The sequence below is a fragment of the Sorangium sp. So ce363 genome (genome assembly GCF_051520435.1).
GTDB classification, from domain to species: Bacteria; Myxococcota_A; Polyangia; order Polyangiales; family Polyangiaceae; genus Sorangium; species Sorangium cellulosum_B.
Genome location: NZ_CP150333.1, coordinates 2,822,523 through 2,880,193, shown reverse-complemented (window position 1 = coordinate 2,880,193; position 57,671 = coordinate 2,822,523). Strand labels below are relative to the sequence as shown.

General features: G+C 71.9%; 42 protein-coding genes, 2 tRNA genes and 1 pseudogene (2 of these 45 cut by a window edge). 18 read left to right on the top strand and 27 right to left on the bottom strand.

Annotated features, from left to right (window positions below):
* The 4 genes from WMF12_RS11170 to WMF12_RS11155 form a co-directional block, all read left to right on the top strand.
* Positions 1-692, top strand: the final stretch of a protein-coding gene (locus tag WMF12_RS11170) for an amino acid adenylation domain-containing protein (protein ID WP_437870660.1). Its footprint begins 4,531 nt before the window's first position; only the last 692 of its 5,223 coding nucleotides appear in the window; its start codon lies off the left edge, out of view; the stop codon is at positions 690-692.
* A complete protein-coding gene (locus WMF12_RS11165) occupies positions 679-6,108 on the top strand; it encodes a type I polyketide synthase (protein WP_437870659.1) in 5,430 nt (1,809 codons plus the stop codon). Before WMF12_RS11170 ends, WMF12_RS11165 begins: the two co-directional genes overlap by 14 nt.
* A 112-nt stretch (positions 6,109-6,220) precedes the next feature.
* Positions 6,221-6,619: a YybH family protein gene (locus tag WMF12_RS11160; RefSeq protein WP_148313982.1), complete on the top strand. Its 399-nt coding sequence runs from the start codon at positions 6,221-6,223 to the stop codon at positions 6,617-6,619.
* A gap of 137 nt (positions 6,620-6,756) precedes the next feature.
* Positions 6,757-10,947 carry an ATP-binding protein gene (locus tag WMF12_RS11155; RefSeq protein WP_437870654.1) on the top strand — a complete coding sequence of 1,397 codons (4,191 nt, stop codon included), beginning with the start codon at positions 6,757-6,759 and terminating at the stop codon, positions 10,945-10,947.
* Positions 10,948-11,003: 56 nt separating this feature from the next.
* On the opposite strand, the gene WMF12_RS11150 is transcribed toward WMF12_RS11155, so the two are convergent.
* The 3 genes from WMF12_RS11150 to WMF12_RS11140 all read right to left on the bottom strand — a co-directional run bounded on the left by WMF12_RS11150 (position 11,004) and on the right by WMF12_RS11140 (position 13,004).
* The gene (locus WMF12_RS11150; protein WP_061614382.1) at positions 11,004-11,420 is read right to left on the bottom strand and encodes a nuclear transport factor 2 family protein; all 417 of its coding nucleotides are present in this window, start codon (positions 11,418-11,420) and stop codon (positions 11,004-11,006) included.
* Positions 11,339-11,791, bottom strand: coding sequence for a hypothetical protein (locus WMF12_RS11145; protein ID WP_437873989.1), 453 nt, complete (start codon positions 11,789-11,791; stop codon positions 11,339-11,341). Before WMF12_RS11145 ends, WMF12_RS11150 begins: the two co-directional genes overlap by 82 nt.
* 277 nt (positions 11,792-12,068) lie before the next feature.
* On the bottom strand, positions 12,069-13,004 hold the full coding sequence (locus WMF12_RS11140; protein ID WP_437870652.1) for a hypothetical protein: 936 nt from the start codon (positions 13,002-13,004) through the stop codon (positions 12,069-12,071).
* Between the two features lie 524 nt (positions 13,005-13,528).
* Here WMF12_RS11140 and hflX point away from each other — a divergent pair.
* The 6 genes from hflX to WMF12_RS11110 all read left to right on the top strand — a co-directional run bounded on the left by hflX (position 13,529) and on the right by WMF12_RS11110 (position 18,365).
* Positions 13,529-14,866 (top strand): GTPase HflX, encoded by a 1,338-nt coding sequence (gene hflX, locus WMF12_RS11135; RefSeq protein WP_437870650.1) that lies wholly within the window; start codon positions 13,529-13,531, stop codon positions 14,864-14,866.
* A gap of 346 nt (positions 14,867-15,212) precedes the next feature.
* Entirely contained in the window at positions 15,213-15,563 is a 351-nt protein-coding gene (locus WMF12_RS11130) for a DUF705 domain-containing protein (RefSeq protein WP_437870645.1), read from the top strand.
* Between the two features lie 113 nt (positions 15,564-15,676).
* Positions 15,677-15,868 carry a DUF6194 family protein gene (locus WMF12_RS11125; RefSeq protein WP_437870642.1) on the top strand — a complete coding sequence of 64 codons (192 nt, stop codon included), beginning with the start codon at positions 15,677-15,679 and terminating at the stop codon, positions 15,866-15,868.
* Positions 15,869-15,905: 37 nt separating this feature from the next.
* Entirely contained in the window at positions 15,906-16,754 is an 849-nt protein-coding gene (locus WMF12_RS11120; protein WP_437870639.1) for an AraC family transcriptional regulator, read from the top strand.
* A 26-nt stretch (positions 16,755-16,780) separates the two neighbouring features.
* Positions 16,781-17,626 carry an NmrA family NAD(P)-binding protein gene (locus WMF12_RS11115; protein WP_437870637.1) on the top strand — a complete coding sequence of 282 codons (846 nt, stop codon included), beginning with the start codon at positions 16,781-16,783 and terminating at the stop codon, positions 17,624-17,626.
* Between the two features lie 124 nt (positions 17,627-17,750).
* Entirely contained in the window at positions 17,751-18,365 is a 615-nt protein-coding gene (locus tag WMF12_RS11110; protein ID WP_437870635.1) for a Uma2 family endonuclease, read from the top strand.
* Between the two features lie 287 nt (positions 18,366-18,652).
* Here the strand turns inward: WMF12_RS11110 and WMF12_RS11105 are convergent, their stop codons facing one another.
* The 11 genes from WMF12_RS11105 to WMF12_RS11055 form a co-directional block, all read right to left on the bottom strand.
* The gene (locus WMF12_RS11105; protein ID WP_437870633.1) at positions 18,653-19,231 is read right to left on the bottom strand and encodes a Uma2 family endonuclease; all 579 of its coding nucleotides are present in this window, start codon (positions 19,229-19,231) and stop codon (positions 18,653-18,655) included.
* A gap of 173 nt (positions 19,232-19,404) precedes the next feature.
* Complete coding sequence (locus WMF12_RS11100; RefSeq protein WP_437870631.1) at positions 19,405-21,099, bottom strand: cytochrome c/ABC transporter substrate-binding protein; 1,695 nt, start codon at positions 21,097-21,099, stop codon at positions 19,405-19,407.
* 46 nt (positions 21,100-21,145) lie between these two features.
* On the bottom strand, positions 21,146-21,868 hold the full coding sequence (locus WMF12_RS11095; protein ID WP_437870622.1) for an SCO family protein: 723 nt from the start codon (positions 21,866-21,868) through the stop codon (positions 21,146-21,148).
* 8 nt (positions 21,869-21,876) lie between these two features.
* On the bottom strand, positions 21,877-22,494 hold the full coding sequence (locus tag WMF12_RS11090) for an SCO family protein (RefSeq protein ID WP_437870618.1): 618 nt from the start codon (positions 22,492-22,494) through the stop codon (positions 21,877-21,879).
* Positions 22,491-24,698 carry a YncE family protein gene (locus WMF12_RS11085; protein ID WP_437870616.1) on the bottom strand — a complete coding sequence of 736 codons (2,208 nt, stop codon included), beginning with the start codon at positions 24,696-24,698 and terminating at the stop codon, positions 22,491-22,493. Before WMF12_RS11085 ends, WMF12_RS11090 begins: the two co-directional genes overlap by 4 nt.
* Positions 24,699-24,717: 19 nt before the next feature.
* On the bottom strand, positions 24,718-29,433 hold the full coding sequence (locus tag WMF12_RS11080; protein ID WP_437870615.1) for a copper oxidase: 4,716 nt from the start codon (positions 29,431-29,433) through the stop codon (positions 24,718-24,720).
* A gap of 332 nt (positions 29,434-29,765) precedes the next feature.
* Complete coding sequence (locus WMF12_RS11075) at positions 29,766-30,236, bottom strand: DUF3574 domain-containing protein (protein WP_437870614.1); 471 nt, start codon at positions 30,234-30,236, stop codon at positions 29,766-29,768.
* Between the two features lie 133 nt (positions 30,237-30,369).
* Positions 30,370-30,741, bottom strand: coding sequence for a DMT family transporter (locus WMF12_RS11070; RefSeq protein ID WP_437745551.1), 372 nt, complete (start codon positions 30,739-30,741; stop codon positions 30,370-30,372).
* 185 nt (positions 30,742-30,926) lie between these two features.
* The gene (locus tag WMF12_RS11065; protein WP_437873849.1) at positions 30,927-31,313 is read right to left on the bottom strand and encodes a nuclear transport factor 2 family protein; all 387 of its coding nucleotides are present in this window, start codon (positions 31,311-31,313) and stop codon (positions 30,927-30,929) included.
* 44 nt (positions 31,314-31,357) lie between these two features.
* Positions 31,358-32,320 carry an aldo/keto reductase gene (locus WMF12_RS11060; RefSeq protein WP_437870613.1) on the bottom strand — a complete coding sequence of 321 codons (963 nt, stop codon included), beginning with the start codon at positions 32,318-32,320 and terminating at the stop codon, positions 31,358-31,360.
* A gap of 56 nt (positions 32,321-32,376) precedes the next feature.
* The gene (locus WMF12_RS11055; protein WP_437870611.1) at positions 32,377-33,468 is read right to left on the bottom strand and encodes a type III polyketide synthase; all 1,092 of its coding nucleotides are present in this window, start codon (positions 33,466-33,468) and stop codon (positions 32,377-32,379) included.
* Between the two features lie 606 nt (positions 33,469-34,074).
* Between WMF12_RS11055 and WMF12_RS11050 the strand changes: the two genes are divergently transcribed.
* A complete protein-coding gene (locus tag WMF12_RS11050; RefSeq protein ID WP_437870608.1) occupies positions 34,075-34,686 on the top strand; it encodes a hypothetical protein in 612 nt (203 codons plus the stop codon).
* Between the two features lie 281 nt (positions 34,687-34,967).
* Positions 34,968-36,017: an OmpA/MotB family protein gene (locus tag WMF12_RS11045; RefSeq protein ID WP_437870607.1), complete on the top strand. Its 1,050-nt coding sequence runs from the start codon at positions 34,968-34,970 to the stop codon at positions 36,015-36,017.
* A 45-nt stretch (positions 36,018-36,062) separates the two neighbouring features.
* On the opposite strand, the gene WMF12_RS11040 is transcribed toward WMF12_RS11045, so the two are convergent.
* The 4 genes from WMF12_RS11040 to WMF12_RS11025 form a co-directional block, all read right to left on the bottom strand.
* The gene (locus WMF12_RS11040; RefSeq protein WP_437870605.1) at positions 36,063-38,696 is read right to left on the bottom strand and encodes a VIT domain-containing protein; all 2,634 of its coding nucleotides are present in this window, start codon (positions 38,694-38,696) and stop codon (positions 36,063-36,065) included.
* Positions 38,693-39,169, bottom strand: a complete 477-nt coding sequence (locus WMF12_RS11035; protein ID WP_437870603.1) for a helix-turn-helix domain-containing protein — start codon at positions 39,167-39,169, stop codon at positions 38,693-38,695. The genes WMF12_RS11040 and WMF12_RS11035 overlap by 4 nt, the downstream gene beginning before the upstream one ends.
* A gap of 170 nt (positions 39,170-39,339) precedes the next feature.
* Positions 39,340-41,313 (bottom strand): hypothetical protein, encoded by a 1,974-nt coding sequence (locus WMF12_RS11030; protein ID WP_437870602.1) that lies wholly within the window; start codon positions 41,311-41,313, stop codon positions 39,340-39,342.
* A 4-nt stretch (positions 41,314-41,317) separates the two neighbouring features.
* A complete protein-coding gene (locus tag WMF12_RS11025) occupies positions 41,318-42,202 on the bottom strand; it encodes a LysR family transcriptional regulator (protein ID WP_437870600.1) in 885 nt (294 codons plus the stop codon).
* Between the two features lie 98 nt (positions 42,203-42,300).
* Here WMF12_RS11025 and WMF12_RS11020 point away from each other — a divergent pair, with 98 nt between their 5' ends.
* The 3 genes from WMF12_RS11020 to WMF12_RS11010 all read left to right on the top strand — a co-directional run bounded on the left by WMF12_RS11020 (position 42,301) and on the right by WMF12_RS11010 (position 46,804).
* Positions 42,301-44,256, top strand: a complete 1,956-nt coding sequence (locus WMF12_RS11020) for a multicopper oxidase family protein (protein WP_437870597.1) — start codon at positions 42,301-42,303, stop codon at positions 44,254-44,256.
* A 284-nt stretch (positions 44,257-44,540) separates the two neighbouring features.
* Positions 44,541-46,328 carry a thiamine pyrophosphate-requiring protein gene (locus tag WMF12_RS11015; RefSeq protein ID WP_437870594.1) on the top strand — a complete coding sequence of 596 codons (1,788 nt, stop codon included), beginning with the start codon at positions 44,541-44,543 and terminating at the stop codon, positions 46,326-46,328.
* Between the two features lie 173 nt (positions 46,329-46,501).
* Positions 46,502-46,804 (top strand): hypothetical protein, encoded by a 303-nt coding sequence (locus tag WMF12_RS11010; RefSeq protein ID WP_437870591.1) that lies wholly within the window; start codon positions 46,502-46,504, stop codon positions 46,802-46,804.
* A 42-nt stretch (positions 46,805-46,846) separates the two neighbouring features.
* Here WMF12_RS11010 and WMF12_RS11005 read toward each other — a convergent pair whose 3' ends face one another.
* The 6 genes and pseudogenes from WMF12_RS11005 to WMF12_RS10980 all read right to left on the bottom strand — a co-directional run bounded on the left by WMF12_RS11005 (position 46,847) and on the right by WMF12_RS10980 (position 53,058).
* The gene (locus WMF12_RS11005; RefSeq protein ID WP_437870590.1) at positions 46,847-49,366 is read right to left on the bottom strand and encodes a catalase; all 2,520 of its coding nucleotides are present in this window, start codon (positions 49,364-49,366) and stop codon (positions 46,847-46,849) included.
* A 106-nt stretch (positions 49,367-49,472) separates the two neighbouring features.
* Positions 49,473-50,042, bottom strand: a complete 570-nt coding sequence (locus WMF12_RS11000) for a hypothetical protein (protein ID WP_437870588.1) — start codon at positions 50,040-50,042, stop codon at positions 49,473-49,475.
* A gap of 117 nt (positions 50,043-50,159) precedes the next feature.
* Positions 50,160-50,531, bottom strand: a pseudogene (locus WMF12_RS10995) (Pvc16 family protein); the annotation flags it as partial.
* A gap of 705 nt (positions 50,532-51,236) precedes the next feature.
* Positions 51,237-51,309, bottom strand: a tRNA-Arg gene (locus WMF12_RS10990).
* Between the two features lie 170 nt (positions 51,310-51,479).
* Positions 51,480-52,493 (bottom strand): hypothetical protein, encoded by a 1,014-nt coding sequence (locus WMF12_RS10985; RefSeq protein ID WP_437870587.1) that lies wholly within the window; start codon positions 52,491-52,493, stop codon positions 51,480-51,482.
* 157 nt (positions 52,494-52,650) lie between these two features.
* A complete protein-coding gene (locus WMF12_RS10980) occupies positions 52,651-53,058 on the bottom strand; it encodes a VOC family protein (RefSeq protein ID WP_437745532.1) in 408 nt (135 codons plus the stop codon).
* 216 nt (positions 53,059-53,274) lie between these two features.
* On the opposite strand from WMF12_RS10980, the gene WMF12_RS10975 reads away from it, so the two are divergent.
* Positions 53,275-53,348, top strand: a tRNA-Pro gene (locus WMF12_RS10975).
* 161 nt (positions 53,349-53,509) lie between these two features.
* On the top strand, positions 53,510-54,100 hold the full coding sequence (locus tag WMF12_RS10970) for a serine protease (RefSeq protein WP_437870583.1): 591 nt from the start codon (positions 53,510-53,512) through the stop codon (positions 54,098-54,100).
* 50 nt (positions 54,101-54,150) lie between these two features.
* On the opposite strand, the gene WMF12_RS10965 is transcribed toward WMF12_RS10970, so the two are convergent.
* Genes WMF12_RS10965 through WMF12_RS10955 form a run of 3 tightly spaced genes read right to left on the bottom strand, consistent with a single transcriptional unit; the run spans position 54,151 to position 56,492 of the window.
* On the bottom strand, positions 54,151-54,945 hold the full coding sequence (locus tag WMF12_RS10965; protein WP_437745530.1) for an MXAN_2562 family outer membrane beta-barrel protein: 795 nt from the start codon (positions 54,943-54,945) through the stop codon (positions 54,151-54,153).
* Positions 54,942-56,210, bottom strand: coding sequence for a hypothetical protein (locus tag WMF12_RS10960; RefSeq protein ID WP_437870581.1), 1,269 nt, complete (start codon positions 56,208-56,210; stop codon positions 54,942-54,944). Before WMF12_RS10960 ends, WMF12_RS10965 begins: the two co-directional genes overlap by 4 nt.
* A 12-nt stretch (positions 56,211-56,222) precedes the next feature.
* Positions 56,223-56,492: a hypothetical protein gene (locus tag WMF12_RS10955; RefSeq protein ID WP_437870579.1), complete on the bottom strand. Its 270-nt coding sequence runs from the start codon at positions 56,490-56,492 to the stop codon at positions 56,223-56,225.
* 68 nt (positions 56,493-56,560) lie between these two features.
* Between WMF12_RS10955 and WMF12_RS10950 the strand changes: the two genes are divergently transcribed.
* Positions 56,561-57,671, top strand: the beginning of a protein-coding gene (locus tag WMF12_RS10950; protein WP_437870578.1) for a HEAT repeat domain-containing protein. The gene runs 2,501 nt beyond the window's last position; the window shows 1,111 of its 3,612 coding nt (coding positions 1-1,111); its start codon is at positions 56,561-56,563; its stop codon lies off the right edge, out of view.

Sequence of the window (57,671 nt, the reverse complement as noted above, 5' to 3'; positions counted from 1 at the left end):
AGCTCGGCGAGATCGAGGTGGTCCTCGGCGAGCACCCGGCCGTGCGCGAGGTGGTCGTGGTGGCGCAGCCGGCGCGCTCGGGCGACCGGCGCCTCGTGGCGTACGTCGTCCCGCACGGCGGCAGGGCCGCGGCGCCGCCCGCGCAAGCCGGGGCCCGCGCGCGCCCGTTCATGGCGGATCCGACCGGCGGGCTCGAGCGTGCGATCCGCGATCACGCGCAGCGGCGGCTGCCCGACTACATGCACCCCTCGGCCATCGTGCTGCTCGACGCGCTGCCCCTCACGGGCAACGGCAAGGTGGACCGCCGCGCCCTGCCGGCCCCCGTCGAGCTCCGCCCCGAGAGCGCGCCCATGGTGGCGCCGCGGAGCTCGCTCGAGGAGCGGCTCACCGCGATATGGCAGGACGTCCTCGGCATCGAGCGCGTGAGCGTGCAGGACAACTTCTTCGATCTGGGCGGCCACTCGCTGCTCCTGATGCGCCTCCACGAGCGCGTCCGGGAGTCGTTCGGCAGCGATCTCTCCATCGTCGATCTGTTCGCGCGCCCGACGGTCACCGATCTCGCCGCGTTCCTCGCGAGCGGCAGCGGCGGCGGGAGCGACCTCTCGGAGGCCGACGCCCGGGCGCTGAAGCAGCGAGAGATCCTGAAACGAAAGAAGCAGGCAGCCAAGAGCAGACAGAATGGATCCGCTTGATCAACCCGTCCCGGAGGACCAAATCGCGATCATCGGGATGGCCGGCCGCTTCCCGGGCGCGAGGAGCGTCGACGCCTTCTGGCAGAACCTGCGCGATGGGGTCGAGTCGATCGCGGCGCTCTCGGATCAGGATCTCGCCGCGGCGGGCGTGCCCCCGGAGGTGGCCTCGGACCCGAGCTACGTCCGCGCGCGGGCCGTGCTCGACGAGGTGGAGTGGTTCGACGCGGCCTTCTTCGGGATGACCCCGCGAGAGGCCGAGATCCTGGATCCGCAGCACCGCTTCTTCCTGGAGTGCGCGTGGGAGGCGCTCGAGCACGCCGGGTACAACCCCGAGGCGTTCAAGGGGACCATCGGCGTCTACGCGGGCGCGAGCGGCCACGACACGTATTTCCTGAGCAACCTTTACCCGAACCACGAGCTCAGGAAGGCGATGGACTATCAAGTCTACGTCGCCAACGACAAGGACTTCCTGCCCACGCGGACCTCGTACAAGCTGAACCTCCGCGGGCCGAGCGTCGCGGTCCAGACCGCCTGTTCCACCTCGCTCGTGGCCGTCCACATGGCCTGCCAGGCGCTGCTCACCTACCAGTGCGACATGGCGCTGGCCGGCGGCGTGGCCATCAACGTCCCCACGCGGTCGGGTTACCTGTACCGGCACGGCATGATCCTCTCGCCCGACGGGCGCTGCCGCGCGTTCGACGCCGAGGCGCAGGGGACGGTGGTCGGCAACGGCGCGGGCGTCATCGTGCTGCGCCGGCTCGAGGACGCCCTCGACAGCGGCGATCACATCGAGGCGGTGATCCGGGGCTCGGCCGTCAACAACGACGGCTCGGGCAAGATCGGGTTCACCGCGCCGGGCGTGGAGGGGCAGGCGCAGGTCATCGCGCAGGCCCTGGCGATGGCGAACACCGATCCCGAGACGATCAGCTACGTGGAGGCCCACGGCACCGGCACGCGCCTCGGGGATCCCATCGAGGTCGCGGCGCTCACCCGGGCGTTCCGCGCCCGGTCCCGCGGCCAGCGCAAGGGCTGGTGCGCGCTCGGCTCGGTCAAGCCGAACGTCGGGCACCTCGACGTCGCCGCCGGCATCACCGGCGTGATCAAGGTCGTGCAGGCGCTCCGCCACCGGCAGATCCCGGCCAGCCTGCACTTCAAGACGCCGAACCCGGAGATCGACTTCGCGAACAGCCCGTTCTACGTCAACGCGGCGCTCGCGGACTGGGAGCCCGGCGACGGGCCCCGCCGCGCCGGCGTGAGCTCGTTCGGCATCGGCGGCACCAACGCCCACGCCATCCTCGAGGAGGCGCCCCACGCGGCGGCGGCGCCCGGCGGGCGGTCCTGGCAGCTCCTCCTGCTCTCCGCCCGCACGAGGACCGCGCTCGACACGATCACCGAGAACCTCGTCGGGTACCTCAAGGCGCACCCGGACGTCAGCCTGCCGGACGTCGCGTTCACGCTCCAGGTCGGCCGCAAGACGTTCCCGCACCGGCGCATGCTCGTCTGCAACGACGCAGACGAGGCGGTGAGCCTGCTGTCGACGCTCGGGGAGCGGCGGGTCCTCGCGCACGTCGAGGAGGCCATCGATCGCCCGGTCGTCCTCATGTTCCCGGGGCAGGGCACGCAGTACGCCGGCATGGCGCGGGAGCTGTACGAGCGGGAGCCCACGTTCTGCGCCGGCGTCGATCTCTGCGCGGCCATGCTCCAGCCCGAGCTCGGGTTCGATCTCCGCGAGGTGATCTACCCGCCCCCGGGGCGGGAGGCGGCGGCCGCGGAGCTGCTCAAGCAGACGCGCTTCGCCCAGCCCGCGCTCTTCGTGATCGAGTACGCGCTCGCCACGCTCTGGATGGAGTGGGGCATCCGGCCCGCGGCGATGATCGGCCACAGCCTCGGCGAGTACGTCGCGGCCTGCCTCGCGGGCGTCTTCTCGCTGGAGGACGCGCTGAAGATCGTCGCCCGGCGGGGCAAGCTGATGCAGGAGATGCCGCCGGGCACGATGCTCGCGGTCCCGCTGCCCGAGGCCGAGGTGCAGCCGCTGCTCGACGAGGGGGGCGGCGCGCTCTCGCTCGCGGCCGTCAACGGGCCGGCCGCCTGCGTCGTGGCCGGGCCCGAGGACGCCGTCGAGGCGCTCTCCGACCGGCTCTTCGCCGAGCGCGAGCTGGAGTGCACGCGCCTCCAGACGTCGCACGCGTTCCACTCCCGGATGATGGAGCCGATGCTCGCGTCGTTCACCGCGATCGTGGCCCGCGCGCGCCCGAGCGCCCCGAAGATCCCGATCGCGTCGAACGTCACCGGCACCTGGCTGTCCGCGGCCGACGCGCAGGACCCCGGGTACTGGGCGAGGCACGTGCGCGAGCCGGTGCGCTTCATGGCGGGGCTCGGCGAGGTGCTCGCCGATCCGACGCGCGCCCTGCTCGAGGTCGGCCCGGGCCGGGTGCTCGCGACCCTGGCCAAGCAGCACCCCGCGCGGGGCGCCCGCCGGGTGATGCTCTCGTCGATCCGGCACGTCCACCACCGCCAGTCCGACATCGGGTTCCTGCTGGAGACGCTGGGCCAGCTCTGGCTCTCCGGCGTCCGCGTCGACTGGTCGGGCTTCTACACCCACGAGCCCCGCCGGCGCGTGCCCCTGCCGACCTACCCGTTCGAGCGGAAGCGGTACTGGATCGACCCGCCCTCGAGCGCCGCGCGCCGGCCGGCGCGCAGCGCGCCGGAGCCGGCCGGCCTGATCCACCTCCTGGCCTGGAAGCGCTCGGTGCTGTCGGGGTCGATGAAGGCGTCGGCCCGGCCGGCCAGGGCGCAGTGCTGCGTCGTCTTCGCCGACAGCTACGGGCTGGGCGCCCGGATGGAGATGCGGCTCCGCCGGGACGGCTACAAGGTCATCACCGTGCGGCCGGGCGAGGGCTTCGCCGAGACGGGCGAGGGCGAGTTCACCGTCGCCCCCGCGAGCCGCGCGGACCACGCGTCCCTCTTCGGCGCGCTGCGCGCGGCGGGCGTGTCCCCCTCGCGCATCATGTTCCTGTGGGGCGTGACCAAGCCCGCGCGCGCGCCGCTCGACGCCGGCCGCCTCGCGGAGGCCCAGCGGCTCGGGTTCGCCAGCCTCGTCGCGCTGGCCCAGGGGATCGGCGACGCGGGGATTCGCGACGAGGTGCGGCTCGGCGTCGTGACGAGCCACATGCAGAAGGTGACCGACGCGGCCGTGCTCTGCCCCGAGAAGGCCACGCTGCTCGGCCCGTGCGAGGCCATCCCCAGGGCGTACCCGAACGTCTCGTGCATCAGCGTCGACATCGACCTGCCGGAGCCGCGGACGCTGCAGGAGGCGAGGCTCATCGACCAGCTCCTCGCCGAGGTCACGCTGGAGCAGACCGAGCCCGTCATCGCCTACCGGAACGGGGAGCGCTGGGTCCGGATCTTCGAGCCCGCGCGCATGGACCGCGCCGAGGGCCTGCCGCCGCGCCTCCGGGAGGGCGGCGTCTACCTGATCGCCGGCGGGCTCGGGGCCGTCGGCTCCGCCCTCGCGGAGCACCTCGCGAAGGTCGCGCGCGCGAAGCTCGTGCTCGCGGGCCGGACGGCGCTCCCGCCCCGGGAGGCCTGGGACGGCCTCGCCGGCGCGGGCGCCTTCGACGCGCTACGCCGCAAGATCGGCGCGGTGCTCGAGATGGAGCGGCTGGGCGCCGAGGTGCTGCTCGTGACGGCCGACGTCACGCGGCTCGACGACATGCAGCGCGCGGTGGCCGAGGGGCTCCAGCGCTTCGGGCGGATCGACGGCGTGATCCACGCGGCGGGCGCCCGCCGCGCCGTGCCCCTCCAGCGCATGACGCGCGAGGAGGGCGAGGCGCTCCTCGCCCCGAAGCTCGACGGCGCGCTCGTCCTCGACGAGTCGCTCCGGGGCCTCCGGCCCGATTTCGTCGCGCTGTGCGCCGCGCGGACCGCGGGCGCCCGCGGGGCGGGCCTCGCGGGCCAGTGCGCCGCGACCGCCTTCCTCGGCGCCTTCGCGCAGCGGCGGGCCGCCGGTGACGGCCCGCTCACGATCGCGATCGAGTGGGACCCGTGGCAGCGGCAGGACGCCTCGCGCGGCAAGGATCCCGAGCCCGCGGCCGACTCGAGCGAGGGCGGCGCGGCCGCCGCGGAGGAGGGGATCTCGCGCGACGAGGCGCTCGACGCCTGGATGCGCGTCCTCACGAGCCCCACGCCCCACGTCCTGGTCCTGAAGCGGGAAGCGCAGGCTAAGCAGCGCCCCTCGGCCAGCTCGATCGCGCCGCCCTCGCGGGACGTCGAGTCCGAGGGCATTCCGAGATCGGTCCACCCGCGGCCCGACCTCGGCACGGCCTACGTGGCGCCGCGCGATCCGCTGGAGCGCGCCGTCGCCGAGACGTGGGAGAAGCTGTTCGGCATCGAGCGGATCGGCGTCCACGACGACTTCTTCGCGCTCGGCGGCGACTCGCTGCTCGCCGTCCAGCTCATCTCCCGGCTGCGCAGCGTCGTGAACATGGATCTCCCCGGCCACAGCCTGCTCAACGCGCCGACCGTGGCGGCCCTGGCCGAGCTCATCGCGCAGTCCGACTCGCCCTCATCCACCTCGCTGTCGAGGCGCTCTCCCGCGCGCCTCTTGCCCGCGTCGCTCGTGCGGATCAAGCCCGGCACCGGGCGGCCGCTCTTCCTGATGCACCCGGTCGGAGGGCACGTTTACTTCTACCACGATCTCGCCACCTGCCTGGACCCGGCGCAGCCCGTGTACGGGCTGCAGGCGCAGGGCATCGAAGGCAAGGCGCCGCCCTTGACCCGCGTCGAGGAGATGGCCGCGCGCTACCTCGAGGCGGTACGGCGGCACATCCAGCCGGAGGGCCCCTACGTGCTCGGCGGGTCGTCCTTCGGCGGGGTCGTCGCCTTCGAGATGGCGCACCAGCTCATCTCCGGGGGCGAGCGCGTCGCGCTTCTCATGATGATCGACACGCCCGCGCCCTCGGCGGTGTTCCCCGAGGATCTCGACACCCCCGAGCGCCTCGCCTACCTGATCAGCGGCGATGCGAGTCTCCCCGTCCCCGCGGAGGAGATCCGGCACCTCTCCCCGGACGAGCAGCTGCTCCACGTGCTCCAGCGCAAGAAGGGTGTCTCCCGGATGTTCCCGAAGCTGGCGCTCCAGGAGCTCGCCACGTTCCGCAAGATCGTCACCGCCAACCTGCAGGCGATGCTGCGCTATGTCCCCCGCCCCTACCCGGGTGACGTGCTCTTCTTCGAGGCGAGCGAGCGCGACGCCATGACCGTGAACAACCCGGCGCGGGGATGGCTCGATTTGATCCAGGGCCAGCTCACTGTCCACGAGGTCCCTGGCAATCACATCACCATGAATTTGCCGCCGAACGTGCAAGTCATGGCCGATCATCTGCGCGCGGCCCTCGAGGCGGCGGGACATCAGGGCTGATGTTGACGCCCGGCCGGCGGGCTCTTTACCATGGGTGTGGAGCGGCGACGGCGACGCCCCCGCGCGGTCGCGCGGGCTCGAGTGCGGCCAGGGCGCGCGGCGGAGGTGGAGAATGTCGAAGATCACCGCGGAGCAGGCGAGAGAGGAGCACGTCGCGCTCCTCAAGGCGTGGACGAAGGCGGTGGGGGCCGTCAAGGACTACGGCTTCCTCGATCGCCACCTGGCCGAAGGCTGGCGGTACGTCGATTACAACGGAGTGCAGCGCGGCAAGGACGAGTACCTGAAGCTCGTCGACAGCATGTTGACGTACACGCAGGAGCTCCGGCAGTGCGACGTGCGTATCGTCGGCGGGGACGTCGCTATCGTGAGCGGCGTCTACCGCTCGCGCGCCGAGCTCAAGGGCGGTGTCAAGCTCGATAACACCATCGCCTTCACCGCGGTCTGGGAGCTCAAGGGCGGTGAATGGAAAGCCCTCGTGCACCACACGACGAGGATCCCTGACGCGTCGTGATCGACGTCCGCGCCGAGCGGGTCGAAGCGCTCCGGCGGCCGGCGCCTCGCCGGCGAGGCCGGAGGAAACGTTGACAGGGATCCTGCTTCGAGTACCGTACACTCAGGATCGTCCTATCGACGATCACCAGGGCTCTCATGGATCTTCGCCGGTTCCTCACGCACGCGGTGCAGATCGCATCTGCGCTGTCGAAACTTCATAAGTCAGGCACCCTTCACCTGGACATCCGCCCCGCGAACCTCTCCGTGCACCCGGAGAGCGGGGAGGTGTCGCTCGACGGTGGGCTGGCCGTGGTGCGCGGCGATCTCGGCCTCTCCGACGAGACGAAGATCAACCCGGAGTCGCTGCCCTACATCGCGCCGGAGCGGACGGGCCGCGTCGACTGGCCGATCGACGAGCGCGCCGATCTCTACTCGCTCGGCGTCACGCTGTACGAGCTGCTCTCCGGCAAGCTGCCGCTCGACGCCGAGGACGCGCCCGCGTGGGCGCACGCCCACATCGCGAGGGCCCCTGTGCCGCTCGCGGAGCTGGTGCATGACGTGCCCCGGATCGTCTCCGAGATCGTGATGAAGCTCCTCGCGAAGTCTCCGGAGGAGCGTTATCAGACCGCCCGCGGGCTCTGGTCGGATCTCCTCATGTGCCAGACCGAGCTGGAGGAGCTCGGGATGATCGACTCGTTCCCGCTCGGGACGGCCGACATCCCGGACCGGCTGCAGCTCCCGACGAAGATCTACGGCAGGAGGCGCGAGCGCGCGATCCTGCTCGAGGCGTTCGAGCGTGTGGTCGCCACGGGCACGGCCGAGCTCGTGCTCGTCGCCGGGTACTCGGGCGTCGGGAAGACCTCGCTCGTGAAGGAGGTGCAGGCGCCCATCGTCCGCGAGCGCGGGGCGTTCATCTCCGGGAAGTTCGATCAGCTCCAGCGCGACATCCCCTACCGCACGATCGCCCAGGCGTTCGGGGAGCTCGTCCGGCAGATCCTGACGGAGAGCCCGCAGTCGCTCGCGGGGTGGAAGCACCGGTTGAGCGACGCGCTCGGCGAGGAGGGGCGGGTCATCATCGACATCATCCCGCAGCTCTCGCTGATCCTCGGCGAGCAGCCGCCGGTGCCGCCGCTCGCGCCGAACGAGGCGCGCAGCCGCTTCGTCCGCGTGTTCCATGCGTTCCTCGGCGTGGTCGCGCGCAAGCGGCACCCGCTCGTGCTGTTCGTGGACGACCTGCAGTGGGCAGATCCCGCCAGCCTGAGGCTCATCCGCGACGTCGTCGCGGCGCCCGAGAAGCGGCACCTGCTCGTGATCGGGGCGTACCGCGACAACGAGGTGACCCCGTCGCACCCGCTCATGGAGGTGCTCCGGCAGATCCACGCCACGGGCGCGCGCGTCTCGACGCTCAGCCTCGACCCGCTCCCGCACGAGAACGTCCTCGAGCTCGTCATGGACACCTTCCGCTGCGAGGACGAGCTGGGGGCTCAGCTCACCAGGCTCCTCGTCCAGAGGACGGGCGGCAACCCGTTCTTCGTGGGCCAGTTCCTGACGGAGCTCTATCGCCAGAAGCTGGTCTGGGTCGATCCCGTGAGCGCCGTCTGGTGCTGGAACATCGAGGCCATCGCCGCGCAGAACCTGACCGACAACGTCGTCGACCTGGTGCTGGGCCGCCTCAGGCGGCTGGACGGCGAGACGCAGCGGGTCCTCTCCCTCGCCGCGTGCCTCGGCGCCCGCTTCGACGCCGAGGTCCTCTCGGCCATGTACGGCGAGTCGACCGAGACGACGCACGCCGCCATCTCCCCGGCCATCCGCGAGGGGCTCGTGGCGCGCCGAGGCAGCACGTACAAGTTCCTCCACGACCGCGTGCAGCAGGCCGCGTACCTGCTCATCCGCGAGGGCAACCACGCCTCGACGCATCTGCGCATCGGGCGCCTGCTGCTCGTCCAGACGCCGGAGGAGGCGCTGGAGGACCGGCTGTTCGAGATCACGAACCAGCTGAACATCGGCGCCTCCTTCATCACCGATCCGGGCGAGCGGCGCAGGACGGCCGAGCTGAACCTCCGCGCCGGCAGGAAGGCGAGGGCCTCCGGGGCCTACGGCTCCGCGGTGGCCTACTTCGCCGCGGGCTGCGCGCTGATCGGGGAGGACGACTGGGCGGGAGCCGACGATCTGCTCGCCTTCGCGCTGCACCTCGATCTCGCCGAGAGCGCGTGCGTGAACGGGGAGTTCGATCGGTCCATCGACCTCTGCTCGGTGCTCCTCGAGCGCGCGCGCACGCAGCTCGACAAGGCGGCGGCCTACCGCGTCCTGATGCAGAACCACATGGCCCGGTCCGAGCACGACGCGTGCATCGGCGTCGGGCTGGAGTGCCTCGCGCTGCTCGGCATCAAGCTCGGGAGGCAGCCGGCCGACGAGGAGGTTGTCGCGGAGATCACGGCGCTGCGCGACGCGCTCCGCGATCGCACGGCCGACGAGATCCTCGGCCAGCCGAGGATGACGGCGCCGCCGATGCTCGCGGCGATGGGCGTGATGGCCGTGATGTACGCCTCGACCTTCTACACCGATCCGAACCTCAACGACCTCCTGGTCTGCCAGATGGTCCGGCTCAGCCTGCTCCACGGCAACGCGGAGCCGACCGGCATCGGGTACACGTGCCTCGGCAAGGCGCTCTGCCAGAAGCTCGGCGCGTACCAGGACGGCGACCGGATCGGCAGGGTGGGCTACGAGCTGACCGAGAAGATGAACGCGCTCGTCTACAAGCCCGAGGTGGCCAACCTCTATGGCTGTCTGATCTCGGTCTGGACGCGCCACATCGACACCGGGATCGCCTGCCAGCGCGTGAGCATCCAGGCCGCGAACGAGGTCGGGAACCTGACGTGGGGGAGCTTCAGCAACATCCAGCTCACCCTGAACGTGATCGTGCGGGGCGACCCGATCGAGGAGGCGTACAAGGGCGCGGTGAGCGCGCTCGACTACGCGACGAAGGCGAAGATCACGTTCGCCGCGGACGCCGTGACGAGCATGCTGCGCCTGGTCCAGGCGATGAGGGGCGCCACGCGCCACCTCGGCACGATGAGCGCGGACGACTTCGACGAGCAGGCGTTCGAGGACCGCCTCGAGAAGGAGAGCTTCCCGAGCGTGCGGCTCGTCCATTACGTGATGAAGACCGCGCAGCACCTCCTGGCCTCCAACCCCGACGAGGCGGCCCTGGCCGCGGAGAAGGCGGAGCGCAACATCTCGGGGGGCAACGGGATGTTGTTCTCGGCCGAGTACCACTACTTCGGCGCCCTCGCCCGGGCGGCCCGCTTCTCCGGGGCCCCGGCCGAGGAGCAGGCCGGGCTCCGGCGGTCGCTCGCCGGCCACGAGGAGCAGCTGCGCGTCTGGGCCGAGAGTTGCCCCGACAACTTCGCCGGCAAACACGCGCTCGTAGCGGCGGAGCGCGCGCGCGTCGACGGCAGGCACGACGAGGCCGCGGCGCTCTACGATAAGGCGATCGTGGCCTTCCGCGAGTCCCGGTTCATCCACCAGGAGGCGCTCGCGAGCGAGCTCGCCGCCCGGTTCTACCTGGATCGCGGCTACAGCGGCCTGCCGGGGCTCTACCTGCGGGAGGCGGTGGCGTCGTACTCGCGCTGGGGCGCGAGCGAGAAGGTGAGGCAGCTCGAGCAGCGGCATGCGCTCGTCCTGAACCAGGAGCAGCGCCGCGCGACGAGCAGCGGCGTCATGACGATGGCGGCGGAGGCCATCGACGCGCAGACCGCGGTGAAGGTCTCGCGGTCGCTCTCGAGCGACATGACGCCGAAGGAGATGATGGAGTCGCTCATGCGGCTCGTCGTCGAGCACGAGGGGGCGGAGCGGTGCTGTCTCCTGCTCACCGGGGACGGCCTGCGGCTCGCCGCCGAGGCCGTGGTGGACCGCGACGGCATCAGCATCCGCGTGTACGAGCGGAGCACGGCGCCGCTCGCGACCCGCGTCCCGGCGTCGATCGTCAACTATGTCGAGCGGACGCGGGAGCGGGTGGTGCTCAGCGACGTCGGGGCGAGCGGCGCCTTCGCCGGGGACGAGTACCTCGTGCGCGAGCGGCCGAAGTCGGTGCTGTGCATGCCGCTCATGAAGAACCCCGGCGAGGTGGGCGGCCTCCTCTACCTGGAGAACCGGCTGGTCCACGGCGCGTTCATCCTGCGCCGGCTGCCGCTCCTCGAGTTCCTGGCCGCGCTGTCGCTGCAGAACACCGTGCTCCGCGGCGAGCTGGAGCAGGAGGCGCTGAAGGTCCAGCGGACCGAGGAGGCGCTGCGCCGGAGCGAGAGGGCGCTCCGGGATCTGGCGGAGTCGAGCGACGTCCCCACGTGAGGCGCGGGCCGCGCCGCCGCACCGGCGTGGTGTGGCGGCGCGGCGTTCAGGCGCTCTCAGGCGCTCTCGAGCACGTGGCCCACGCTGTCGAGGAACGGCCTGTCCGACACGGAGAGGTGGAGCTGCACGAACCGCCAGTGATCCCCGTGGCGCTCCACCGTGCAGGTCAGTCGGAGCGCGGGCAGGTCGAAGCGCACGCCGCCCATGGTGGCGTGGATACCGAAGCCGGCCGTCCCGGCGCAGGCGGCCGCTCCCCCGGCCAGCAGACGCACCTGGACATCGCCGGTGATCCTGCACACGAGGTCCTTCAGGATCTCGCTCTGCCGCCGGAACGAGGCCTCGATCTCGGCCCAGCGCGTGAAGTGCAGCTTGTCGTGTGTGCCGTAGAAGATCAGGGCATCGTCACGTACGAACATGTCGCATAACGCGTCCACGTCGCCTCGCTCGAAGGCGCGCGCGAACTCGACGAGCATCTGGCGAACCGAATCTTCTGGACTTGCCGGCTTTCTCTCCGAGGACTCCATGCGCTCCGCTGCTCCCGTACCGATCCGAGCCTGATCTCGGCCGAGCATACAGCACCCCGGAGGCGACGCGCGACGCCCTGCGCGCGAAAGCGCTCGGAGCCCGGGCGGCTGCGCGCGACAAGGGTCGTCGCGGTCACGAACACGTAACACCACACGACCCCGACCAGCGGCCCGTACGCCGCGAACGAGAGCGCCGCCATGAGCTGGAGCGCCGCGAGCATCAGCAGGGCAGCGGGCATGTACCTGGACGTCCGCCCCTCCAGCAGGCCGAAGAGCGAGATGCCGGGGACGATGCCAGCGGCGCTGGCGAGCTGGATCATGGTCAGCAGGCCCGGCGCCCTTGCTGCTCGGCTGCCCCTCGAGGATCGCGAAGCGATACTGCTGCACGAACGCGCCTTGCAGACCGACGCCGCAGACCGCCGCGCAGAACAGCGGGAGATCGGCGCGCTCCACCGCGACCGCCGCGACCGCCGCGTTGGGCCACGGCCGAGCCCCGCTCGGCGGAAAGACAGACGGAAAGTGTTGGAAATGCCGAGCTATCTTCCGGCCCCTTCTCGCTGTCGCAGAAATCCCTGGCGGGGTTTCTGACACGCGGAATCAGCGCAGGCGCAGCTGCACCCCCAGCATCCCCGTGACGCCGCCCTTCGGCAGCGCCGCCTCGGGCTTCGGGTGGACGCGGAGGTCGGTCTGGTGGATCCGCACGAACGCCTCGGCGCTCCCGAGGAGGGCCACGCTGCCCTCGGCCGGCCATACGAGGTCGATCGCCGTGCGCGTCCCGATGGTCCAGCCGTGCCCTGTCTCTTCGGGCTTCTTCGGGTCGCCCGGGGAGGCGATCACCCAGTCGGCGGCGGCCTCGATCCTCGCCCGGACGAGCGCGTCGAGCGGCACGATGGGCGCTGCGATGCCGCCGCCCCCCCCGAGCGCGAGCCACTGGACGGACAGCCCCGGGGCCGGCTCGCGCAGGGCCGTGGCATAGGACGCCGAGAGGGTCCCGAAGAACCCCGAGCGCCGGTCGAGCGCCGTGGCCATGACCCAGGCGCCGGCGCGGGCAGGGCCCGCGGCGCCGGCGGGGCCGCGATCGAGCCCGTTGCCGACGAGCCCGCCGGCGGCGAGGAACCAGCCCAGCGGGCGCGGCGGCGGCGAGGCGGCCGCCGGCTCGATGCCGGCCGCCGCGCCGGTCGGCTCGGGCGGCGTCGGGGCGCCGGCGCGCTCCGACGCCAGGGCCGCGACCAGCAGCCCCGCGGTGCGGTAGCGGTCGGGCAGCGGATCCTCCTCGCGGAACTCGATCTCGCGCGACGACAGCGTGCCTTCCGGAGCGCCGACCGAGGCGACGTCGACCCGCAGGCGGCGGTGGTCCGGGCCGTCCAGCCAGATGACGGCGAGCGCCCGGACCGGGGTCCCGGCGCGCTTCGGGTCGCCGAGCGCGCACCCGCCGCCGCCGGCGGCGCGGGAGCACGCCTCGACGAGGAGCGCCGGGAGCTCGCCATGCACGGCAGGGCCCGACGCGATGTCGACGACGATCGGGGCCGGCACGAGAATCTACCCGGGGCCGACGCTACCGAGCGGGAGGGGCGAAGGCAAGCCGGAGGCGGCCGCGGCGGGGTGACCGACCCCACTTCGAGGCGCAGGTCGAGGACGACCCGGCGATCGTCGGGGTTTGCTCGAGCGCAGCCAGGCGGCGATCGAGGAGCTGAAGCGCGACATCCGAGCCAGGACCGGAACGGCGTTGTTCGACTTCATCCTGGAGGACATCCGAGCTGGTGCGGCGAGCGCGCTCGCCGGTTGTCCCTGGTCACCGGATACGATAGGTTCAGCTCATGGCCACCGCCTCCCTCCGGCTGCGCTGAGCAGGACAGCGCGTCCCACGCCGCGCCCCGCGCATTCCGCGCAGGCGCGCTGGTCTGCCGCGCTGTCGACCCGTCCCTGAACCCTTGTCGGAGGTCGGGGGCGTGATGCGCGCGCAGACGCGGGGGAACGCCGTCCGGTAGCCCTCGCCGCCATCTGCTCCTGCTCAGCGCTCGACGACCTCCTCGGACGTGTTCGCCGGAGGTCGTGTCATGCCTGCATCGAAGCGCTCAACCCGCGAGTGCCGCAATTCCCCTGTTCACAAGGCGATCGTCATCGCCGTTCAGCTCCCGGAGGCCGCAGAGGCCGAACTTCATCGATCGCTCGCCGAGCTCAAGCAGCTGCTGCTCGGCCTCGACATCACCGCCGTCGCGGAGGTCGTCCAGAAGAGGAGCGTGCGCTCGTCCCCCACGGTTCTCGGCGAGGGGAAGCTCCGCGAGCTCGCCGCCCTCACAGGCGGCACAGGCGAGGTGCCGAGGGGACCGGATGCGCGCCGGGCCGACCGCGCGGCGTCCCAGCCGGCGGAGCGCCTCGTCGTCGTCGCCGACGACGAGCTCAGCCCCGGCCAGCTGCGGAACCTGCAGGCGGCGCTCGGCGTCGACGTGCTCGATCGGACAGCCGTCATCCTGCGCGTGTTCGAGAAGAGGGCCCGCAGCCGCGAGGCGAGGCTCGAGATCGAGCTCGCCCGGATCGAGTACGAGCTCCCGCGGATCCGCGACGATCACACGCTCGGCGATCGCGAAGGCGGCGGCGGCCGCGCCTCCCGCGGCCACACCAACGTCGAGCTCGCCAAGCAGCGCGCCCGGGACCGGATGGCCGCGGTGCGCAGGGAGCTCGAGCAGCTCAAGGAGAGCGCCGAGCAGCGCCGCCTCGCCCGCGCAGACAGCTTCCGGGTGGCGCTCGTCGGCTACACCAACGCGGGCAAATCGTCGATCATGCGCCAGCTGACGGGCAGCGACGTCCTCGTCGAGGACAGGCCCTTCGCGACCCTCGGGACGACGGTGCGCCAGCTCTCGCCGCCGGCGACGCCGGCCGTGCTCGTCGCCGACACGGTGGGGTTCATCCACCGGCTGCCCCACGCGCTGGTCGCCTCGTTCCACTCCACGCTCTCCGAGGCGCGAGAAGCGTGGCTCCTGCTCCACGTGGTCGACGCCGCCGATCCAGCGTTCCGCTCGCAGATCCGCGTGACGGAGCAGGCCCTCGCGGACATCGGCGCCGCGGAGACGCCGGCGCTGCTCCTGCTCAACAAGGCGGACCGCCTGGGTCGCGAGGAGCGCGACGCGCTCGCCCGCGAGCATCCAGGCGCGCTCCTGATGAGCGCCCTCGATCGCCGGGACGGCGACGCGCTCCGGGCGCGGATCGAGGCCTTCTTCGCGCAGCACCTCGTCGAGCAGACCGTATCGATTCCCTACGATCGTCACGGCGTGCTCGCCGACCTGCGCGATCGGCTCCAGGTGGTCCGGGAGGAGTACGGCGACGAGGTCTCCGTCACGGTCCGCGGCACCCCGGAGGCGCTGGGCAAGCTCGCGGCGCGGCTCTCCCGCGGATGACAGAGCGATCCTGCCAGTCCTGACGAGCGACCCTGGTGAGTTCGAAGCGCTGGGGGCACCTGACGGGAGGCGGGGAGGCGAGAGATGGGGCTCAGTCGTTCGAATCATCGGGTTGATGGCCTCCATCTCTCGCCTCTCCACCTTGGTCTGGATACATCTCTCGCCTTCCCGTCCCCCTGTGTACTCTCTCTCCTCCCCGCCTCCCTGTGCACTCTCTCTTGCTCTGCCTCCGACCGCCCTTCGCGATGCAGAAGCCTAGGCCGTTAGACGAGCTCACGCATGTTCTGACCATTCCAGGGAAGCACCTTGACGCTCGCGTGCGTCACGGACTAGACGAAAGGTTGTCATGAACGCAAAGCACCTCGTGGCCTATGTCGACGTCGACGATACGCTCGTCCGTTCCTTCGGTTCGAAACGGATCCCGATGTCGGCGGTCGTCGAACACGTGCGCCAGCTCCATGAAGAGGGATTCGTGCTGTACTGCTGGAGCACGGGTGGCGCCGACTACGCCGAAAACTCCGCGCGTGAACTTGGCATCGAGCGTTGCTTCATGGGCTTCCTGCCCAAGCCCAACATCCTCATCGACGATCAGACGCCCGCCGACTGGCGCGGGCTCGTATGGGTGCATCCGAACGAAGCGGTATCGAAGAGCGCCCATGACTACGCCGTCCTCGTTGCCGCCGGGAGAGGCGTCTAGCACGGCGATGAAGCGGACGGGCTTCGCCCGACGCTCATCGCCTGGCCGCTCGACCTCAACGTTTGGCCCCCAGCCGTCTCCTCCTCCCGTTGGCAGAGCTGTGGAGACCGGCCATGACTTCACCGCCTTCGATCGACTGCTGCCGCACCCCGTGGTTGCACCGCAGTCCTGTGGTGTGTGTGCTCAACCCCAGCGATGCGACCTTCGAGGCGGCGCGGCCGTTGCTGGCCGAGGCCTATCAGCAGGCTGTCAGCAGGTACGCGAAGCTCGACGGGCTCGCCGAGCCCCGGAAGGCCATGCGATGATCCCGTGCCATGTCGCCCGCCGCCGGGGTTGGACGCCGTGACCGACAGCCACTCCTTCTACCGCGCAATCCTGCCGCCGGAGCCGCTGCGCCCGTTCATCCGCAGCCTCTGGATCTACGACAGCTACCGTCCAGAGCACCTCGTCGATCGGGTGCTGCCCACCGGGACGCTAGAGATCGTCATCCCCCTCGGCGGCAAGCGGCTCTCCTGGACAGAGCCGACCGGCCGCGACGGGACATGCCGCACCGCCCTCGTCTCCGGCCCGCGCCGATCCGCGTTCGACGTGCCCACGGCTCCTCAGGCGCGGCTCGTGGGCGCGCACTTTCACCCCGGCGGCGCGTGGCCGCTCTTCGGCCTCCCGATGGACGCCCTCACCGACCAGCACCACCCGCTCGACGATCTGCTCGGCGCATCCGCGCGCGATCTCGTGGAGCGCATCGACGGCGCGGCGACGAACATGGAACGGCTGGCGACGCTGAGCGCGTATTTCCTCGATCGCGCCCGAACGTGCCGCGCGTCGCACGCCGCCGTGACCGCGACGGTCCGGCGCGCGGCGCGCGGCTCCACCGAGGGCGCGATCGCCGCGGAGGTCGCGGCCTCAGGGCTGAGCCACCGCAGGTTCATCGAGCTGTTCCGTCGCGAGGTCGGCTTGACGCCGCGTGACTTCCTGCGCGTCCAGCGGTTCCAGCGGGCGCTCGACATCGCCGCGCGGAGCGGGCGAGCCGGGGCCGATCTCGCCTACGAAGCAGGGTACTCCGACCAGTCGCACTGGATCCTCGAGTGCCGGAAGCACTCGGGCCTGACGCCGCGCGAGCTCCTCGCCAGGCAGCGGGGCGCGCGCCCCATTCCGCCGGCCGAGAGGGGTCAAATGCTTCCTATTCGCTGACCTGGCCCGCGATCCAGGCTGCGCGCATGCACATCATCTTCGGTTCCAGCGGAGTCGTGGGGAGCGCGGTCCTGGCGGAGCTTCACCGCAAAGGGCTGCCCGCGCGCGGCGTCTATCGTTCGAGGAGGCCGGCCCACCACGCCGGCGAGGTCGCGCGCGTCGATCTCGAGACCGGCGACGGCCTCGACGCGAGCCTCCGCGGGGCGACGACGGTCTTCCTCGCGACAGGAGACATGCTCGATCAGGTCACCGCCGAGCTCCGCGTGGTCGAAGCCGCGCGGCGCGCCGGAGCCCACCGGCTCGTCAAGCTCTCGATCATGAGCGCGGAGAGCGAAGCGTTCTTCTATGCGCGCGTCCATCGCGCGATCGAGCGCGGGGTCGAGGCCTCCGGGATCGCTTACACGCTCCTCCGGCCAGGCGGCTTCATGCAGAACTTCATCAACTACCACGGTCACGCGATCCGGACGGAGGGTGTCCTCCGCCTGCCGTGCGAGGACTTCGAGGAGAACGTCATCGACGCGCGCGACATCGCCCGCGTGGCGGCCGAGTGCCTGTCATCGGACCGCTTCGAGGGCCAGGCGCTGACGCTGTGCGGGCCCGAGCCGCTCTCGTACTCGTCGATGGTCGCCGAGATCGCCGGGTCGACCGGCCGGACGGTCACCTTGGCGTCGATCTCGGCGGAGGCGTTCCGCGCGGCGATGCTGCCATATGCGGTATCCCAGGAGCACGTCGACGGGATCACGGCGATGCTCCGCTTCCATCAGGAAGGTCGGGGGCCGAAGAGGAGCGACGCGGTGCTCGACGTGACCGGCGCTCGGCCGCGCTCCTTCGCGGAGTTCGCGCGCGAGCACGCGTCGAGCTGGCTCCCGTAGCGCTGCGGCGAGCTTCCCGGAGCGAGCTCGTCAGGGGCGGGCTCCCTCGCCTTCTGGTAGGTCGCAGTGACGCGTCGGCGACGCCTGTGGTGCCCTCGAGAGCCGCCAGCGCTATCCTGCGGGCATGTCCGGAGCCGCTTCCGCCCGTCGCCTCGCCACCGCGGACGATCTGTTGGCCATCCCCGAGCGCGAGCGTTTCCACGAGGTCATCGGTGGCGAGCTCGTTCGCAAGGCCATGCCGAGCGGACCGCACGGGCGCGCCCAGCTCCGGATCGGGAGCCGGATCAGCGGACCCTATGACCGGCGGCCCGGCGGCCGCTGGCCCGGCGGCTGGTGGTTCGCGACCGAGGTCGAGGTCGAGCTGGAAACCCATGAGGTCTACCGTCCCGATGTGACGGGGTGGCTGCGCGAGCGCTTGCCGGAGCTGCCTCGCGAGGTGCCCATCCGGGTACGGCCGGACTGGGTGTGTGAGGTGCTATCGCCGTCGAACAGCCGCAACGATCTGTTCAAGAAGCTTCGAACGTACCAGCGCTGCAAGGTGCCCCACTACTGGATCGTCGACCCCGAGACGGAGACGCTCATGGTCTACCGGTGGACGACAGAGGGATATCTGCTGGTGCTGGCCGCCGAGCGGGAGGATCGGGTCAGGCCCGAGCCTTTCGATGCGATCGTGCTGAAGGTAGGCACGCTGTTCGACGACGACGACGACGACGAGGACGAGGAGGAGCGGCAGCGGTGACGGACCGCGGCCCCGCGACGCGGAGACAAGGGCACCGCGAGAGCGCCGATCACGTTGGAGTCCCCGAAGAAATCAACAGAAGGGAAGACAACCCGCAAGGGCGCAAGGGGCGCAAGGGGAAGACAGAAACCATCGCGCCTCTGGTCCCTTGCGCCCCTTGCGCCCCTTGCGGTTGAATTTTGACGTGATCGATCCTCTGGGATCGATCTTCCGGTCCGCGCAACAGCCACGGTGGCTACCGATAGGCCGGACTCGTGGCGAATACGGGCGCGCGGCCTCCGTCCATGTCAGTCGCCGGCGAGCTCGAACGCGCCTTCGTACACCGCGTCGATCGAGATGGTAGCGCCGTTCGCCAGCGTCAGTGTGTCGCCGGCCTCCAGCACCCGGTAGCGCCAGGAGCCATCCGCCTCGCGACGATAGTGCTCGACCCGCGCAGACGCCTGCGAAACGAGCACGTAGTCGGTCAGCGAGGCGAGGCGCTGGTACGCCGCCCACTTCTTGCCGCGGTCGTAGGGCTCGGTGCTCTGCGAGAGGACCTCGACAAGGATGCACGGGTTCGTGAGGACATCGCTCGTGCCAGGTTCCGTGTCCATGGGGCCGCACACCACGACCGAGTCCGCATAGACGTAGCGCTGCCCTTGCTCGGCCGAGATCCGCTGATCGGACGTCAGCACGTGGCACCCCTTGCCGCGAACGGCCGCTCGAAGCTCCGCGATCATGGCGCCTGACAGCAAATTATGCCGAGGGCTGCCACCCGCCATCGCGAACACCTCGCCGAGATGGTACTCGTGCTTCGCAGGCTGGCTCCGCTCCCACGCCAGGTACTCCGCGGCGCTCATGTTCCGCATCGTGGCGGGATCACCCATGGCGCCGAGCCTAGCGCGACCCCGCATGGGGAACCAGCCCGGGGAGGCTCGCATCACCCTGGGTCGCTGAGCTCATCGGCTCGGGCGAGGACGCGCGCGCGATGGCTGCACTCGCCCTGGTCACGAGAGCACGGTGCGTGGGCAGGGAGGACCGATGTCGGGATGGCCCCGCCCTACGGGACCACCTCGATCCACTCCGACGCTCGCACGGTGGTGTCGGACGTCGGATCCATCCAGAGAAGGCTCGCTCCGAGGACACCGGTCCGGCGGTTCCGGGCGAAGGTCACGGGCGGCGCCGGGCCTGCGTCGAAGTCTCGCAGCCGCTCGAGCGCCGCGATCAGCCCCTCCCGCGTCGTGTGGGCGCCGGCGCGCTTCAGCGCCTCGATCGCGATCTGCGCCGCGACGTAGGCGCTCGCCTGGATACCGAGCGGCCCCGGCGCCACGCCTGCCCGGCGCAGGAACGCCTGCAGCGCTTCCTCCGACGCCCGCTCCCGCTCGCCCAGGGAGCCTGGGTACACGAACAGCACGCGGCCGGCGAGCTCGCGGGACGGCGCCCCGGCGCTCCCGGCGAGCGAGCCCAGCGAGGCGTAGATCGGCGCGGCCGAGCCGGCGTCGTCCAGCGCCGCCCTGGCGCTCGCGAGGTCCGCGCCGGGGCCCCAGAAGAGAACGGCCCGCGCGCCGTGCGCCCGCGCCGCGCCGGCCACGTCGCGCGACGAGAGGTGGCCCGGCTCGAAGGAGAGCGCCTGCGGCGCAGGGAGGTCGCGGTGAGCAGCCTCCTCGCGCGCGCCCGACGCCCAGGCCTCGCCGGCGCGGTCGCGCGTGTGCACGACCAGCGCAAGCGCCCCCGCGGTCGCAGGAGCGCCGGCGAGGTGCTTGACCGCCACGCGGGCCAGCACGTCGGGCCCAGGCAGCACCTGGAACACGACGTCGTCGGCCCCGGCCGCGCCCCCTCGGGCGACATCCCGCGCGCGGCCAGGGGCGCCGCCGGCCAACCCGGGTGCGCCCGCCCCGCCAGCCAACCCGGGTGCGCCCGCCAGCGCCAAGGGCCCCACGAGCGGCGCCCGCTCCTCCGAGAGGCGCGCCCGCAGCGCCGGATCCCCGTCGAAGGCGCTCCCCACCAGCGCCAGCACGCCCCGGTCCAGGAGGCGCGCCGTCGCCCCGGCGTCGCCCGCCGGCCCGGCGCTGTCCTCCACGCGCAGCTCGAGCCTCCGCCGGTAGAGGCCGCCCCGCGCGTTCACCTCGGCGAACGCCGCCATCAGCACGTCGCGCGCGGCCGCCCCCACCGGCGCCTCCGGCCCGGTCAGCGGCAGCGCGGCGCCCAGCGCCACCGAGCCCGCCGTGACGCCAGGGTCCAGATCCCGGCCGACACAACCCAGATAGTCAACAAGATCCGATAGATCCGCCTCTGCCAGGTGGTACCGCGGCATCACCGGGCTCAGCCACTGCCCCGCGGGCCCTCGCCCCTCGCGGATCGCCGTCACCAGCGCGGCGGCGGTCATCGCCCCCTCGCCAGCCCCCCTCCCTTGCCCTGCTCCCCCACCCCGCTCGCCGCTGGCCCCTAGGCGCAGCTCGGCCGCGAGCGGCGGCGCCGTCACGCCCCCCTCGGTCGTCCCCTGCCCGCTGGGGCCATGGCAGCCCGCGCAGGCGGCCTCGCGGCCGGAGAGCGCCGCGGCGCCGCCGACGATCGCGCCCTCGATGGCCCGGCCGTCCTCGGTCGCGCCGCGCTGGTAGATGCGCTTGCCGCGCCGGGCGGCCGGCGAGAGCTCCTCGCACGACGCCACCTCGCCCGCGGCGGGCGCGTACGCCCGGGGCGCGCGCTCATCACGGCCGAGCGCCCACACCGCGACCGCGCAGATCCCCACCGGCACCGCAGCCAGGAGGCCGAGCCGCGCCCTCCCAGAACGGGCCCCCGGCCTAGCCACCGCCCGCGCTCCGCGCCGCAGCCCCTCGCGGCGGAAGGAACGCCCGGACCTCGTCCGCGAGGCGCCCCGGCGGCGCGATGCCCTCGACCCGCGTCCAGCGGCCCTCCGCCTCGCGCCCGATGAGCGTGATCGGCGCGTGCCGCTCCTTGATCGGAGCGCGCCCCCCGAGCGCGTCCAGCACCCGGTTCACGCGCTCGCGCCGCCCCGTCAGGAACGACCAGCCCTTCCGCCGGCCGAACTTCTCGGCGTACGCGTTCAGCCGCTCGGGCGTGTCCATCGCAGGGTCCAGCGAGATCGAGACGAGCCGCACGTCCCGGTCCAGCGCGCCGCCGAGCTCGGCCTGGAGCCGGCCGAAGATGGCCGTCATCGGCGAGCAGATCGTCGTGCAGGTCGTGAAGATGAAATTGACGGCGAGCACCCGGTCCCTGGCGAGCTCGCGCAGGCGGACGGGGCGGCCGTCCTGATCCACGAGCTCCTCGTCCAGGACCTCGACGCCCGTCGCCGGCGAGGCGCGCACCTCCGCCGCGCCGTCCGCGGAGAGCCCATGCGGCCCCGCGGCGGCAGCGACGTCCGGAGGGTGCCCAGGCGGCCCCGCGGGAGCGGGGGCCGCGTGCTCGCCAGGAGGCGCGTTCCCGCTCCCGCGGCCGCACGAGGCCACGGCGAGCGCGCCGGCCAGGACCAGCGCTTTCGATGCACCGAGCGACAGGAAACGCATTGTGGGCCTCACCGTGGGTCGTTGAGGTGCTGGACGGCGCGCGCGAGCGCCTCGGGCTCCTCGGTGGCGAACGCCTTCAGCCACATGCCGGTCGACGTGTCGCCGACGAGCAGCGTCATCGTGTGCTCGTCGGGGCGCTTCACCTGGCCGCCGAGGCGCTTCAGCACCGCCGCGACGTTCTCGGGCGTGCCGGTCAGGAAGTACCAGCCCTCGCCCGCCTTGAACTTCGCGGCGTACTCCTTCAGCGCGGCCGGCGTGTCGTTCTCCGGGTCGACCGTGATCGTCAGCATCGTCACCGCCTGCCCGCGCGCCCGCAGCAGCGCCTGCACGCGCGCGAGGTTCGCCGTCATCGTGGGGCAGACGCCCTTGCACGAGGTGAAGGCGAAGTTGATGAGCACCTTCCGGCCCCGCAGCAGCCCGTCGTAGAAGCGGTGCGCGCGGCCGTGCTGGTCGACGAGCTCGGTGTTGGTGAAGTACCGCGCCGCGGCGGCGTCGTCCTCCCGGGAGACGCCGCCGATCTTCATCCGCTCCACGCGCGGCGCCTTGCTCTCGGCGGGCGTGAAGCGCGCGGCCGAGGAGATCGCGAGCGCGAGGGCCGCCGCGGCGAGGGCCGCCCCGGGCCTCATCGCGCACCTCCGCCCTGCGCGCCAGCGCCGCGCGCGGAGACCCGCAGCGGGACGAACGGGAGCGCGCCGACAGGCGCCCCGCGCCCAGGGACGGCGGCGAGGAAGCGGTACTGGCCCGGCGCAGGCGGCGTGAACGCGACGGAGAACGTGCCGTCCCCCTCGGCCCGCGGCGCGCCGCGGAAGCGGTACCCGGCCGGGAACCGGACGACCATCACCTCGATGTCCTCAGCGTCGAGCGGAGGGCCCCCTTCGCCCGCGGTCGCGCGGAAGCGCAGCGTCGCGGGCTCGCCCGCCGCGAGCCGCAGGTCGGGCTCGAAGAGCGGCGCGATCGCAATGTCCTTCACGGGGTCGCCCCCGCAGCCGGACGCGTCGGCCTCGCCGTCGCCCGGGGCGCAGCGCGCGGGCGCCACGGTGGCCTCGAGGCACACCCCCGTCCGCGGGCGGTCGAGGAGGAGCTCGACGTCGTAGAGCCCCCCCTCGCCGAGGCGCACCGTGGTCGCGTACACGCCCGGACGCACCTCCTTGAGCGACCTGTCCTCGACGAGGATCGATCGCGGCTCGCGGCCGTAGCTCGGCAAGGTGCCGATCGGGGCCATCATGCCCTCCACGTAGACGTAGAGCGCCCTGTCGGCCGGGCTCGCGACGAGGGCGCCGTTGCCCTCGGGCAGGGGGGCGATGGGCGTGGCGAGCGCGGCCGGCCCAGTCCGCGCGGCGGCGGCGAGAGGCGGGCCCTGGCCGACCGCGATGTCGACGAGGGGCGGGGCCGCCGGGCCGCCGAGGGCCGACCGGTCGACGAGCGAGACCCGCGCGGCGCCCCGGTTGCGGATGTAGGCGAAGGCCCCGGTGAAGGTGACCGCGTCCGGCGCGGCCAGCCCGGTGAGCGTGTGCGCCACCGCGCCCGTCGCGCCGTCGAGGACGGCGACCTCGTTCGCGGACGGGTTCAGCGCGAACGAGAACCGCCCGCCCGGGTCGAACTGGAGCGCGCCGAGCCCGGGCTTCAGGGCGACGCGCCCGGCGACGGCGCGGCGCGCGACGTCGAGGATCACGACCTCGCCGCGCGCGGCGTTCGCCGCGTGGACCACGCCCGCTTCATCGCTCGCCGCGATGGCGACGACCCCCTCGCCCACCGCGATCTCGGCGAGCGGCTCGAGCGTCTCGCCGTCCACCACGGCCACCGATTCGCCCTGCTGGCTCGTGATCCACGCGGCGCGGCCGCCGCCGGTGAAGGCGATCTCGTGGTGGCCCGGGCCCACCGGGAGCGTCTTCAGGACGTCCGTCGAGCGGGCGTCGATCACGCTCACCGTCCCGTCGCCGTCGTTGCCCACCCAGACCGTGCGCCCGTCGGGGGCGACCACGACGCGCGACGGATCCTGGCCGACGGGGACGTTCGTCCGGACGAGCCCCCGCCGCGTGTCCACCACGGCGAGGCCCTGCCCGCCCCGGAGCGTCACGTAGAGGCTCTCCCGGTCGGGGTGCAGAACGAACGAGACGCCGCGGCCCGCGAGGCTGACCACGCTCCGGAGCTGCGTCCTGGCGAGGGCGACCTGCGGGTTGATGGCCGAGAGGGAGTTGTCCTGGTTCAGCGTCCAGAGGAGGTAGGCGTTCATGTCGACCTCGGGGCGCACGGACAGGAGGCCCGCCATGAAGCTCTTGATCTTCCCCCGGCACGCCGCCTCGTCCGGCGCGGCGTCGATCGCGCCGCTGGCGAGGCTCGCCGCGGGCGCACCGCTGGCGAGGCTCGCTGCGGGCGCGCGGCCGGAGAAGCTCGCCGCGGCGGCGCCGTCCGCCCCGGCGCGGCGCGACATCCAGCCGAGCGGCGTGAGGCCACGGACCGGCGCGCCCGTGGACGCGTCGGTGATGGTGAACTCGGCCACGACGTCGGAGCCCGCCACCGCCGCGGCCGGCCCCGCCCCGAGGCCGGTCCCCCCGCCCTGCTGGCCGCGGTCCAGCGGCCGCAGGGCGAACGCGATGGAGAGCCCATCGCGCTCGACCCGGCTCTCCTGCAGGGGAGCCGCCGGCTCCTCGGGCTGCGCCGGCGGCGCGAGCTGCGCCGGCTGCGCCGGCCGCTCGGCCCCCGGGTCCTGCGAGGCAGGGAGCGCCTCTCTCCGGCCGCAGCCGAGCGCCGTCGAGGCGCTGAGCCAGGCCAGCGAGAGCCAGAGTCCGCGCGCGCCCATCGAGGCGCCGTCCATCGAGATCCGTCGCATCACAGGCCCCTCCTCCCGCTCACGGCGTGACCCGCCAGATGCCCCAGAGCCCGCCGGTGAGCATGGCGTTCGACTGGTCCATGTAGAGGCGATCGCCGGGGACCTCGAACATGCCGCCCGACCTGAAGTAGGGAGTCACCGTCCACGCGGTCATGGGGCCGATGCCGCCGTGCGCGCTCACGGCGAAGCTCTTGCTGTTCCGGCCCTGGTACCGGGATCCCGAGCCTTGCGCCCACGGGTTGTACGCCCACTCCGTGTTCGAGAGCCCGAACGAGTGCTGGCGCCGGTGCCCCGAGGCCTGCAGCACCCGGAAGCGCACGCGGTCATAGCGCCCCGCCGTGAAGATCGGCGTCGCCGGATCGCCGCGCCCCGCCGAGCTGAAGACGCCGCTGACGTCGAGGCCCGGGCGGACGCCGAGAGGCGCGTCCGGCCCCACGCCGAGCCGCGCCCAGATGGGCTCGGCGCGGTAGTTGAACGCCTTGTGGCCAGTGAAGTCGGGATCGGGAGGGCCAGCGACGTTCGCGAGGGTGGCGCCGCAGCCCAGGGCCGGGTTGAGGCAGCGGAAAGCCGCCTGATCCGACTGCAAGGGCACCTCGTCCTGGTAGAGGAGCACGAACTCGCGGAACCAGATCTCGGAGCCGTTCTCGTCCCGGTACTTCACCTGGGCGGCCGCGCGGGAGTCCCGGCTCGGGTACCAGACGGCGCCCTCCGGCTCGACGATCAGCGCGCCGATCCCGCCATGCATCGGGTGGTTCACCACGTCCGCCATGTCCTTGAGGTTCACGGCGCCGAGCTCGATGGGCTGCCAGCGGACGTCGCCCCGCGCCGTCACGGAGATGTCGCCGGCGTACCAGGTGTACGTCCGCTGTTTCCCGCGCTCGACCGTCTGATCGGGGTTCTGGCCCACGTTCGCGCCGTCGCTCGCCGTCACGTCATACCCCACGAGCTGCGGGTGCAGCGAGACGCGGTTCGACGGCTTCACCTGGTTGACGTTGAACCCGTCGACGATGGGAGCGTTGTAGTTCCAGTGAGGCGACTTCGGCGGATCCTCGGGCAGGTCGTTGACGAGCGTGACCTCGACGCACTCGCCGGCCGCCGCGCGCAGGACGAGCGGCTCGGGCGGGCGCGCGCCCGAGCGCAGGGCGGCCAGATCCTCCTCGAGGACGAACAGGATGGCGTTGGGATCGTTGAGCCCGTACGTGGCGTTGTACGTGAGGCGATCGCCCGGCAGGTTGCCCTTCGCGGTGATCGCGTGGACGACATACGCCCTCTTCTGCGCCTCGGGCGGGCACACCTCGACCTCCCGGCGCCTGCCCCTCCTCAGCGACGCGCCCGAGAGCGGCAGGAGATCCGGCTGCCGCTCGCCGTGGACGCGCAGGATGCCCCACCGCCCCTCCCAGAGATCGTCCGTCGGCGCGCCCGCATAGAGGTAGTCCGCGCCGCCCGCCGCGTTCTTCCGGAAGAGGGGCGCCGCGTCGAGCGCGAGATCCGCCTGCTCCGAGACGCCGATGGCCTGCCCGTTGGCGTAGCCGCTGTCGGGATCGGTCGACTCGTTCAGCCACTTCTTCCCGTGCACGGTGAACACGTGCTGCTCCGCCTGCGCGCCCTGGGTGAGGCGGATCAGCGTGCGATCGCCCTCGTACGCGCGGAGCAGCGGCGTCGCGGGATCCCCGTGGACACGCGAGCTGAAGACGTTGTGCATGGCGCCGGCGTCGCCGCTCTTCTGGACGACCGCGCGCGTGCTGCAGTTGCGCTCGGCGATCCGGAGCGGGATCGGCTCGTTCCGGTAATTGATGAGCCCGACGCCCGAGTCACGCCACGAGATCGCGTCGGGGGTGGAGGGCCCATGGGTGATGGCCACCGGCAGCGGCGCCGGCGCCTGCGACGACGGGTTCACCGGCCGGCCGCACTCGTCGTAGACGGGGCCGTAATCGGCGATGCTCAGGTTGAACTCGCGGAACGGGCTCCGGTGATCGCCCGGGGGAAACAGGATGTCGGCGCGGTAGCTCGTCGGCCCGCCGTCGCTGCGATCGCCGAAGAGCGCTCCGGTCTCCGGATCGCGCCAGATCGAGCCGGCCGGCTCGACGACGAGGCCGCCGTAGAGCCCGTGGTGCTGGTGTGATGAGGCCGAGAAGTGATCGTGGGTGAAGGCCGTGCTCAGCGCGCGGTCCTGGCCGGCCTCGCTCATGATCGAATCGGCCCACCAGCGCTGTATCGTGGTCTGCGCCCCGAGCGACGGGCTCGTCATGCGCGGGTGGCGCGTCGGGTCCTCGAGCCGCACGCGCGCCCCGGGCTCGCCGCTCCTGACGCCGGCGGCGAGGGCCCCGCCGAGCGCGTTGGCCGCCTGGATGCGCGCCACCACCTCCTCCATCGCGAGGGCCCCGTCCTCGTAGTTGAAGCCGTTCGCCCCGCCGTCCGAGGAGGTGACGTCGAACTTCACGAGGTGGATGTGCTGGCCGATGACGTCGGTGGGCGTGAAGATCTGGAAGTCGTCCGCCGCGAGCGCCGCCGGGATGAGGTTCGTCGCGTGGAACACCACGCACTCGCCGGATTGCGCGCGGATGAACAGCGGCTCCGGCGCCCTCGTGCCGTCGAGGGTGGCCTCGACGTCCTTCTCGAGGACGATCATGCGGGCCTGCGCGTCGTGCCAGCCGGCCCGGTTCACCGGGGCGTTGGTCTGGACGTAGGCCGCGCGGTAGGTGCGCACCGGCGCGCCTGGCGGGCACGGGTCCGCGAAGGGGGCGCCCGCGGCCGGCGGCTGGCCGTTCACGAGGAAGAGCGCCGGCTTGCCGCCCGCCGTGAAGGCGGGGTAGCCCTTGACGGGGAAGCCGTAGCGCTCCGGCGCCAGCACGGCGCCCGGGAACGCGCCCGCGTGGAAGTTGGCGGCCGCCACCTCCGACGGGGTGCCGTCCTTCGGCAAGAGCTGCACGTCGGCCTTGGAGAGCTGCACGTCGAAGAGGCCGCGGCCGCCGGCCGCCGCGCCTCCCGGCGGGACGTTCGCGATGTAGTGGCGCGGGAGCCCGCCGTCGTGCTCCATGTCGCGGGGCGGCTGCGACGGCCGGTGCCCCGCGACCGCGGCGACGTAGAACGGATAACCCGGCATGGGGTCGCGCTCCTCGGTCTTCCCGTCGGCCATCCTGACCGACGTCCGCTCGTAGGTCGGCATCGGCGCCAGCGCGACGCCGGGGATCGGCACGACCGCGGGCGTGGGCGTCCCCGCCGCGAGCTCGCCGTCCGGGAGCGAGCGGTCCGGCGTGCCCGCCTCGAAGACGTCGTGTGTGCGCCAGAGCCCCCACATGCCCTGCGCGAAATGGGCATACAGGTGGCAGTGGTAGATGGCGTCTCCCACGGAGAGGTTGCGGTTGCCGCCTCCGCCATAGGTGATGTCATACGTGTAGGCGGCCCTCGGGCCGATGGTCTGCGAGTCGATGTACGCGCTCTTCTCGTTGCCCGGCGACCGCAGCCACTGGTGGCCGTGGAGGTGGAAGACGTGCGTCTCGCTGGGGCCGGCGTGGAGGTTCCTGACGCGGACGGGATCCCCGAGGTAACCGTGGGATACGTTCGAGGGGTCGTCCGGATAGAGGGCCTCTGTCGCGTTGCCGGCGTCGTCCCGATCGATGTTCAGCGCCGGATCCCCGTTGACCCACGAGCTCAGGAAGAACTCCTCGAATTTGCACTCCTCGCAGCGCTTGCTCGGGCCGATCCGCCGCTTGTTGGCGAAGACGGCGCTGCCCAGGCTGGCGGCGCCGTAGTTGATGCCGAAGCCGGTGCGCACGCCGTTGTAGCGCGGGTCCGCCTGGTACTCCGCGATGGGCTGCACGACGCTCAGGATGTCGTGGAAGAGCACCGTGAACTCGCGGAAATAGCCCATGTTCTCGGAGGCAGGGGAGCCGACCTCCGTCTCCTCGCCGAAGCCCGCGATGATGGCGTTGACGTCGCCGTGCACGATCTCGCCGGCGTCGTCGATCATCTTCAGGATCGGCCGACCGGACGCGTCGACCGCGTTGTAGTCGATGCGCGGCGTGCCGTCCGGGTTCGAGGGGTTCTGGGAGGCGGCCGAGAGCTCGGCGGCCGTCACCTGCGAGCGGTAGGCGACCGCGCCCGGCGGCTCGACGGTGACGGCGCCGTACAGCGTCTGGGAGATCCGCCGCCCCGGCCCGGGCTCCGAGCCGACCATGGCGCCGCCGCTGTGCATGAGGAACGTGCCCTCGCGGCCGGCGAAGAGCTCGTACTTGCGCGTCTCGCCCGGCGCGGCCAGCGAGCTCTCGTTCTTCCCGACGTCGCCCGCGAGCGCGTCGATGTTCCGGATCTGGAGCCCGACCACCTGGATCGAGGCGTCACGGGTCGACGCGGAGGTGCTCGGCAGCGCGCCGGTCGCGGGCGTGAGCCAGTTGGTGAACGAGATGGAGAGCCTGTCGCCGGCGTTGACCCGCAGGACGAGGGGCCTCGGGCGCTTGCCCGGCCGCAGCGTCGCGTTGCCAGGACCGATGGGCTTCGACGGATCGGCGGCCACCACGTCCCGGCGGAGCGCGTACACCATGCCCCCAGGGTTGAACGCGCCGAGGCGATCGTAGACGAACATCTGATCGATGGCCACGACGTCCGCGAACACCGTCCTTCCAGACGCGGGTGCATGGAAGTCGTAGCGCACCTCATCTTGGCTCTCCAGGACGCTCTCCTCCTCCGGAGGAGGCCCTTCGGAGCCGGAGCACCCAAGGACAGCCACCATCGTCATGGCCCATCCGGGCCGCCAGGGAAGCCTCATCAGCACGGGGATCTCCTTGCTCCGGGTGGAGCCGAGCAGGAGCGCTCGCGTCGAACGTTTTTCGTATGAACGCCAGGCAGGAGCACGCCGACGGATGCGCGCAATGCAATGCGCGGCCATGCGCCGACCGAAGCCTGGTAGTTGTCATAAAACTCTGTCTCCCCGCTCCCCGCGGGTCAAGAATCTTCGCGTTCAGGCGCTCGCCGAGGCGAGAGAACAGGCGCTGTTCCGAACAGACACGCGTGCGACACGCGCTGTCCCCGCAACGGGCGGAGTTCCACCTTCAGCAGCCGTTGCAGACGTCAGAAGCCGACGCAGACGGGCTCGTCGATACGCAGCACGGATTCCTGGTTGAAGCGAACCTTGTATTCCTTGCGGATCGCGTCGATGGCGTCCGAGGCGACCTGGCCGCCGTCGTGGAGGAGCATGATCAGCCGGCTGTCCTCGCGGATCAGCTTCCCCGTCGTCGCGAGGTACTGGCCGTCGACATCGAACTGGGTCAGCCCGTCCTTGAAGCGCGGGGTGACCGCCGTGTCGACGAACTGCTGCCACTCCGCCTGCGTCACGGGGGGCAGCTCGAACCGGTCCAGGCCGAAGAAGAGCTCGGTCCGCGTCATCGGATCGCCGCGCCCGCAGGCGGCGCCGGCCCGGTCGGGCGAGGGGTGCGCGGCGTCCTTCCGCGCGCCGTGGCACGCCGTGGTCGCGAGGGGCGTCGCGAGGAGCGTCGCGAGGAGCACGGCGAGCAAGGCACGCGGGAGCGTTCGGCTGCGCATGGCGGCGGTCTCCGGGGTGAGGGCGTTCGGGCGCGAGGCGCGCGCCACCGTACCACGGCCCCACGCCGAGGGCGGGCGGACCGGCAGGCCGGTCCGGGGGTCCGACGTCGCGCCGCGGAGGCCGGCCGTAGGCCTAGGTGATGTTGTACGCGAGCAGCGCGATCCCCGCCGCGATCAGGACGATGCCGCCGATCTGAAGCGCCGTCAGCGTCTCGTGCAGGAAGTAGACGGAGAAGACCGAGATGAGCAGAAAGCCGCCCGACGACATGATCGGATAGGCGATCGACAGGTTGATGCGCTTGAGCGCCAGGACGTAGAACAGGATGTTCGACGCGAAGAGCACGAGCCCCAGCACGAGGTGGTAGTTCTTGACGAGCGCGAGGCCCTTCTCGACGAGGGATAACCCCTCCATCGAGGTGACGCGCCGCGACGCCAGCTTCATCAGGATGTTCGCTGTCGCGTTGAAGACGAGGGCGATGATGAGGAAGAGGTAACCTTGAGCCATGGCTGACGTGCGGCGAGCGCGCTCCCCGGGGGAGCTCGCCGTGCCCGGGAGGGCACCGGCGCGGCGCGCAGCAGTAGCAGATCCGGGAGGATGGCGGGAACGACAAAGGGTGGGGCGAGGCCCTCGCGGCGCAGCCCGCGCCTCGCACCCCCGCTGAGGCGCTCGTGGCGCGGCCCCCCGGCGCCTCAGGCGGGCGGGGCGCCGCTCTCGTCGCCGAGGAACGCCATCACGGAGGCCACGTCGTACGCGTTCTCCCAGTGCTCCGTGATCAGGCCCCCGCGGAAGCGCCAGACCCCGCAGAACGGCATCGCCAGGCTCGCGCCGCCGAGGTGGGCGCGCAGCACGCCGAACGCGGCGCCGAAGTGATCGTTGGCGAAGATGTGCTGCACGTCCATGAGCAGGGTGCCGCCGGTCATGCGGATCAGCTCGCGCTCGTGGGTGGCGGCGGCCGCCTTGCCGACGACGCGGCCGGCGGCCCTGTCGCGGCAGAGCTCCCGGTGCGCGGTGTGCAGGACCATGTCGTCGGCGACGAACTCCCCGATGCGCGACAGATCGGCGTAGAGGGTGCGCAGCTTCTGGACGTTCGGATGGGCGGCGCTGGTTTGCTGCTGGGCGCTCAAGGCGTCTCCTCCGTGTGGGCGGACCCCGATTCCGACGCCGATGGACGCCACGTCTTCGCGGCAGCAGCGGCGTCCTCGATGGCGGCCAGCTCGCTCTCGTCGAGCTTCATGTCCGCCGCGCGACAGTTCTCTTCCAGGTGCTTGATGGACGAGGTGCCGGGGATGGCGAGGATGGACGGCGACCTGTGCAGCAGCCAGGCGAGGGCCAGCTGGGCGGGCGTCGCGCCGCGCTCCTTGGCGAGCCCGGAGAGGACGCTGCCGGGCTTGGCGAGGTCGCCGTGTCCCATGGGGAACCACGGAATGAACGCCATGCCGTGCTGCTCGGCGTACCGCAGGGCCTTCTCCCCGGAGCGGTCCGCGACGTTGTACAGGTTCTCCACGGCGGCGATCTCGGTGATCTCGCGCGCCTTGGCGAGCTGTTCCACGGTGACCTCGGGCTGCCCGGAGAGGCCGATATGGTGGATCTTGCCCTGCTCCCGGAGCCGCGCGAGCTCGCCGAGCTGATCGGCCAGCGGTACGGCCGGGTCGATGCGGTGGAGCTGATAGAGCTCGATGCGCTCGAGCCCGAGGTTTCGCAGGCTCATCTCCACCTGCTGGCGGAGGTACGCCGGACGCCCGCACGGCACGATGTACGGGCGCCCCTGGACGGTCCAGTCCTCCGGTCCGGAGCGCAGCAGCCCGCCCTTGGTGGTGATCACGAGCCCCGCCGGGTACGGATGGAGAGCGCGGCGGATGATCTGCTCGTTCGTGTCCGGGCCGTAGGCGTCGGCGGTGTCGATGAAGTTCACCCCGAGGTCGACGGCGCGCCGCAGGAGCCGGACGGCCGCGTCCGGGTCGGCCGGCGGCCCCCAGTAGCCCGGCCCGGTCAGGTACATGGCGCCATAGCCCATGCGGCAGACGGGACGGTCGCCTCCGAGCGTGAACCTCAGCGACGGCGTCTTGAGCGATGCGTTGGTCATCAGCCTTCCCTTCCTCTTCTCACACGATTTACATGGCAGGAGCGACAGGGCCGCTGTCACGCGGCGGAGGACGAGCGCGCTCCGCCCCTGCTCTGGCCGTGATCGTTCACCCAGGAGCCGACGGCCATCTCCGCCGTGATCCCCGGGCCGAACCCCGCGATCACGCCGCGCGCGCCGTCGGGCATCGGCCTGTCCGCGAACAGGCGTCCTAGAGAGTCGAGCACCACCGCGCTCGCGATGTTGCCGTACTCCGTCAGCGTGGCCCTGCTGTACCGGAACGCCTCCTGGGGCACCTCCAGGTACCTGCACAGATCGTTGAGGATGCGCGGACCGCCCGCGTGGACGATGTAGAAGTCGAGGTTGCCCACGTCCCAGCCGTGGCTCGAGACGAGCCGGCGCATCACGGGGGCGAGGGGCTTCATAGTCCCGGGGACCCGCTTGTCGAGCCGGAAGTGAAACCCGGTGTCCTTGACGGCGTACGAGATCCACTCCTCGGTGTCCGGGATGAGATAAGCCTCGTTCCGCTCCAGCCGGATGCCTGTGCCTCCGCTGCCCCGGACGACGACCGCGCCCACCGCGTCCCCGAAGAGGCCGTCGGACAGGAGCGATCCGACGTCATCGTCCGTCGGCTGGTAGCAGAGGGAGCAGAACTCGCAGGCCACGATGAGCACGTTGGCCTTCATGTGCGCAGCGCAGAAGTCGTGCGCGCGGCTGATGGCCGCCGCCCCGGCCGCGCAGCCGAGCTGCGCCATCGGGATCTGCCGCGTGTCGTGCCGGAAGCCCATGGCGTTGATCAGATAGGCCGTCATAGACGGCATCATGAAGCCGGTGCACGAGACGAAGATGATGGCGTCGATGTCCCGCGCCGTGAGCTCGGCGTTCTCCAGCGCCTGCCGTATCACCGGCGGCACCCGTCGCTTGGCCTCCCGTTCGTAAATTCTATTTCGGATCTCGAAACCAGGGTGAGCGAGCGCCTGCTCCAGAGGCTGCACGATGTGGCGCTTCTGCACCCCGGTGCCGTTGATGAGCCGCAGCACGAGCTTCAGCTGCGGGTTTCTCGCGTGCAGCCGCTCCGCCAACTTCAGCGTTTCTTCCCGCGTGACGATGAACTCCGGAACCGCGACTTCCGGCCTGCACAGTGTGGCCATACTTCCCCCCTACACATGATGAACTCGGAACGTCCGGCGTCGGCCGAGCCGCAGCGAACGGCGCCATGGAGCGGCACACGGAAGCGAGGACATCGCGTCGATCTACCGCGCCGCCGGCTCTACAAAGCCCGGAATTCCCTCCGGACGCCCATGGCGCCTCAGCGTCGGGCCGCCAACGATTCCATCGAGTACCGCAGGAATCACACATCGTCAATGAAAGGTGTGCGATTCCTAACAAGCCCTGTCCGACCAGCGAACATCCGACTCGCCATCCGTGCTCAACGTCGGTTGTTCCTCATCCGTGCACGCGTGCGTCCGGGCTCCCCGGCGGAGCGCAGCGCGGGCGGCCGCGCCCCGCGCCCCGCGCCGCGAGCGCGCCAGACGCACCCGGGTCTGCCCCGGGCAAGCCACCTCTCGCGCTCGCAGCGCACCGCGGACGGCGCCCCCTGCGGGCGGAGCATTGGCGCGCACGTTCAGAGTTGCAGTCTCGCGCGAGCGCCCCTCGGCGCATCGCCGGCGGCGCGCGAACATGGGTGTTCGCGCGCGAACGACCGATGAAGTGATGCCCTTCATCGGAGCCCTGCTATCGTGGGGTCAGGGGCCGTTGTGGTCCGCCTCCACACTACCCCGGCAGGTGCCATTCCTGCTTTTACCGTCAACTTCGCCTCGCGACGTAAATCCACCGATACCTGCCGCGGCGACGAGCGGCATGAGCTCGAGATGAACAGCACCTCTCGCGCGGGAACGAAGGACGAAGGCGAGAAAACCGTTAAACGACGACGGGGATCCACCGTGAGCGCGCACAACATGACATCGCTGCATACGGACAGCACGACGAGCACGACGACGCCCGCATCGGCCGAAAACCACGAAAGCCACGCGATCGATCGGCCATCGCTCCGGAGCGCGGCGCCTCCGGAGCGCGAGCCGGCGCTGCACCGGACGCCCGAGGACGGCCAGGGGCGAGGCGCCGACACCCAGATGACCGCGAGCCTCTTCTCGACGTCGACATCGAAGACGCCGGGAGAGATCGACTCGGCGATGAAGATCCTGGCCAAGTCGGTCGCGCGGGAGCTGAGCAAGCATGGATATGGTCCTCGGGAGGCGATCGTCCTCTCGACGGAGCTCGTGCGGCTCATCTCTGCCGAGCTCGAGCACCGCAGGAAAATGCACCAGGCCTCGCTGCCGAACGGCGCCGGCCAGGAGCGCCTGTCGTAGGCGAGCTCACCCGCATGGCGAGCGAGCGCGGGACCGCGCACAGGCGGATCGATCCCGGAGCGGACCGGTCCCTCAGCCCGGTCCCCTGCCGAGGTCTTCGAGGCCGGGGCGCGCGCCCCGGCCCGAACGTGGCCCGAACGTGGCCCGAACGTGGCCCGAACGTGGAATGAGCGCCGCCCGCGCCTTGTGGGATCACGGCCGCTCGGATAGGCTCCCGCCCGCTCAGCGCCCCGGCGCGAGGAGGATGGATCCGGATGATCCGGCGAGAAGGAGCCTGCCAAGTGCAATTGCCTGTTTCGGGTGTCGCAGAGGTGAGCGCGAAGGGGCGCGCCGAGGTCCCCCCTCCCCGCGCTGTCCGGGCCGCTTTCGCCGGGCGCGGCCTGGCCGCGCTGGTCGCGTCTGCGCTCCTCGCCGGGTGCGGCTACACCGAGTTCGAATGGCAAGCTCAGCTCGACCGGTCCGAGCGCCTCCAGCGCGAGCTCGTGGCCAGCCAGGCGCGCGTCCGCCAGCTGGAAGAGCAGGGCCCGCGCGGCGGCGCCGCGGCCGATCCACACTGGGCGAACGATCCGATCTCGGGCCTCGACGTCGGGCTGGGCGCGACGCCGCCGCGCGGCGAGCCGGCCGGGGCCCGCCCGGCGTCAGAGCGCGACAGCGACGTCCTCAGGGCGTTCCTGCCGGTCGCCGCCGGAGACGTCACGGTCGCGCCGCGCGACGGCCGCGTGGTCATCTCGATCCCGAGCCGGGTCCTGTTCAAGGGGAACCGCGACGCGCTCTCCCCGGCGGGGGAGAAGGTGCTGAGGGACATCGCCGCGATCATCCGCAGCAACGAGCCGCTCAAGGGCCTCGGCTACCAGGTCGTCGGCCACACGGCGAGCGGCACGCCTGGCGTGGCGTGGCGCAACGGCTGGGACGTGACGGTCGCCCAGGCGCGCGCCGTGCTGCTCTTCCTGGCGCAGCCCAAGGAGGCCGGCGTGCCCCTCGCGCGGCTCAGCCTGGCGAGCTTCGCCGATCTGCCGCCTGCCGACGCGGGCGGCGGCGCCGCGGCGCAACCGCCCGAGCCGCGCGTGGAGATCGTGATCGAGGGGACAGCCCAGCTCCCGGAGGGCCCCGCTCGCCCGGCTGGCGCGGCCCCGGCTGGTGCAGCACCGGCTGGCGCGGCCCCGGCTGGTGCAGCACCGGCTGGCGCAGCACCGGCTGGCGCGGCCCCGGCTGGCGCAGCACCGGCTGGCGCGGCCCCGGCTGGCGAGCCTCGTCCGGGCGGTGCGGCCCGCCCGGCTGGCGAGACCCGGCCGGGAGCCGGCACGAAGGGCGGGGACGATACGTACCCGTGAGGGCGACGCGAGGGCTGCCGCGACCGTCCGGCCGCGGCGAGCCTGTCATGCGCCGTGCAGCTCCTCGACCCTTAGCCTGAGCGCCTCGGCGTCCCCGAGCTCGCCCAGCAGCGCGCGCACCGCCTCGGGCGCGGCGGCCGCCACGGCGTCGCGGACCTGCGCCCGCAGCCGCCGGCCGCCCGCGACGAGGTAGGCCGCCGCGAGCGCCGCGGCCACCTCCCCGTCGGCACCTCCGCGCTGGAGGAGCGACGCGGCCAGCGCGCAGAGCGCCTCGATCGCCTTGGCGACCTGGGCGCCGTAGATGGGGTGGGCCGAGTCGACGCCCTGGTCATGGCACGCCGCGAGGCACAGGGCCGTGCTGGAGAGCCGGCCCAGATCGGTCGAGTCGCCACGCTCCCAGAGCCCGGACGCGAGCTGCTCCTCGAAGAGGCGCCCCAGGCTGTCCCCTTGGGACGGGCTCCCCTTAGGCACGACGCTCGGCGCCGGCGCGGCGGCCGGGGCCGGCGGAGGCACGTAGTGCGGCGACGCGGGGCCGCCCGGCGCGGCGGCGGCCGGGGGCGCGACGGAGCCCGCCGCCAGGTCGGCCGAGCCGCGCGCGGCCGCGGCCCCTTCGCTCGGCTGGAAGAGCTGCTTGGCGCGCGCCAGCAGGCCGCTCGCGGCCGGCGCCGACCTGGGCGGGGCGGCGGCCGCCATGGAAGCGGGCGCGGGGGCCCTGGATCTCATGACGACGGGGCCGCCCGGGCCGCCCTTCCTCGGGCCGCGCCCGTCCATCGCCATCACCATCATCGCGTCGATCACGGGCCCGGACGCCGCCGGGCCGCGGTGGCTCGACATCCCCCACCCCGCCGGCGCGCTCACCGGCACGGGCCGCGCCTCGGGTTGCCCGTGGGCGCGCCGGTCGCCCGTCCGCCGCTCGATCACCACGAACGACGCGTGCTTCGACGCCACCCGGTGCCGGACCGCGAGGTCCACGATCCGCTTTCGCATCGCCTCGGCGCGCTTGCCGGACAGCCCGCGCTCCGACTCCTCGAGCTCCCGCACCCGCGCGCCCGCCCACAGCGCCTCGAGGCCGGGCCGCGACGCCTCCGCCGCGAGCTCGACCGGCACCTCGAGGTGGAAGCGCTCCCCGCGCAGGGTCCCGCGGAGCGAGAGCCGCCCCCTCCCCGGCTGACCGTAGCGGCCGTAGAGCACCCACGGCTCGCCGTCGACGAGCGCGGGACGCTCGGCCGGCGCGAGCTCGCCGACGTCGACCCCCTCGAAGCGCGCCTCGAGCCCGGTGACCCGGACCGCCGTCGCCCGCGCGAACTGGGCCGTGACCTTCTCGTCGATGCGCTCGCCCGGGTGGATGAACTCTGCTGCGCCCTCCGTCCGGCGCGCGAGATCGCTCACCAGCACATCGCTCACGTTCGTGCCGATGCCGAACGAGTAGATCCGCACCCCCTTGCCCCGCTGGACGACGCGATCGACGATCTGCGCCTCGTTGCCCACCTGACCGTCCGTCAGCAGCACGACCACGCGGTCTCGCTCCGCGTCGCCGAGCATGCCCACGGCCGCGAGCAGCGGATTCAGCATCTCCGTCCCGCCGTCCGCGCGGAGGCCCTCGACGAACGCGTCCGCGGCCTTCAGGGTCGCCTGCGTGAACGGGGCGAGCGACGGATCGAGCGCCCGGAAATCGCTGGAGAACGCGATCACGCCGAACCGATCCCCCTCGGCGAGGTGGCGGAGGCACAGCCGGAGCGCGCGCTTCGCCTGGTCGAGCGACTCGCCCTGCATCGATCCCGACACGTCGACGACGAACACGACGTCGCGCCGGGAGGACGCCCGCTTCGCGTGTGCATGCGTATCGAAGAGGTCCGGCACCACGGTGAGGGCGAAGGTCCCCTCCTGGCCTTTGGTCCTGTCGCACACCACGCCTGCCTGCACGCCCGGCGCGCCCGCCGCGAGCAGCACGATGTCCCGATCGAGCGCGGCCTTGTCGTTCCGTAGCGAGACCCGCTGGCGATACCCCTCTTCGCGGCGCACCGAGAGCGCGTGCGAGGGGCTCTCGATCGCGACGTCGCGCCCGAGATCGAAGACGATATCCACGGTGATCCCGTAGTCGACCCGCGCGATCTCGGGGGAGATGCGGTCGGCGTCGGGCACGTCGCCCGTGGGCTCCTGGACGCCGTGCGCGGTCCGGTCGCCCCCGGTCGCGCCGGGGATGTAGCGGGGCGCGACGAGGGTCGGGATCATGAGCCGCAGCGCCCCCTCGTCGGCCGTGAGCGCCTGCACGAACGTGACCTCGACGACCGTCTCCTCCCCCGGCAGGAGGTTGCCGACGCTCGCCGTGAACACGTTGCGCCGCTCCTCATCGAGCAGCGCCGCGCCGTGGCCGGTGGCGATGGCCTCGTCGTAGGCCTGGAACGCCTCTTCGCGCTCCTTGACCTCCCCCTCGAGCCTGCGGCCGGCGCACTCCATGGCGAAGCCGGCGATGCTCGCCTCGCCCGGGAGCGGGAAGGTGTAGATCGCCTCGATCGGCCGGCGCTCCTCGTTCCGGTAGCGCTGCCGCACGACGAGCCGCGCCGCGCCGCCGAGGACCTCGCCCGAGAGGGAGACGCCGAGCAGCGGGACCGGGTGGCCCTCGGAGGTGCGAAGACACGACATCGGCGACGGGTGCGAAGGATCGTGGGAGGGGTTCATCGCGAGCCTTTCGGGGCAAGGGTTGTGTAACGAGACTCGATATCGAGGGCGATGCGCCGCGAGGGCTCCGGGGCGTCGGTCCGCACGTGGAGCTCCACCCCGTCGGCGATCTCGACCCGCTCCCAGCGCTCGCCGCGCGGGGCGCCGGCGCGCGGGCTCGACGCGGCGGCCTCCTCCGGGGCGGCGCAGCGCACCTCGAGATCGCCCGGCGGCGCCCCCGCGGCGATGCGCTCGATCTCGTCGAGGCCCGCGCCCGCGAGGCGCGCCTGGATCTCCTCGAGCGGCAAGTGCGCCTGCTGGAGGACCTTGATGGCGCGGAGCCGCGCGAGGTGCTCTCGCCCGTAGGAGGTGTCCTTCCCGCGGAACTCCGGCGCCGGAAGGAGGCCGCGCTGCACGTAATACCGCACCGTGCGCGGCGCCACCCCCGCCTCGCCCGCGAGCTCGTCGAGCTTGTACGTCATCACGAGGAGCATCCTGCATCGAGACACTACAACTGTCAAGTATACAGTTCCAGTTCGCCTGCGCCCCATGCATCTTCAGCAGAAAATTGAACAGGGAGGCGGGGAGGCGGGGAGAGCTGGGATTTTACTCCTCGTCTCCTCGTCTCCCTGTGAATTTTCCCGAACAAATTCGAGAAGATGCTTCAGAGCAGGTACTTGACCGCGAATCCGAACTCGATGAACCCGAGCCCAGCCGGGTCCGAGACGACATCGTCCTTCTTGTTCCAGAGAAACTTGTAGCGATAGCAGGTGCCGTCGCACCCCTCCTGATCCTTCTTCTTGAAGGGCGCCGAAAGGCGCAGGGAAGCGCCGCCGGAGACGACGAGGTGCTTCGAGAGGGCAGGCACGCCGACCATCGCCTCGATCCGAGGGGTCACCGCGTTCAGGAGGACACGGCCCGAATCCTCGTACTCGACCGCCTCCGAGCGCCGGAGCGCGAGCTCGCTCAGCGGGGCGAGGAGGTCGATGAAGGAGGGTTGGAGGGCGAAATAATAGGCATCCGTATAACGCACGACGCCGCGCAGGTTGAGGGTGTTCGCCGACGGCACGATCCTCGGCGATCCGCCCTCGCCGTCGATGTAGCTCGGGCTCCACGACACGCGCAGCGCCATGTCGGGCCTGTAGAAGGCGTGACCCCACGGGCGATCCATGCCGCCCCCCGTGCCCAGCTCCCGGAGCACCTCGACGGACGCCTCCCGGAACGCGGCCCGGTCGGCGTCCGAAGGAATCTTGTCGTCGACCGTCGCGAGGACGTAGACGATGACCGCCTCGGCGAAGCGCCGGTAGATCTCGACCTGATCCCCCTCGCCTCCGGGCCGCGAGGAGAAGAACGTCCTGATCGCGCGGCTCGCGGCCTCCCCGTACTCGCCCTGGCTGGCGAGCCGGATCGCCGGCCAGAGGTCCGCCTGGAGGTCGCCGATCTTCGTCAGCGCCGAGGACTGTCGGTCGATCTGAGCGCAGACCTGGCCGATCAGGTCCTTGTCACAGAGATCGCGGAGCGCGCCGCCGGCGGCGCCGATGACGTTCACGAAGCTCACAATATCCAGGTTGTTCGCGCCGCCCCGCGTGCCGATGTTCCACTGGACCCGGAGGCGCTCGAGGTTGCTCAACCTCGAGCGCAGCTCCCGGGCACGAGCGGCTGCGTCTGCCTCGGCGGCGGCGGACGCGGCGGGTGCGGCGGACAAGAGGACAGGGAGGATCTCGTCGAGCTTCTTGCCGCCGCGCAGGACGTCTCTCGTGACCAGGACCGCCTCGTCCAGGAGTCTTCTCCTCACGGCGTCGTCCGTCACCTCGAGGGCCTTCGCGGCGGTCGCCCCGACCACGACGGCGGCTGCCCTGATGAAGTGCTCCTCCGCCAGGGCGTCTTTCCTCTGGAGAATGGCGCGAACGGCGAACGCGAGCTCACAGGCGTAGCTGGTCCCTGACGCCGCGCTCGCGCCGCAGTCCTTCTCGAGCGGCGACGGCGCGCCTGCGTCGGTGACGCCCGACGCGAGATCCTCCTTGAGCACGGAGACACAGGTGTTCAACGACCGCGGGTCGAGCCTGGTCCACGTCAGCTTGCTGGCCGCGGCCCGCTCGGCGCGAGCGTCGTCGGCGCTCGCGAACTTGTGCAGGAGCTCGATGCTCTGCGTCCCCTGCGGCTTTTTTATCTGGCCCTCGTTCGACGTCAGCCCGACGTAGACCATGTGCCCCGCGAAGCCTGCGACCTCGTCCGTGACGCTCGTCCGGATCGCGCCGAACTGCCGCCGGAAGACCCGCTGGAGCGTGAGAGGGAAATAGGTGAGGATCGGGAACCCCCTCCTCAGAATGGGCCTTAGCTCGTCGCGCCGCCTCTCGAGCGCTTCCTTCTCCGGGCCCGCCGCCGCGTCTTCGAGCTTGTCGACGATCCCTGCGTATTCTCGCAGGTGGTGATCCGCGCTCGCCAGGCGCGCCGTCTGGCACACCAGGTTGGGGGCGACCGCCTCGGCGACCTCCCGCTGGATCAGATCCTCGATGATGTCCCTCACGTCCTCGTAGACCGCGTCAGCGATCTGCGCGCGCGCCGTTCCCGCGAAGCCGGTCACCGCCATCGCAGCGGCCGCGCACGAGATCGCGATCTTCCGGTGGTGTCTCGCCATGGCGCTACAGCTTCCCGAGCGACGCCCGCACGTGCCCGATGAACACCTTGATCTTCGGTATCTCCGACAGCGCCCCCGGGACGCTGAGCCGCACGGGCCGCTCCTGCCCGACCACGTCGGGCAGGACCGGCACGAGCGCGTCCGGCCCCACGTCCGGGTCGGGCACGAGCGCGTCGGGGACGAGGCCGATGCCCAGGCCGGAGATGCAGCAGTGCCGGATGAAGTGGATGTCCGTCGCGATGAGGGCCGGCTCCACGGTGAAGGGCGCGCCCCGCCATGTCCGCCAGGTGCGCGCGTCCTCGCCCGGGGCCTGCCACGCGAACAGCTCGTGGTGCTTCAGATCGTCGATCGTCTGTGGCGTGCCGCGCCGCTCCAGGTACGCGCGGCTGGCGATGAGCCACTCGCGGACGCGCAGGACGACGTGAGATATCCAGTGTCCGCTCGGCGCGTCCTCGCCGAAGTGGACAGCGATGTCGATGTCCGTGAGCGCCTCCCCCAGCGGATCGTTGCTGAAGCGGCAGTGGACGTGGAGCCTCGGATACGCGCTGCGAACGGCGGCGAAGAGCGGCGTCATCATGTGCGGCGGCAGCCCCACGGGCAGGATGACCCGCAGGGTGCCCGAGGGCGCGTCGCCCACCTCCCGGATCGAGGCCAGGAGCGCGGCGGCCTCCTGCACCATGCCGCGCCCCTTCCGGGCGAGCACCTGCCCGGCCTCGGTCGGCACGACGCCGTTCCGCACGCTCTCGAGCAGGAGTACGCCGGCGCGCGCCTCCAGCGACGCGACCTGACGCCGGAGCGTCGTGCGCGACGAGCCGAGCGCGCGCGCCGCGCCCAGGAAGGAGCCGGCCTCGACCACGGCGAGGAAGGCGCGAAGCTCTTCGAGATCCATACACCCTGCCACTGTCCGCATTCTAGCCAGGGGTGACCGTCTTCGGCCATCCACATGCGGCGCCGCTCGATAGTGTCGCGAAAGGAGGAGACAAGTTGATGGCACGAGACGATTCGCACGCGCTCACGCGCACAGGCTCGCTCGCGGCGCTGGCCCTCTCCCTCGCGGCGCCCGCAGGCTGCGGCGGAGGCGAGGAGACGAGCACGACGAGCACGACGCCGCAGACGACGTCCACGTACGAGGACCCCCCCGAGCTCCAGCCGGGCGCGGATGGAGCGTACGAGCTGCGTTTCGGCCCGAGCGAGGTCGAGATCGACGGGCGGCGGTTCTGTCTCCGTGCGTACAACGGAATGACGAGCGGCCCGACGATCCGCATTCCGAAGGGCGAGGATCGCAGGGTCCACGTGAACCTGCATAACGACTTCACGAAGAGCGACTTCCGCGAGATCGCGAGCATGATGGGCCATGGCAACAGGTCGTGCCACGACTTCAACCTGACGAACTTGCACGGCCACGGCCTGCACGTGCAGCCCAACTTCGCGACGGACGATCCCGCGGACCCGTGCGAGGGGGACGGCTGCGCGCCCGAGGCGAGGTATTTCGGCGACCACGTGCTGCACGAGGTGGGGCCGGGGGAGAGCGCCCGGTACCGCTGGGACCTTGACGAGGACGGGATCCACCACGAGGGCACCGACTGGTACCACCCTCACATCCACGGCTCCACGGCCATCCAGGTCATGGATGGGGCCGCCGGGGCGCTCCTCATCGAGGGCGCGCTCGACGAGGTGCCCGGCATCGCCAGGGCCAGAGAGCGGGTGATGGTCATGACGCAGGTGCCCATCGATCACCAGAACACGGTGCCCTTGAAGGAGGGAGAGGCCTGCACCGAGGACAACCTGTCGGTGACCGACTTCCTCGCGGTCGAGTCGCTCCGGGCCACGCTGATCAACGGCAAGCTCAGGCCGCGGCTCACGACGCCGCCCGGGCAGGTGGAGCGCTGGCGCATGGTCTACGCGGGCAGCCCGGACGAGATGGGGATGAAGCTCCACGTCGCGAAGGACGCCTCGTGCTCCGATTTCGACAAGGCGCCCATCGAGACGACGCAGATCGCGCGCGACGGGCTGACGCTGCCGCAGTTCTACAGGAGCGACACGGTGTGGGTCTCGCCCGGGTACCGCGCCGACGTGATGGTGAAGATGCCTGAAGGCAAGCAGACGCTCTGCCTCGTCGGGCGCCGGCCGAACGATCTCCTGGGGAGCGTGATCGCGATCGTCGACGTGGATCCGAGCGCGGGCGAGCCCACCGAGGTGAACCTGCCCGCGGAGGCGGACGTGGCCGCGCTCGCGCCGCCGACGTCGTGGACCGGCACGGTCGACGGCGAGGAGATGGAGGTGAGCTGCGATTCGGTCGAGGCCGTGCACCAGAAGGTGGTGCTCCTCGTGCCCACGCCGGGGAGCCAGCCGCCCGATCTGAGCAGCGATGTGGCGCTCATGTCCTGTGACCCGGGAGAGCACCCGCACGAGGTCGATCCGGACGCGCCGGTGTGCATCTGCCCGGATCCGAACATCAGCTGCCGCAAGTTCGACGAGCGGCGCGCCCGCGGCTACCGGAGCGATCGGGTCATGACCGTCGGGAGCCCGGAGCGGTGGGAGATCCGCGCGTTCGACGGGCACCCCTTCCATATCCACATCAACCCGTTCCTTGTGTGCCCCAACAAATCGAACAAGGAGCCCAACTTCGCCCACTGGCGAGACACGATGTGGGTCCAGGTCGAGGACGGGCCGCGCGACGTGATCATGAACCCCAGGAAGTTCACAGGCCAGTTCGTGGCGCACTGCCACAAGCTGAACCACGAGGACGAAGGCATGATGGAGCTCGTGGAGATCTGCGACCCGGGAGATGAGGAGTGCCTGTGTCAGGGGACGGACGAGAGCGGCGCGTGCATCTCCCAGGCAGGGTGTCAGCCGGACGATCTCGCGTGCCAGTTCGCGAAGACGGCGACCGACGCGTACCCGGCGCCGCCGCCGCCGAACCTCGAGCTCTGCGGCCCGTGAGCTCGCGCCGATGCGCCGCGCCGGGTGGCATTCACGTTGCCTGACGCCGCGGGCGAGGTGGGTGCACGATGGGTTCGGCGCGCGCAGCGCCGCCGCGCGGCGCGCGAGCCCATGGCGGCGCCTCCTCACGTGAGCGAAGCGCCGCCCTGCCTGCCTGCGCCCGCGCGCATAGCGCACGCTCGCACGCGCAGCCGCGGCACGCAGCGCGCGGCGCCGCGAGGCGGCACGTTTGTCGCACGGCGCGCAGGGTCGAGCTCACGTACGAGCTCGGACTGGGGGAAATCATGGCCCAGACCGTCGGCGAGTTCCTGCTGAGGCGCCTCGTCGCGTGGGGTGTCCGGCGCGTCTATGCCTATCCAGGCGACGGCATCAACGGGATCGTCGGGGCGTTCCACCGCGTTCCGGACCTCCGGTTCATCCAGGTGCGGCACGAGGAGATGGCCGCGTTCATGGCGTGCGCCCACGCGAAGTTCACCGGCGAGGTCGGCGTGTGCCTGGCGACCTCGGGGCCCGGCGCCATCCACCTCCTGAACGGGCTCTACGACGCGAAGCTCGACCACCAGCCGGTCGTGGCCATCGTCGGCCAGCAGGACCGCGCCGCGCTCGGCGGGAGCTACCAGCAGGAGGTCGATCTCCTGACGCTCTTCAAGGACGTCGCGCACGAGTACGTGCAGATGGCGTCCTCTCCCATGCAGCTCCGCCACCTCATCGACCGCGCGATGCGCATCGCCAGGGCGGAGCGCACCGTCACCTGCGTCATCGTCCCGAAGGACGTCCAGGAGCTCGACGCCGTCGAGCAGCCCCCGCACGCGCACGGCACCGTGCACTCCGGCATCGGCTACGCCTCGCCGCGCGTGGTGCCGAAGGAGGAGGACCTGCGGCGCGCGGCCGACGTGCTGAACGCCGGCAAGCGGGTCGCGATGCTGATCGGCCAGGGCGCGCTCGGGGCCGCGCCGGAGATCGTGCGCGCCGCCGAGATCCTCGGGTGCGGCGTCGCGAAGGCGCTGCTCGGCAAGGCCGCGCTCCCCGACGACCTGCCCTGGGTGACCGGCGCGATCGGCCTGCTCGGCACCAAGCCGAGCTGGGAGATGATGGCCAACTGCGACACGCTCTTCATGGTCGGCTCGAACTTCCCCTACCCGGAGTTCCTGCCGGAGGAGGGCAAGGCGCGCGGCGTCCAGATCGACATCGACGGCCGGATGCTCGGCCTGCGCTACCCGATGGAGGTCAACCTGATCGGCGACAGCGCCGAGACGCTGCGGGCGCTCATCCCCTACCTCAAGCTCAAGACCGACCGCTCGTGGCGGCGCAAGCTCGAGGAGAGCGTCGCCGACTGGTGGAAGGTGCTCGAGGCGCGGGCGATGAACGACGCCGATCCACTGAACCCGCAGCGCGTCTACTGGGAGCTGTCGCCGCGGCTGCCCGACGGCTGCATCCTGACCGCCGACTCCGGAACGTCGGCGAACTGGTACGCGCGCGACATCAAGATCCGGGCGGGGATGATGGCCTCGCTCTCGGGGACGCTGGCGACGATGGGACCCGCGATGCCGTACGCGGTCGCGGCGAAGTTCGCCTTCCCCGATCGCCCGGTCGTCGCGATGGTCGGCGACGGCGCGATGCAGATGAACGGCATCAACACGCTCATCACCGTCGCGAAGTACTGGCGCGAGTGGAAGGACCCGCGCCTCGTCGTGCTGGTGCTCAACAACCGCGACCTGAACCTGGTCACCTGGGAGCTGCGCGCCATGAGCGGCGATCCCAAGCTCGAGGCGTCCCAGACGCTGCCGGACTTCCCGTACGCGGCCTACGCCGAGGCGCTCGGGCTGCGCGGCGTGCGGATCGACCGCCCGGACCAGGTCGCGCGCACGTGGGACGAGGCCTTCCGGGTCGACCGGCCGGTGGTGGTGGAGGCGATCACCGACCCGGAGGTCCCGCCGCTGCCGCCGCACATCACCCTGAAGCAGGCCACGATGCTCACGTCGGCGCTGCTCCGGGGCGACCCGGGCGGGCGCGGGGTCATCCGCCAGGCGTACCGCGACATGATCGAGAGCTGGATCCCGCACCGGGGCTGACGGAGCGCGCCGGCCGGCCCCGAGGCGGAGACGCTCGCGGACGAGCTCTCGCGCATGATCGACGGCGAGGTCCGCGTCGCCGCGGGCGTCCGGGCGCTCCACGCGACCGACCCGTCGAACCGGCGAGCGCGCTGGTGCACCGATGGGGAACGGCGATTGCAAATGCAGCGCCCATGGAACCATCCGGTGTGATCCGGTTCGATCTGGAGAGGGTCTCCCGCTCCCTCGGCGAGCGCGGTCATGTCCGCGCCGAAGCCGTTCCCGCGGCGCCGTCAGGCCTCGCCCAGCCGATCGAGCGCAGCGAGGAGCGGCTCGCGTGCGATCGGGTCACGGCGAAGGCGAACCTGCGCGTCATCGAGGGCGGCGCCGCGCCCACGGCCCGGCGCCTCGCCGCCGCCGCGGCCGTCGCGCTCGCCCTGGCGACCGCCGCGGCCGTGGCGGCGCGCGCACGTCGCGAACGCCGGCGCCTCTGGTGAGGGGCACGAGGCCCAGACGAGGTCAGGGAGCGCTGAGCCGGGTCACACCGCCGGCGGCTCGGTCTGGCGTTGCCACGCGCGGTGCATGGCGATCGCCTTGACGAACGCCGGCGCCGCCGCGGCCACCGCGTCGTCCGGCAGGACGAGCAGGCCCGGATCGGCCCCCGCGGCGGCCTTCATGCCGGCGGCTTCGGCGAGCGGCGCGGCCGACGCTGGCACGAGCAGCGGCTTGCAGTGGCGGTACTGGAGCTGGACGAACTCGACCGCGAGCCCGTCGCGCGCCAGCGCCGCCGCGCCCCTGCCGGGCAGCAGCGCCGCGGCGTCGAAGAGGACGCTCGGGGCCGCCTCGACCGTGACCTCGACCGGCAGCTCGTCGCCCTCGGCGGTGCGCACCACCCCGAGGCGCGCGCCGACGTAGCGGGGCACCGCGCCCGCCAGCAGCAGCGCCTCGTAGAGCGCGCCCGCCTCCGCCCCGCTCACGCCGTCGGCGACGAGGAGCGCGACGCGGCGGCCGAGGATGCGGCCATCGCCGGGCCGGGCGAACAGCGACAGGGCCGGCGACGCCACGACCTCGGGATCCTTGACGGGCGGCGCCACGATCGAGAGCGGCTCGGGGAGCGCCATGCCGAGGTCGGCCGCGACCCGCGCGGCCAGCCCCTCGTCGACGTTCCGCAGCATCCGGACCATCCGCTCGCGGATGGCCTGCGTCTGCACGCGCGTCAGCTCGAAGCGGAAGGCGCGCGCGATGTGCGCGCGCTCGACGGGCGTCTGGCTCGCCCAGAAGAGGCGCGCCTGCGTGTAGTGGTCGGCGAACTTCTCGGGCTTCGCGCGCAGCTTGCTCGGCTCGGTCGCGGCCTGCTGCGCCAGGAGCCGCTCGGCGACCGAGGCGAAGCCGCGCGCGCCGGCCTGGAAGGGGCAGCCACCGGCGAGCGAGTTGGGCTCATAGTTCACGCGGCCGCGGTTGATCGCCTGGCGGTGGAACCCGTCGCGCTGGTTGTTGTGCACCTCGGCGACCGGCGCGTTGATCGGGATCTCGTGGAAGTTCGGCCCGCCGAGGCGCGAGAGCTGCGTGTCGAGGTACGAGAAGTTGCGCCCCTGGAGCAGCGGGTCGTTCGTGAAGTCGATGCCGGGCACGATGTGCTGCGTGCAGAACGCGACCTGCTCCGTCTCGGCGAAGAAGTTGTCCGGGTTGCGGTTCAAGACGAGCCGGCCGACGGTGCGCAGGGGCGCGAGCTCCTCCGGCACGATCTTGGTCGCGTCGAGCACGTCGAAGCTCCACCGCTCGGCCTCCGCCTCCGTGAACGTCTGGATCTGCAAGAGGTACTCGGGGAACGCGCCGCCCTCGATGGCCTCCCAGAGATCGCGGCGGTGGAAGTCGGGGTCGGCGCCCGCGATCTTCACCGCCTCGTCCCAGTCGAGCGAGTGCGTGCCGAGCACGGGTGTCCAGTGGAACTTCACGAGCGTCGCCTCGCCGGCCGCGTTGACGAGCCGGAAGGTGTGCACGCCGAAGCCCTGCATCGTCCGGAAGCTGCGCGGGATCGCCCGGTCGCTCATCTGCCACATGACCATGTGCATCGACTCGGGCATGAGCGAGATGAAGTCCCAGAAGGTGTCGTGCGCGCTCGACGCCTGCGGCATCTGGTGGTGCGGCTCGGGTTTGACGGCGTGCACCACGTCGGGGAACTTCATCGCGTCCTGGATGAAGAAGACAGGGATGTTGTTGCCGACCAGATCCCAGTTGCCCTCTTCGGTGTAGAACTTCACGGCGAAGCCACGCACGTCGCGCACCGTATCGGCGCTGCCGCGCTCGCCCGCCACGGTCGAGAAGCGCACGAAGACCGGCGTCCGCTTGCCGACCTTGGCGAAGGGCGCGGCCTTGGTGAGCGAGGTGATGTCCTCGGTGCACTCGAAGTAGCCGTGCGCGCCCGAGCCGCGCGCGTGCACCACGCGCTCGGGGATGCGCTCGTGATCGAAGTGCGTGATCTTCTCGCGCAGGATGAAGTCCTCGAGCAGCGTCGGGCCGCGCAGCCCCGCGCGCAGCGAGTTCTGGTTGTCGCCGACGGGCACGCCCTGGTTCGTCGTCAGCGCCCGACCGAGCGAGTCGACCCGATGCTTCTGCAGAGGCCCCTGGTTCGGATTGGCGCCCGGCGCCGCCTTGGCGCCGTTCTTCTCGGACTCGTTGCTCTCGGTGATCGTGCTCGCGGTCGCGTCGAGGTTCTCGGGCTTCGCCGTGGCACCTTGCGGCGGCTGTGGCATTTTGCCGCGTAGCGCGTACTCGGCGCCTTTGTTCACGTTCTCGGGGATCGCGGCGACGAGCGCTTCGGTGGCGTCGACCTTCGCGTCGAGGCGGTCGGCTGCCGCGATATTGCGGACCGCGGCGTCATCGCTGCTCGTCCCGCTGCCGAGCGCGGTCGCCGCGCGCTCGAGGAGGCTGCGTTTGGGCCGTGCCGCCCGCGGCTTGGCCGACGGGCCGCCCATCGATTGCTTCGCGCTGCCCGCGCCCTTCTCGGTCGGCGCCGGCTCACTGGACGACAGCTTCGTGGGGTCTTTGCGATCGGTCATGAGATGTCCTCCGGGGAGCCGGGGTTTCAGCAAAGGGCGCACCAACACGCGTCCTGGCAGGGCGGCGGCCACAGCCGGATCGGGACCCTCGCCCGCAGGCTGACGCTCACCGCAATCGGGTACACCAGGCGGCATGGAGCCTGCGTGCTGCGCCGTTGAAGTGCAGCACCCTCGCACGTCCACCTCGCCAGCGCGCGCCGCCGCCGCCGTCGGGCTCGGCCCGCTCGGCGTGCAACTGCACGTTGTAGGCAGGGTCGAGCGCGGCGCCGGCGCCGATGCTGGCGAGGGCGAGGTTGAGCGCGGCCTTCTGGCGCCACCGGACGTCGCGGCGCCCATGCACCCATTGCACGATCCCGGCGGAGGAGCGGAGCCACCCGTCGACCGCCTCCAGACCCACGCGGTCGGCCACGAAGAGCCCGTCGTTCACGACGTGGGGATACGCCGCGAGGGCGGGGCCTCCGCGTGTGAGTGAAGAGATCTCCCCAGCGGTTCCATGATAGATCGACGTGGGAGCAGCACCGAGGCTCGCTGGGCCGCCGGGCATGGACTCGGGCGTGATGAGCACTTTCCCGGCCGGCAGGCGCGCGTGCTGCTCGAGGAGCTCGGCGAGCGAGTCGAGCACGAGCAGGTCGGCGTCGAGGCAGAGGTACTGCCGCGCATCGACGGCGCGGGCCATCGAGTAGAGCACGCCTTTCAGCGCGGGGGACGGCGCGCGCGTCGCGCACGAGATCGCGATTCACCTCGTCCCAGAAGCGCAGGCCGAGCGGGGCGACGCGGGTCATCACGTCGGCCGTCACGGCGACACCTGCGGCCCTGCGACAAACTCCCTGGTTTGCACCGGGCCGTGACGCGATTCGGTCTCGGTGGTCTCGATGGGCACCGCGCGCGCGACATAGGCCGCGGAGGTCTGCATGCTCGCCTTGGCGACCTCCCAGACGTTCACGTGGTCCTGCAGGGTCAGCGGCTCGAACGTGACCTGCACCTCTTCGTCTTCATGAAACGGGGCTGCGGTGGTGCCATAATGGTGGTTCAGCACTGCAGCGCGGAGCGGGCCGATGTCTTCTAGCTGCCGCATCACCCACACGAGCAGGGCGCCCTGCTCCCTCGCGTCGCGCCCCCAGGCCGTCACGAGGTAATGGAAGTCGATCGGCAGCGGCGCGCGAAAATGGTCAGGACGGACACCGGTGACTCGATGACGATGACATCCGCCGCCCCGAGCGGGTCAGCGTCTCCGCAATCGCAATCGCAAACGCCAGCTGGCCGCTGTCGGGTTCAGGTAGGTGGTTTGCGATCCGCTGCCTGGGCGAGGACGCGAGGGTCCGCCGCATTCGGGGTCGCGATCGGCTCGGCGTGCCGACCTGGATGGGCGCGTTCGGTGTCCGTCGCGGCAAGCCGTCCGGCTCCGTCTCCGAAAACCACAGCTGCATGACGTTCGTCGACCTGCCCGATGTCGCCGATGCCTATTTGCACAGAAGGCGACGGCCACATCCTCCGCGACGAGCAATCCGCTCACGATACGAACGACGTGATCGGCGGGAGCGACGAACCCACCCGGTGAAAGCGCGATTTCGATACGCGTCCGCAGGCGCAGCTCGCCCGTCGGGCCGCCCCCTGGCTTGCTCCGCCGGCGCGGAGGCGGCGGCACCACGCGCTCGAGCGGCCACGGCCGCGCGCGCTGCACCTCGCCGGCCGGGTCCTCCGATGCATAGCGGTTCCCGCCGGGCCCGCGAGGAAGCGACGGCAGGCAGCAAAGGCGCCGCGCCGCTGGAAGGAGCACCTCACCGCCGCGGCGGGCCATGGGCAGATCGAGCAGCCCACAATCGGCCCATGGCACGCGGGCCCGTTCTCGTAAGTGCCCGAAATCCTTCGGCACCCCCGGCAAGAATTGAACTTGCGACCTTCGGTTTAGGAAACCGCTGCTCTATCCACTGAGCTACGGGGGCAGGGGCGACAGCCGCTACGGGCGCCGGACCCTGGCACACCTCGCCTCACGCATCAAGCCAGATCCCCAGCCACGCCCTCGTCCAGCCCGCTCTTCCGCCGCGCCTCACCGGCCCGCGCTCCTCCGCTGGCCGCCATCCCGCGCGCTTTCGCCTTCCGCCGCGCGCCTCGATCACTTCCACACCTCGCCCCAGAGCGCCGCCCCGATCGCCAGCGCGCCCGCGCCCCGCATCAGCCCTGCGCGCAGCGCCGCCACGGCGCGCTCGCGGTTCCCCCGCACCACCCGGGCGATCTGCTGCGCCCCCCGGTAGGCGTGCGTCGGCCTCACCACCTCGACCTGCACCTCGTCCCCGAGGCCGAGATCGATCCTCTCCCCCGTCCCCTTCCCCCCGACCCGCGCAGCGCTGCTCGCTGCGCCGTCGTCTCCCGCCGCCATCACCCCCGTCGCCCCCGCCTCGATCTCCTCTGCGATCCGCTCCGCGACCTCGTCCCCCGCCCCGCTCCGCTCCCGCGGCAGCTTCAGCACCCTCGCGAGTTCCATCGCGTCCAGCGCGCACAGCCCCGCCACCACGGCGAACCCCATCGCCGCCACGAGGCGCCCCAGGTCGGGCGCCGCCGCCCCCGCCAGCCCCGACCCCAGCTGCAGCGCCACCGCGATCACCGCCGCAGTCGCCGCCCACACCGCCCGCCGATCCGAGAGCGCCACGATCGAGCCGGCGCGCGCCCGCCCGACGCGGTTCGCCGCGCTCAGCACCACCGCGAGCGCCGGAACGAACGGCAGCGCGAACACCGCGCCGAACGCCGCGCCGATGATCATCCCTGCCGGCCCCGCCACGAGCCCGATGGTCATCCCGTTCACGACGCCGGCCACCACGATGGCCCACAGCGCCAGCACGCCCGCCACGAACGGCCCCCGCCGGGTCCACTTCCCCGGCGCGTCGACCCACGGCAGGCCGTCCGCCGGCGCATCGCCCGCGCCGAACGCCATCGAGCCATCGCCCCAGACGCCTCCGATCCGCGGCGTCAGGTAGTGACCCAGCAGCGCCGCGACGATCGGGGTCACACCCGCGAGCAGGAAGCGGGGCACGAGCTCGTCCATCTCGAGAACGTCGGCCGTGAGCCAGCCGCCCACGAGCCCGATCGCCCCGCAGGGGAGCACGAGCGACACGGGCGCATCAGGCGACATGGAATCGGACGTTGAACGCGGCATCTTGAAACCCTCCGGCTCGTTCGTTCCCCTTCGACGCGCAGGCCCTCGAGCAGCTTCCAGGTCCCTGGCGCGCCGCCCGACCTTCTATCATCTCACCACGGCGCTCCACGCGCACTGCACACGGTCCGCGCCATCAGCCCGGCCCCGCCTGCGGGTGCGGGTAGTGGCTGAGCGCCACCAGGTTCCCGTCGGGATCGCGCGCGTACATCGTGTAGGCGCTCTCCCGCTCGACGCCCACGCCGCCCGCGGCCAGCCGGCGGCGCCACGCCTCCCGCTCGGACGGCGCGATCCCGAGGGCGACGCAGTGCCAGCCTGGCGCCTCGTCCGCGCGCATCGGCCCGGCGGCGCCCGCCCGCTCCACGGCCAGAAAGGCGCCGCCCCCGAGATCGAGCCACACCGACCGAGGCGCTCCGGCCTCGTCCGTCCAGCGCCGCACCACCGGCAATCCGAGGACGCCCGCGTAGAACGCCTCGGCCCGCACCAGGTCGCGCACGACCACGGCCAGATGATGGACCGACAGCGACGCTACCGTCCCGCTCATACTGCGCCCCATTTCAGCGCCTTTCATGCGGCGACGCACCTGAAAAGCCACGCGGGCGCCGCGAGGCCGACGCCTCGCCGACGCCGGGCGCTCGATCGGCCAGCGCCGGGCGCTCGGCGCGCTCGGCACGCTCGGCACGCTCGGCGCGCTCGACGCGACCTGTCTTGCCCCGGCAGGGCGCCTCGTCTATGGTCCCGCTCGCGGACGCGCTCTGCCCGGGGAGTCGCACAGTCCGGTAGTGCACGAGCTTTGGGTGCTCGTTGTCGCGGGTTCAAATCCCGCCTCCCCGACCCTCTCCGACGATCCTCGCCCCTCGCGAGCCGGGCGGCCCCGGTGGCCCCGGCCCTGCGGCTCAGCTGGATCGCCGCTCGCGTCGCCATCGCTTCCGCCATCGCACCCGCCGCGCGCATCGAACTTGGCCTCCTCGGGTCCGCTGCGCATAGTCCCGCCGATGTCGACGCCCGTAAGACTCCTGCTCGGCGCATGTCTCTCCCTGTCCGTCGTCGCAGGGTGCGGCGGGCCGCAGACGGCCGCCCCGGCAGCGGCTCCGGCGCCGCGCGCGCAGAGCGCGGCGCCGCCCAAGCAGGCGGTGCCCGCCGGGCAGCTCGCCCGCGCCGACGTCGACCGGGTGCTGCTGCAGGGGCCGCCCTGGATCCTGCGGCGCGTGCCGGTCGAGGAGGTCGTCCGGGCGGGCGCGTTCATCGGCTGGAAGATCCTCGCGCTGCCCGCGGACTGGAGCAGCATCGAGCTCAAGACCGGCGATGTCGTCACCCAGGTCAACGGCACGACCCTGGAGCGCCCGGACGACCTGTTCGCGGCCTATCGCGCCCTGGCCAGCGCCAGCGAGCTCAAGATCACGTACGAGCGCGAGGGCGCCGCGCGCGAGCTCGTCGTGCCCATCGTCGGGGCCCCGTCCAAGGAGACCGTCGAGACCTTCGCGAGCGACAGCCCCCCGCGCCGCGCGACGACCACCCGGCCGCGGGGAACGACGGTGATCGAGGAAGACGACGGCGGCGCGCCGCTCGACGGCAGCGCGCCGTGAAGCGCGTACCGGCGCCGCGCGCGCATCACACGGCGCCGCGGCGCCGCGCCTCACATGTCGAAGGCCAGCCCCAGGACCCACGTCGAGGTGCCGACGTGCATCTGCGGGCGCGAGCCCAGCCCGTCGAGGTTCGCGAACATCCACTCGCCGAACAGGTACGTGTGGTTGATGCCCGTCGTCTCATCGAGCTGGGAGGCCGAGCGGCGGTCCAGCCAGTTGAGCGCGAGCATCCCGCCGAACGCGAGGTGCGTGCCCCACGTGATGCCCTCGCCCCGGACGCCATCGGGCACCGGCGTGACAGGGCCCGACGTCGAGGTCCATAACCCCATCCCCAGGCCCACCTTCGCGTAAGGCACGATCGGGACGCCCGTCTTGCGCATCAGCTCGTCGGCGCGGAGGACGGCCGACAGGTGCATCGGCATGATGGTGAGCGAGGTCTCCTCTGCCTCGGCCCTGTCGTCGCTGCCCGCCACGAAGGCCTTCGCCGACGCCGACGTGTACCCCCAGCCGAACCCTGGGCCGATCGCGCCGACGTACGGGATCCGGAGCGGCAGCCAGTCGACCTCGACCCCGAAATAGAAATTCTGGCCGTCGCCGAAGGTCTTCCCGTAGGGGCCCGCGCCGGAGAACTCCTCGTCGACCTGGGGAGAGTACGGGGCGAAGCGGAGCTCGAACGCGAAGCTCTGAGGAGACGCATAGCGCTCCTCTCGCTGGATCCTCGAGCGATCGTGCTGCCGCCAGTCGCCCATCCCGTAGCTCGTTTGCGCGCCGGCGACGGAGGCGGCGAGGAGCGCCGCGCTGCCGGCGAGGCAGGCGGCCGCCTGATGACGGAGATGACAGCTCATTCGCTCTCCTGCGTGAAGGAACACGCGTGCGCGTACGCGTGGCGTCGACGACGACGGCTCCTGCGCAACAACCCGAGCGCCGCGCCGGCCGCGACGGCGGCGAGCGGCGCTGCGGCCCACCGGCCCGCCCCCACCGGCCCTTCGATGCTGCAAAAGCCCCCACCGGCTTGCCCGCCGGCGTCCCGGTACTGCTCGAAGAACCCGTCGACGTCGGTCGCGGTCGCACAGGAGATCGCCGACAGCGGCCCGGCATTGCCCACCTGGTCATAGGCCGCGACGCCGACGGCATACGATCTACCGTTGACGATGTTCTCCGTGGCCTCGCCACGGCTGGCCCTCCCCACGCTGCCGCACTGGTACTTGGCGTCCGGGATCTCCCCCGAAACCAGGAGCGACGACTGACAACCGGCGCTGCCGCCCCCCGTCGCGCCGCCTCCGGCTCCCCCTGCGCCGTCGCCGCCTCCGGCTGCTCCGCCTCCGGTGCTGGATCCCCCTGCGCCGTCGCCGCCTCCGGCCGCTCCGCCTCCGGCGCTGGATCCCCCCGCGCCATCGCCTCCTCCGGCTGCCCCTGCCCCGCTCGAAGCTGCAGCGGACTGCCCCCCATCATCGCAGTAGAGGTAATAGCCCTGCACGTCCTCGTCCTCGTTCTGCTTATAGTCGACGAGGAGACGACCATCCCCGGGGTGCGCCGCCACGCCGGTCGGCGGCTTCGGGCCCTGGAGGTCCATCTTGCTGGTATCCCACTTGGCGTGATCCGGGTTGTCCTGGTCCGAGGAGACGAGCCGCAGGAAGTAGATGTTCAGCGGGACCGCGCCGGTGCTGGCCCTCGTGCTGTCGCAGCCCTCCGCGCCGAGGGCCTCCGCGATCGCCTTCGCCGACACCTTGACGACCATCGTGTCATCCAGGTTCGACTCGGCCGACACCTGCTTGCACCGCGTGCCGGTGTCGCGGTTCGAATACGCAAGGCAGTCCAGCGACTCGCTGACCCAGACGGCGAGCGTATCGCTGGTCGAGAAGCCGCTCAGCGTGAGCGTGAACTCGAGATCGTTGTTCGTCAGGCAGTCCTCGCGGCTGATCCAGAGCGGGTACTGCGCGTCTGGCCGCTGCAGCTCGGTGCGCTTCACGTCGGTGCTGATGGTCACCGTCGCGCCGGCCTGTCGCGCGCCTCCAGCGAGCGCCGCCGCCGCGAGGGCCACCGCGCACAGCCGGGGGAGATGCCGCCGCCCTCGCGGCCGGAGCCGGACGGGATACCTTGTCGTGTCCATGGGCGCGTCCTTTCAGCACAGCTCGTACCACGCCGCAAATGCCTCGCACAGCCCTTCGAACGGCGCGGAAAACGGTCGTGCGCCCGCGCCGGATGCCGCGTCGAACGCGCCCTCAGAGGCCCCCGCGGTCCCGTCGGAGGCGTCCTTGGAGGCGTCCTCGACGCCCCACCTCGGAGGCTCGGAGGCGCGCCGCATGACGAGCTGGCCATGGTCGCCGTCCGTTCCTGACAAGTTGGCATCGGCGCCGCGGAGCAGGGCGAGCGGACCGCCGCGCAGCGCCATGGGCCGATGGACGGGCTGCGTGGCCCGAAACACGCGCTCTTCGAGAGAGCTCGGCTAGCTTGAGGCACGTGGATTCGACCGACGCCGCTCCCCCGCAGCCGGGCTCGAAGGCAGGGCCGAGCGCGAAGGAGCGCGCCACGGCGCCGGAGACGGTGCGCGCCGGGCAGCCCAGCCAGCCCAGCGCGCGCCCGGAAGGCGCGCCCGCGTCCCCCGCCTCCGGCGCCACCCCGTCGGTGCGCCCGACCTCGAGCCGGCCCAGCCGGCTGCAGCCGAGCGGCGCCGCGCCTGACGCCCACACCGCCGTCCTCGGCGTCCCCCTCACCCGCGTCGAGCTGCACCGGACCGCGCTGCTCTTTTGCCTGCTCTTCCTCGCCGCCCTCCTCTTCGTCGTCGGCCGCTCCGCGCGGGACGCGCTCTTCCTCACCAGGTTCCCCGTCACCTGGATCGCGCCGATGTGGATCGTGTACGGCGTCGCCTCCGCCGTCGCCGCGCTCGCCTACGACCGCGTCGCCCGCCACATGCCGCGCGCCCAGCTGTGCGTCGCCTTCGCCCTCTTCGGCGCCGCCACGTTCGCGCTGCTGCGCGTCCTCATCGGCCAGGAGGTGCGCGCCGCGACCCTGGTCTTCTACATCTGGTCCGAGATCATCGCGAACTTCACCGCCGTCCTCGTCTGGGCCGTCGCCCAGGACCTGCACGACCCGCGCAGCGCCAAGCGCCTCTTCGGCCTGATCGGCAGCGGGCGCGTCGTCGGGACCGTCGCCTGCGGCTTCGCGACGGGCGCCGTCGTCCGGTGGATCGGCACCGAGAACCTCCTGTTCGTGCTCATCGCGGCGCTCCTCGCCATGGCCGCGCTCACGACCGCGCTCGCGCGGCGCTACCCGCTCGGGCGCCCCCCGTCCGGCGACGAAGAGCTCCTCCAGGCCCGCCTTCCGCGCATGGACGTGTGGCGATCGCGCTACGCCCTCACCGTCGCGCTGCTGACCTGCCTCCTCTTCACGGTCCTCACGATCGGCGACTACCAGTTCAAGGCGATCGCCCTCACGGCCTACCCCCACGTCGACGACCTCACCCGGTTCATGGGGTTCCTCTACGGCGCCGTCGGCGTGGTCGGCCTCCTCGTGCAGCTCGTCGCGACCCCCCGGGTCCTCCGGCGCCACGGCGTGCTCGGCGGGCTGCTCG

Excerpts from the sequence above, each read along its gene's own strand:
- WMF12_RS11165 (WP_437870659.1), top strand. The coding sequence starts at position 679 with ATGGATCCGCTTGATCAACCCGTCCCGGAGGACCAAATCGCGATCATC.
- WMF12_RS11160 (WP_148313982.1), top strand. The coding sequence starts at position 6,221 with ATGTCGAAGATCACCGCGGAGCAGGCGAGAGAGGAGCACGTCGCGCTC.
- WMF12_RS11155 (WP_437870654.1), top strand. The coding sequence starts at position 6,757 with ATGGATCTTCGCCGGTTCCTCACGCACGCGGTGCAGATCGCATCTGCG.
- WMF12_RS11150 (WP_061614382.1), bottom strand. The coding sequence starts at position 11,420 with ATGCTCGTCGAGTTCGCGCGCGCCTTCGAGCGAGGCGACGTGGACGCG.
- WMF12_RS11145 (WP_437873989.1), bottom strand. The coding sequence starts at position 11,791 with ATGATCCAGCTCGCCAGCGCCGCTGGCATCGTCCCCGGCATCTCGCTC.
- hflX (WP_437870650.1), top strand. The coding sequence starts at position 13,529 with ATGCCTGCATCGAAGCGCTCAACCCGCGAGTGCCGCAATTCCCCTGTT.
- WMF12_RS11130 (WP_437870645.1), top strand. The coding sequence starts at position 15,213 with ATGAACGCAAAGCACCTCGTGGCCTATGTCGACGTCGACGATACGCTC.
- WMF12_RS11125 (WP_437870642.1), top strand. The coding sequence starts at position 15,677 with ATGACTTCACCGCCTTCGATCGACTGCTGCCGCACCCCGTGGTTGCAC.
- WMF12_RS11115 (WP_437870637.1), top strand. The coding sequence starts at position 16,781 with ATGCACATCATCTTCGGTTCCAGCGGAGTCGTGGGGAGCGCGGTCCTG.
- WMF12_RS11110 (WP_437870635.1), top strand. The coding sequence starts at position 17,751 with ATGTCCGGAGCCGCTTCCGCCCGTCGCCTCGCCACCGCGGACGATCTG.
- WMF12_RS11105 (WP_437870633.1), bottom strand. The coding sequence starts at position 19,231 with ATGGGTGATCCCGCCACGATGCGGAACATGAGCGCCGCGGAGTACCTG.
- WMF12_RS11095 (WP_437870622.1), bottom strand. The coding sequence starts at position 21,868 with ATGCGTTTCCTGTCGCTCGGTGCATCGAAAGCGCTGGTCCTGGCCGGC.
- WMF12_RS11090 (WP_437870618.1), bottom strand. The coding sequence starts at position 22,494 with ATGAGGCCCGGGGCGGCCCTCGCCGCGGCGGCCCTCGCGCTCGCGATC.
- WMF12_RS11085 (WP_437870616.1), bottom strand. The coding sequence starts at position 24,698 with ATGCGACGGATCTCGATGGACGGCGCCTCGATGGGCGCGCGCGGACTC.
- WMF12_RS11080 (WP_437870615.1), bottom strand. The coding sequence starts at position 29,433 with ATGACGATGGTGGCTGTCCTTGGGTGCTCCGGCTCCGAAGGGCCTCCT.
- WMF12_RS11075 (WP_437870614.1), bottom strand. The coding sequence starts at position 30,236 with ATGCGCAGCCGAACGCTCCCGCGTGCCTTGCTCGCCGTGCTCCTCGCG.
- WMF12_RS11070 (WP_437745551.1), bottom strand. The coding sequence starts at position 30,741 with ATGGCTCAAGGTTACCTCTTCCTCATCATCGCCCTCGTCTTCAACGCG.
- WMF12_RS11060 (WP_437870613.1), bottom strand. The coding sequence starts at position 32,320 with ATGACCAACGCATCGCTCAAGACGCCGTCGCTGAGGTTCACGCTCGGA.
- WMF12_RS11055 (WP_437870611.1), bottom strand. The coding sequence starts at position 33,468 with ATGGCCACACTGTGCAGGCCGGAAGTCGCGGTTCCGGAGTTCATCGTC.
- WMF12_RS11040 (WP_437870605.1), bottom strand. The coding sequence starts at position 38,696 with ATGAACCCCTCCCACGATCCTTCGCACCCGTCGCCGATGTCGTGTCTT.
- WMF12_RS11035 (WP_437870603.1), bottom strand. The coding sequence starts at position 39,169 with ATGCTCCTCGTGATGACGTACAAGCTCGACGAGCTCGCGGGCGAGGCG.
- WMF12_RS11030 (WP_437870602.1), bottom strand. The coding sequence starts at position 41,313 with ATGGCGAGACACCACCGGAAGATCGCGATCTCGTGCGCGGCCGCTGCG.
- WMF12_RS11025 (WP_437870600.1), bottom strand. The coding sequence starts at position 42,202 with ATGGATCTCGAAGAGCTTCGCGCCTTCCTCGCCGTGGTCGAGGCCGGC.
- WMF12_RS11020 (WP_437870597.1), top strand. The coding sequence starts at position 42,301 with ATGGCACGAGACGATTCGCACGCGCTCACGCGCACAGGCTCGCTCGCG.
- WMF12_RS11015 (WP_437870594.1), top strand. The coding sequence starts at position 44,541 with ATGGCCCAGACCGTCGGCGAGTTCCTGCTGAGGCGCCTCGTCGCGTGG.
- WMF12_RS11010 (WP_437870591.1), top strand. The coding sequence starts at position 46,502 with ATGGAACCATCCGGTGTGATCCGGTTCGATCTGGAGAGGGTCTCCCGC.
- WMF12_RS11005 (WP_437870590.1), bottom strand. The coding sequence starts at position 49,366 with ATGACCGATCGCAAAGACCCCACGAAGCTGTCGTCCAGTGAGCCGGCG.
- WMF12_RS11000 (WP_437870588.1), bottom strand. The coding sequence starts at position 50,042 with ATGGCCCGCGCCGTCGATGCGCGGCAGTACCTCTGCCTCGACGCCGAC.
- WMF12_RS10985 (WP_437870587.1), bottom strand. The coding sequence starts at position 52,493 with ATGTCGCCTGATGCGCCCGTGTCGCTCGTGCTCCCCTGCGGGGCGATC.
- WMF12_RS10980 (WP_437745532.1), bottom strand. The coding sequence starts at position 53,058 with ATGAGCGGGACGGTAGCGTCGCTGTCGGTCCATCATCTGGCCGTGGTC.
- WMF12_RS10970 (WP_437870583.1), top strand. The coding sequence starts at position 53,510 with ATGTCGACGCCCGTAAGACTCCTGCTCGGCGCATGTCTCTCCCTGTCC.
- WMF12_RS10965 (WP_437745530.1), bottom strand. The coding sequence starts at position 54,945 with ATGAGCTGTCATCTCCGTCATCAGGCGGCCGCCTGCCTCGCCGGCAGC.
- WMF12_RS10960 (WP_437870581.1), bottom strand. The coding sequence starts at position 56,210 with ATGGACACGACAAGGTATCCCGTCCGGCTCCGGCCGCGAGGGCGGCGG.
- WMF12_RS10955 (WP_437870579.1), bottom strand. The coding sequence starts at position 56,492 with ATGGCGCTGCGCGGCGGTCCGCTCGCCCTGCTCCGCGGCGCCGATGCC.